47 protein-coding genes (1 of these 47 running past the window's edge) are annotated in these 57,671 nt (G+C 40.0%); 15 read left to right on the top strand and 32 right to left on the bottom strand.

What is annotated here, in order from left to right:
- Positions 1-266 carry the 3' end of a PA4780 family RIO1-like protein kinase gene (locus KZZ04_RS08255; RefSeq protein ID WP_219422375.1) on the top strand. It extends 589 nt beyond the left edge of the window, so the window shows 266 of its 855 coding nt (coding positions 590-855); the start codon falls outside the window, past its left edge; the stop codon is at positions 264-266.
- A 34-nt stretch (positions 267-300) separates the two neighbouring features.
- Here the strand turns inward: KZZ04_RS08255 and KZZ04_RS08250 are convergent, their stop codons facing one another.
- The 4 genes from KZZ04_RS08250 to KZZ04_RS08235 form a co-directional block, all read right to left on the bottom strand.
- The gene (locus tag KZZ04_RS08250; RefSeq protein WP_219422374.1) at positions 301-972 is read right to left on the bottom strand and encodes a response regulator; all 672 of its coding nucleotides are present in this window, start codon (positions 970-972) and stop codon (positions 301-303) included.
- A 74-nt stretch (positions 973-1,046) separates the two neighbouring features.
- Entirely contained in the window at positions 1,047-2,480 is a 1,434-nt protein-coding gene (locus KZZ04_RS08245) for an ATP-binding protein (protein ID WP_219422373.1), read from the bottom strand.
- A 139-nt stretch (positions 2,481-2,619) separates the two neighbouring features.
- Entirely contained in the window at positions 2,620-4,548 is a 1,929-nt protein-coding gene (locus KZZ04_RS08240; protein WP_219422371.1) for a S9 family peptidase, read from the bottom strand.
- Between the two features lie 43 nt (positions 4,549-4,591).
- Positions 4,592-5,200, bottom strand: a complete 609-nt coding sequence (locus KZZ04_RS08235; RefSeq protein ID WP_219422370.1) for a flavin reductase family protein — start codon at positions 5,198-5,200, stop codon at positions 4,592-4,594.
- Positions 5,201-5,384: 184 nt separating this feature from the next.
- Here KZZ04_RS08235 and KZZ04_RS08230 point away from each other — a divergent pair, with 184 nt between their 5' ends.
- From KZZ04_RS08230 to KZZ04_RS08220, 3 genes are all read left to right on the top strand, one after another.
- Complete coding sequence (locus tag KZZ04_RS08230) at positions 5,385-6,914, top strand: cryptochrome/deoxyribodipyrimidine photo-lyase family protein (RefSeq protein WP_219422368.1); 1,530 nt, start codon at positions 5,385-5,387, stop codon at positions 6,912-6,914.
- A 2-nt stretch (positions 6,915-6,916) separates the two neighbouring features.
- The gene (locus KZZ04_RS08225) at positions 6,917-7,054 is read left to right on the top strand and encodes a DUF2256 domain-containing protein (protein WP_082653623.1); all 138 of its coding nucleotides are present in this window, start codon (positions 6,917-6,919) and stop codon (positions 7,052-7,054) included.
- 128 nt (positions 7,055-7,182) lie between these two features.
- The gene (locus tag KZZ04_RS08220) at positions 7,183-7,620 is read left to right on the top strand and encodes an OsmC family protein (protein ID WP_058405031.1); all 438 of its coding nucleotides are present in this window, start codon (positions 7,183-7,185) and stop codon (positions 7,618-7,620) included.
- 68 nt (positions 7,621-7,688) lie between these two features.
- Here the strand turns inward: KZZ04_RS08220 and KZZ04_RS08215 are convergent, their stop codons facing one another.
- On the bottom strand, positions 7,689-7,868 hold the full coding sequence (locus KZZ04_RS08215; RefSeq protein ID WP_219422366.1) for a 2TM domain-containing protein: 180 nt from the start codon (positions 7,866-7,868) through the stop codon (positions 7,689-7,691).
- Positions 7,869-8,085: 217 nt separating this feature from the next.
- Between KZZ04_RS08215 and KZZ04_RS08210 the strand changes: the two genes are divergently transcribed.
- A complete protein-coding gene (locus tag KZZ04_RS08210; RefSeq protein ID WP_219422365.1) occupies positions 8,086-8,850 on the top strand; it encodes an EAL domain-containing protein in 765 nt (254 codons plus the stop codon).
- 46 nt (positions 8,851-8,896) lie between these two features.
- Here KZZ04_RS08210 and KZZ04_RS08205 read toward each other — a convergent pair whose 3' ends face one another.
- Positions 8,897-10,384: a dipeptidase gene (locus KZZ04_RS08205; protein WP_219422364.1), complete on the bottom strand. Its 1,488-nt coding sequence runs from the start codon at positions 10,382-10,384 to the stop codon at positions 8,897-8,899.
- 169 nt (positions 10,385-10,553) lie between these two features.
- Here KZZ04_RS08205 and KZZ04_RS08200 point away from each other — a divergent pair, with 169 nt between their 5' ends.
- Entirely contained in the window at positions 10,554-10,721 is a 168-nt protein-coding gene (locus tag KZZ04_RS08200; RefSeq protein ID WP_082653622.1) for a DUF2986 domain-containing protein, read from the top strand.
- Between the two features lie 30 nt (positions 10,722-10,751).
- Here the strand turns inward: KZZ04_RS08200 and KZZ04_RS08195 are convergent, their stop codons facing one another.
- The 3 genes from KZZ04_RS08195 to KZZ04_RS08185 all read right to left on the bottom strand — a co-directional run bounded on the left by KZZ04_RS08195 (position 10,752) and on the right by KZZ04_RS08185 (position 13,606).
- Positions 10,752-12,881 (bottom strand): TonB-dependent siderophore receptor, encoded by a 2,130-nt coding sequence (locus tag KZZ04_RS08195; protein ID WP_219422363.1) that lies wholly within the window; start codon positions 12,879-12,881, stop codon positions 10,752-10,754.
- Positions 12,882-12,989: 108 nt separating this feature from the next.
- Positions 12,990-13,181 carry a helix-turn-helix transcriptional regulator gene (locus KZZ04_RS08190; RefSeq protein WP_008132333.1) on the bottom strand — a complete coding sequence of 64 codons (192 nt, stop codon included), beginning with the start codon at positions 13,179-13,181 and terminating at the stop codon, positions 12,990-12,992.
- The gene (locus KZZ04_RS08185; RefSeq protein ID WP_219422362.1) at positions 13,178-13,606 is read right to left on the bottom strand and encodes a hypothetical protein; all 429 of its coding nucleotides are present in this window, start codon (positions 13,604-13,606) and stop codon (positions 13,178-13,180) included. Before KZZ04_RS08185 ends, KZZ04_RS08190 begins: the two co-directional genes overlap by 4 nt.
- Positions 13,607-13,847: 241 nt before the next feature.
- Between KZZ04_RS08185 and KZZ04_RS08180 the strand changes: the two genes are divergently transcribed.
- Together KZZ04_RS08180 and KZZ04_RS08175 are read left to right on the top strand one after the other, a co-directional pair.
- A complete protein-coding gene (locus tag KZZ04_RS08180) occupies positions 13,848-15,764 on the top strand; it encodes a S9 family peptidase (protein WP_058405026.1) in 1,917 nt (638 codons plus the stop codon).
- Between the two features lie 318 nt (positions 15,765-16,082).
- Positions 16,083-17,285: an MFS transporter gene (locus tag KZZ04_RS08175; protein WP_058405025.1), complete on the top strand. Its 1,203-nt coding sequence runs from the start codon at positions 16,083-16,085 to the stop codon at positions 17,283-17,285.
- Between the two features lie 58 nt (positions 17,286-17,343).
- On the opposite strand, the gene KZZ04_RS08170 is transcribed toward KZZ04_RS08175, so the two are convergent.
- The 4 genes from KZZ04_RS08170 to KZZ04_RS08155 form a co-directional block, all read right to left on the bottom strand.
- The gene (locus KZZ04_RS08170; protein WP_219422361.1) at positions 17,344-18,390 is read right to left on the bottom strand and encodes an NAD(P)-dependent alcohol dehydrogenase; all 1,047 of its coding nucleotides are present in this window, start codon (positions 18,388-18,390) and stop codon (positions 17,344-17,346) included.
- 134 nt (positions 18,391-18,524) lie between these two features.
- Positions 18,525-19,238 carry a DUF1499 domain-containing protein gene (locus KZZ04_RS08165; protein ID WP_058405023.1) on the bottom strand — a complete coding sequence of 238 codons (714 nt, stop codon included), beginning with the start codon at positions 19,236-19,238 and terminating at the stop codon, positions 18,525-18,527.
- A gap of 88 nt (positions 19,239-19,326) precedes the next feature.
- The gene (locus KZZ04_RS08160; RefSeq protein ID WP_219422360.1) at positions 19,327-20,667 is read right to left on the bottom strand and encodes a DUF1501 domain-containing protein; all 1,341 of its coding nucleotides are present in this window, start codon (positions 20,665-20,667) and stop codon (positions 19,327-19,329) included.
- Between the two features lie 10 nt (positions 20,668-20,677).
- Positions 20,678-22,585, bottom strand: coding sequence for a DUF1800 family protein (locus tag KZZ04_RS08155; protein WP_219422359.1), 1,908 nt, complete (start codon positions 22,583-22,585; stop codon positions 20,678-20,680).
- A gap of 166 nt (positions 22,586-22,751) precedes the next feature.
- Between KZZ04_RS08155 and KZZ04_RS08150 the strand changes: the two genes are divergently transcribed.
- Positions 22,752-22,967, top strand: a complete 216-nt coding sequence (locus tag KZZ04_RS08150) for a hypothetical protein (protein WP_058552207.1) — start codon at positions 22,752-22,754, stop codon at positions 22,965-22,967.
- 63 nt (positions 22,968-23,030) lie between these two features.
- On the opposite strand, the gene KZZ04_RS08145 is transcribed toward KZZ04_RS08150, so the two are convergent.
- From KZZ04_RS08145 to hrpB, 6 genes are all read right to left on the bottom strand, one after another.
- Complete coding sequence (locus KZZ04_RS08145; protein ID WP_219422358.1) at positions 23,031-24,581, bottom strand: diguanylate cyclase; 1,551 nt, start codon at positions 24,579-24,581, stop codon at positions 23,031-23,033.
- A 95-nt stretch (positions 24,582-24,676) separates the two neighbouring features.
- On the bottom strand, positions 24,677-25,654 hold the full coding sequence (locus KZZ04_RS08140) for a sensor histidine kinase (protein WP_219422357.1): 978 nt from the start codon (positions 25,652-25,654) through the stop codon (positions 24,677-24,679).
- Positions 25,647-26,198, bottom strand: a complete 552-nt coding sequence (locus tag KZZ04_RS08135) for a heme NO-binding domain-containing protein (RefSeq protein ID WP_219422356.1) — start codon at positions 26,196-26,198, stop codon at positions 25,647-25,649. Before KZZ04_RS08135 ends, KZZ04_RS08140 begins: the two co-directional genes overlap by 8 nt.
- On the bottom strand, positions 26,195-27,319 hold the full coding sequence (locus tag KZZ04_RS08130) for an HDOD domain-containing protein (protein WP_219422355.1): 1,125 nt from the start codon (positions 27,317-27,319) through the stop codon (positions 26,195-26,197). Before KZZ04_RS08130 ends, KZZ04_RS08135 begins: the two co-directional genes overlap by 4 nt.
- Before the next feature lie 109 nt (positions 27,320-27,428).
- On the bottom strand, positions 27,429-27,893 hold the full coding sequence (locus KZZ04_RS08125; protein WP_219422354.1) for a nuclear transport factor 2 family protein: 465 nt from the start codon (positions 27,891-27,893) through the stop codon (positions 27,429-27,431).
- Between the two features lie 93 nt (positions 27,894-27,986).
- On the bottom strand, positions 27,987-30,413 hold the full coding sequence (gene hrpB / locus KZZ04_RS08120) for an ATP-dependent helicase HrpB (protein WP_219422353.1): 2,427 nt from the start codon (positions 30,411-30,413) through the stop codon (positions 27,987-27,989).
- 273 nt (positions 30,414-30,686) lie between these two features.
- On the opposite strand from hrpB, the gene KZZ04_RS08115 reads away from it, so the two are divergent.
- Positions 30,687-30,884 carry a CsbD family protein gene (locus tag KZZ04_RS08115; RefSeq protein WP_138527497.1) on the top strand — a complete coding sequence of 66 codons (198 nt, stop codon included), beginning with the start codon at positions 30,687-30,689 and terminating at the stop codon, positions 30,882-30,884.
- A 61-nt stretch (positions 30,885-30,945) separates the two neighbouring features.
- On the opposite strand, the gene KZZ04_RS08110 is transcribed toward KZZ04_RS08115, so the two are convergent.
- The 13 genes from KZZ04_RS08110 to KZZ04_RS08050 all read right to left on the bottom strand — a co-directional run bounded on the left by KZZ04_RS08110 (position 30,946) and on the right by KZZ04_RS08050 (position 52,485).
- Positions 30,946-35,490 carry a PKD domain-containing protein gene (locus tag KZZ04_RS08110; protein ID WP_219422352.1) on the bottom strand — a complete coding sequence of 1,515 codons (4,545 nt, stop codon included), beginning with the start codon at positions 35,488-35,490 and terminating at the stop codon, positions 30,946-30,948.
- A gap of 182 nt (positions 35,491-35,672) precedes the next feature.
- Complete coding sequence (locus tag KZZ04_RS08105) at positions 35,673-37,934, bottom strand: xanthine dehydrogenase family protein molybdopterin-binding subunit (protein ID WP_219422351.1); 2,262 nt, start codon at positions 37,932-37,934, stop codon at positions 35,673-35,675.
- A complete protein-coding gene (locus KZZ04_RS08100; RefSeq protein WP_006791476.1) occupies positions 37,931-38,428 on the bottom strand; it encodes a (2Fe-2S)-binding protein in 498 nt (165 codons plus the stop codon). Before KZZ04_RS08100 ends, KZZ04_RS08105 begins: the two co-directional genes overlap by 4 nt.
- 196 nt (positions 38,429-38,624) lie before the next feature.
- The gene (locus KZZ04_RS08095) at positions 38,625-39,320 is read right to left on the bottom strand and encodes an aspartate/glutamate racemase family protein (protein WP_219422350.1); all 696 of its coding nucleotides are present in this window, start codon (positions 39,318-39,320) and stop codon (positions 38,625-38,627) included.
- 81 nt (positions 39,321-39,401) lie between these two features.
- Positions 39,402-39,752 carry a hypothetical protein gene (locus KZZ04_RS08090; protein ID WP_058405012.1) on the bottom strand — a complete coding sequence of 117 codons (351 nt, stop codon included), beginning with the start codon at positions 39,750-39,752 and terminating at the stop codon, positions 39,402-39,404.
- Between the two features lie 80 nt (positions 39,753-39,832).
- Positions 39,833-40,042, bottom strand: a complete 210-nt coding sequence (locus tag KZZ04_RS08085; protein WP_058405011.1) for a hypothetical protein — start codon at positions 40,040-40,042, stop codon at positions 39,833-39,835.
- Positions 40,043-40,218: 176 nt separating this feature from the next.
- Positions 40,219-40,545 (bottom strand): hypothetical protein, encoded by a 327-nt coding sequence (locus tag KZZ04_RS08080; protein ID WP_138527502.1) that lies wholly within the window; start codon positions 40,543-40,545, stop codon positions 40,219-40,221.
- Complete coding sequence (locus KZZ04_RS08075) at positions 40,542-45,332, bottom strand: RHS repeat-associated core domain-containing protein (RefSeq protein ID WP_058405009.1); 4,791 nt, start codon at positions 45,330-45,332, stop codon at positions 40,542-40,544. Before KZZ04_RS08075 ends, KZZ04_RS08080 begins: the two co-directional genes overlap by 4 nt.
- Before the next feature lie 15 nt (positions 45,333-45,347).
- Positions 45,348-46,178: a hypothetical protein gene (locus KZZ04_RS08070; protein ID WP_058405008.1), complete on the bottom strand. Its 831-nt coding sequence runs from the start codon at positions 46,176-46,178 to the stop codon at positions 45,348-45,350.
- Positions 46,179-46,348: 170 nt separating this feature from the next.
- A complete protein-coding gene (gene metH, locus KZZ04_RS08065) occupies positions 46,349-48,982 on the bottom strand; it encodes a methionine synthase (RefSeq protein WP_219422349.1) in 2,634 nt (877 codons plus the stop codon).
- 8 nt (positions 48,983-48,990) lie between these two features.
- Positions 48,991-50,061: a homocysteine S-methyltransferase family protein gene (locus KZZ04_RS08060; RefSeq protein WP_219422348.1), complete on the bottom strand. Its 1,071-nt coding sequence runs from the start codon at positions 50,059-50,061 to the stop codon at positions 48,991-48,993.
- Positions 50,051-50,998 (bottom strand): homoserine O-succinyltransferase, encoded by a 948-nt coding sequence (gene metA, locus KZZ04_RS08055; RefSeq protein ID WP_219422347.1) that lies wholly within the window; start codon positions 50,996-50,998, stop codon positions 50,051-50,053. Before metA ends, KZZ04_RS08060 begins: the two co-directional genes overlap by 11 nt.
- Before the next feature lie 182 nt (positions 50,999-51,180).
- Positions 51,181-52,485: a Xaa-Pro peptidase family protein gene (locus KZZ04_RS08050; RefSeq protein WP_219422346.1), complete on the bottom strand. Its 1,305-nt coding sequence runs from the start codon at positions 52,483-52,485 to the stop codon at positions 51,181-51,183.
- Positions 52,486-52,661: 176 nt separating this feature from the next.
- Here KZZ04_RS08050 and ettA point away from each other — a divergent pair, with 176 nt between their 5' ends.
- From ettA to KZZ04_RS08025, 5 genes are all read left to right on the top strand, one after another.
- A complete protein-coding gene (gene ettA, locus KZZ04_RS08045; RefSeq protein ID WP_006791482.1) occupies positions 52,662-54,335 on the top strand; it encodes an energy-dependent translational throttle protein EttA in 1,674 nt (557 codons plus the stop codon).
- 137 nt (positions 54,336-54,472) lie between these two features.
- Positions 54,473-54,838, top strand: coding sequence for a PilZ domain-containing protein (locus tag KZZ04_RS08040; RefSeq protein WP_219422345.1), 366 nt, complete (start codon positions 54,473-54,475; stop codon positions 54,836-54,838).
- Positions 54,839-54,891: 53 nt separating this feature from the next.
- Positions 54,892-55,800, top strand: a complete 909-nt coding sequence (locus tag KZZ04_RS08035) for a histone deacetylase (RefSeq protein ID WP_219422344.1) — start codon at positions 54,892-54,894, stop codon at positions 55,798-55,800.
- 61 nt (positions 55,801-55,861) lie between these two features.
- A complete protein-coding gene (locus KZZ04_RS08030; protein ID WP_219422343.1) occupies positions 55,862-56,359 on the top strand; it encodes a TlpA disulfide reductase family protein in 498 nt (165 codons plus the stop codon).
- A gap of 91 nt (positions 56,360-56,450) precedes the next feature.
- Positions 56,451-57,116 carry a hypothetical protein gene (locus tag KZZ04_RS08025; RefSeq protein WP_219422342.1) on the top strand — a complete coding sequence of 222 codons (666 nt, stop codon included), beginning with the start codon at positions 56,451-56,453 and terminating at the stop codon, positions 57,114-57,116.
- Positions 57,117-57,671 lie beyond the last annotated feature (555 nt).

The raw sequence follows: 57,671 nt of genomic DNA, 5'->3' as shown, positions 1-57,671 counted from the left end.
GCGCTGAAGCTATGTTTGCTCGTGACGTAAACAATATGCGCCGATATTACAGCGAGTTTGCTCCTGAGCTGTTAAATACTCAGTATGCCAAAGAAATGTGGGCACTATTTGAAGAAGCAAACCTAACACCTAACTCTATACTTACAGGTGAGTTTGAAGATAACAGCGAAGAGGCTGATGTTGATTCTGTACTTGACGAAATCCAAGCCGCAGCCGATGAAGAACAAGAACGTTTAGCCCGTATCAACTTCACTGACGACGAGTAATAACACTCATCTTTATGGTAATCGCTTTGCTCCCTTATTGCGGGTGTACAAAGCGATACCCCACCCCATAAACAGATTGAATCACACTCTCAGTTTTAGTTAACTCATCAAGCTTTTTGCGTAATTTTTTTATGTGGCTGTCAATTGTTCTGTGGCTAACAATGCGCTGATCGGTATACATGGTATCCATTAGGCTATCACGTGAATAAACTCTACTCGGGTTATTAAACAACGGTTTAAATAACTGAAATTCAACGTTTGTAAGCTCAATGTTGTTATTTTTATAGTTCACTTTGTAGGTGGTTTCATCTAATTGCATTGCCGACGTTTGAGCCTGCGAAGTATTAATACGCCTTAAAATAGCTTTAACGCGGGCAACCAGCTCTGCGTAACTAAATGGCTTACAAATATAATCGTCAGCGCCTAACTCAAGCCCTAACAGACGGTCTATCTCTTCTACTTTAGCCGACACCATAATAATCGGCACTGTGGAAAAGCGCCTAATCGCTTTACATAATTCAATTCCGCTTTGACCTGGTAACATTACGTCTAGCAAAATAAGGCTCGGCCTATTAATTTCAAGCCACGGAAGTACGTCATTCCCATGGTGTATTTGGTGAGTATTAAAATGATGATTCATTAAAAAATCACTCATTAAATTAGCCAATTTTTTTTCATCTTCAACTATTAATATTTGTTCACTCATTGGCATCTCGCTTTGTCATATAAGTCCTAGTCACTTATTAAAGTAGGTAAATTAAAGATTAGATTTAAACATTGTTAAATGGTTGGCAGGCGTATAATAATAGCTAAACCGCCTAGGTCCGCTTTTTCTGCGACTATCTCACCATTATGACCTTCAACTATATGTTTACAGATTGATAAACCAAGGCCTGCTCCACCTTCTTGGCGGTTACGCGCACCATCAACCCGATAAAGGTATTCAAACAAATGCGCTAAATGTGAAGACTCTACCCCAACGCCATTATCCTCGATGCTCAGCTCAATAAATGATTGCTCTTTTTTGCTTATGTTTTCAGCGGTTATTGTAATAGTAGTGCACTGAGCATAGTGCACAGCATTCATTAAAATATTGTCAAATAGCTGCAATAGCCGTGTTTTATCAGCCTGAACAATAGCGTGTGTGGCGCTGTTAAATACGTAAATATTAATTGCATGTTGTTCAAAAAGTACCTGATATTTTTGCTCAATTGTATTTAACAGTAATGTTAAATCGGTTGGTTGCATGGTGTAATGCATCCCCCCTAATTCAGCACTATTTAGCATGTGTAAATCATCAATCAACCGCTTTAAATGCATTGCCTCATCGTTAGCAGAGCTAATGTTTTGGGTGTTGGGCTCTCGTATGCCAAGTAGCATGGCCTCAAGTTCACCAAGTAAAATGCTCATGGGTGTTCTTAATTCGTGAGAAATATTTGCCAGCCAACGTTTACGCACTTTTTCATCTTTAGCGAGCGTAAAGGCAAGCATGTTAAAGTCTTCACTTAACTGACCTAACTCGTCTTTTCGATCAAGGGTAAGCTTAGTGGTGAAGTTACCTTGGGTCAGCTGGTGCATACCTGTTGCAATTTGTTTTACGGGGCTGACTAAGTGTCGTGATAATAAAAAAGTTAACAACAAGGTAAATAAAGCAGCGGCTATAGCAATTAGCCATAAGTAGTTGGTTTGCTGCTCTAAAAAGTCAAGCTCGTAGCCATCAACTAAACCATCTCTTTTAGAAACAGCTATATAACCAACGGCTATATTATTAACAATAATTGGCGTATTTATATAGGTAAGCTCATCAAGGTAACGCCCTCTTATTGGCTGTTTATTTTTATCAAGCAACGCGTAATGAGCTATATTATTGGGCTTAGGTGGGCCTTTCATTTCAAAGCGGGCGCGTTCTGGCGGGGGCGGCCTCATTGAGCGACTCCTTGGCCCCGGGCGTTCAGAAAATTGACTACTTTGTAGCTCGGTTTCGATAAGGCGTCTAAAGCTTTTATTATCACGGATGACTTCGTCCCATGAGGCACTGCTTTCATATTGCGTGGCGAGCTTTATAACGAGTGGCTCAAGTGCTTTGATTTCTTTAGCATTCACATAATCAATAACCCCCTGACCTATGCTCCATTGTATAAGCACCACCAGCCCTGCAATGATACTGAAGGTAAAGCTAAACAAAATTAAAAAAAGCTTATTATGAATTTTCATAAGGGAGTGTTGACCTTAAAATAAAACCGCCACTTATAACTTGGCCACATTTAAATAAATAGCTTAACAACTAAACGTGCAAACAATGTGTATTTTCCTAAATTTTTATACAAAAAAGGCGACCTAAGTCGCCTTTGTATTATTCACTTTTTAAGTGTTTATCAAAAAAATCTAAAAAGGCCTGCAGCGTTTTAACGCGATGTGCTTGATGCGATAAGTAATGATCGCCATCGTCCAGCTCAATATAGGTTACATCTTTTCCTTCATCATCGAGTTCATCTTCCATTTCACGGCTATGGTAAACAGGCACCACACTGTCATCGCTGCCATGTACTAATAATATAGGTCGGTTGATTTGCTTTGCGTACGTTACAGGTGAGTTAGCCTCGAGCATATCGTCATCTGTACCAAACTGCTTTCTTACTATTTCTTTATTAGTAAAGTAACGCGCTTTAAAAACAAGGTGCTCTAAATCACTTACGCCTGCAAAACTGGCAGCACATTTAAATGTTTCAGGGTGCTTAACAACCGCCATTAACGCAGCATACCCTCCATAGCTTGCGCCACCAATACAGATTTTTTCAGGCTGTGCTATGCCTTGTTCAATTAGCCAATTAGCACCATCTTGTAAATCGTCTTGCATGGCTAAACCAAAACCCTGAATCGATTGCATTAAAAACTCATAACCATAACCACTTGATCCCCTAAAATTAGGTTGTAAAACAGCGTATCCGTTATAAGCAAGCAGTGCCGTCCAATAATCAAAGTTAGCGTAATCTCGCGCCATTGGACCACCATGCGGAAATATTATAGTGGGTAATTTATCGCCCTTTTTATACCCTACAGGCAACGTTAAATAACCCTCAATGGTTAATCCATCTCGCGCTTTGTAACTAATGCGTTCTTTACCGCCGTAAGCTGTTTCATCAATTTGCGGATAAGCATCCGCAATGGCACTGAGCTGATTTTTTGTTCTGTCTCCTAACAAATAACTACCAGACGACTTTGCTGAACTAACGTAAAGTATGTATTTTTGTTGATCTTTAGTGGTACTTAAAATATCAATATCGTAGTCGTTTTTAGGAAGCGATACTCTTAAAGAACGGTGAAGTTTATCTAAATCTGCATCCCAGTAGTTTACCCCGTCCTCTATATGAGAATCAGTAAACCCTGCAACCTCACCCGTTTTACTAGAATAAAAAATAGAACCATCAAAGTCGTATTTATCATTACTATAAATTAACTCGCGCTCTTTGGTAGTTAGGTTAAGTCTAAACAATGCATCTCGCCCGTTGTGCAAAGCCGAGATATATAAAAGGTTAGGGTTTTTATCAAACCCTAATATAGAAATACTTTGCTCACTAAATACTTCGTAATCAAATAACGTGTCCCAGTCTCCGGTCTCAGCGTTAAGTAATTCATAAGTAAATTGTGTTTCGTCCATTTTTTTAGCTATACGAACATTACCTTGTCTGTCGGCAAACCAATCTGTTACGTTATTACGCTGTCTTTGTACTTTACTTTTGCGCAATGTATTAAGATCTAGCTCGTATACAGCAGGATTATTTGGCACCGTAAAATCACCCTGCACCAAAATTTTATCTTCTTGATCTGGTAGAAAGCTCACTATACGGTCTGCAAATTGTGGCTGACGTTCATCTCGAGAAGGGACAGCTCTAAACGCTAATTTAATCCCATCTTTATTTGTGAGATTGTACGAGTACAAAAGTGTAGAGGTATATTTAGCCCCACCAAATTGGTACTTAATAAACCTAGCCCCCAACAAAATAACGTTATCATTAGCCCAGCTATACCAATCAAAAAATACAGTGCGGTTGTCTGCATTTAAAATTGCTTTTGTGTCTCCTGTTTTGAGATTTTTAACCATTAACACTAAGGTACCTTTGTGGTTTCGAACAAAGGAAAGGTTCTCACCATTGGGAGATAGTTTAATTTGGCTAAAGTCTTTTAAGCCAGCAAAGGCTTCTATTGGTAGTTTTTTATCTTGCGCGCTAAGGGTGTTAAAGCTCAGAAGAGTGATTAATGCAGCAGCAATGAATTTACGCATCAAAAATCCTTTTATTTTTATGTTTTTAAATCAGGTCCGTATTCTACAACTGAGGGCGCTTCAGAACAAATTTATCTTTTGTTGTACTAAAGTAATCGCCACCCATTTTTCCTACAGCATCTAAGCGAGCAGGATCAATATAACCGTTTACTAATATTGCATCATCAACGCAAATACCTACTACATCTAATAACATCATTTTACCGCCACTTGCCTGATCAGAAATAGTAATGACCTCACGTAGTGTGCATTCATAGCGTACTTTAGAAGCCTCGACACTTGGCGGGCTCACTAACAAACTTGGCGCCTGTTGTATATTTGCTTCATCAAACTCGCTCACGTCATTTGGATAGTTAGCACAGCTTTGATTCATTTGTTCAACTAAGTTATGGCTAACAATATTGACTACACACTCTTTAGTCGCCAGTAAGTTAGTTAAGGTGTCTTTGTTGGCTTGAACTCGCGGGTTTACCTGAGTAACACTTAATACAGGAGGGTTACAGCTTGCTACAGTAAAAAATGAGTACGGGGCAATGTTCGCAATTCCCTTCTCACTTAACGTGCTGATCCATGCAATAGGTCGCGGGCTTATACCACCCACTAAATATGAATACACATTGTGATTGGCATTGTTAGTTAAATCTAAAAACATGTTTTTCCTTTTTATTATTAAAACTAAATCGCAATTTAAAACCTTTACGTATTAACAGCCTTAACTGTTTTGTATTTTAAGGTGTTTTATCTAGCAACCAGTACCAACTAGTGAATACGCAAACAAAAAACACAAATAACGTGAACACTAATATACTAACTTTAAGCGACGAGTCGTAATTTAAATGCGTGAAAAAATAAACATAGTGTGGTTCAAACGCGATTTACGCTTAAGCGATCATCAGCCCTTAAAAAATGCGTTCGATACTGACATAGCGACCTTACTACTTTATAACTTTGAACCACTCCTACTTGAAGATGCTCATTACAATGAGCGGCATTGGCGCTTTGTATATCAATCTATTGTTAATTTAAATTCTCAGTTAGCGCGCTTTAATGCAAAGGTTTATATATTTAATGAAAATATGCAAACACTGCTTGATAGGCTCAATAACCAGTTTGAAATAGCACGTATTTTTAGCCACCAAGAAATCGGGCTAAACAATACATTTGAGCGCGACCTAGCAATTAAAGCTTGGTGCCATCATAACCATATTAACTGGCTAGAATCGCCAACTGGCGCTGTTATTCGTGGTAAAAAAAATCGTGATAACTGGAATGAGCGCTGGCAAAAAACAATGCAGGCTCCGCTTGCTATACCTAATTGGAAAAATGTTAATACCGTAAAACTTAAAGATTATGAAACTCCAGCGTTACCTAAAACCTACACGCAAGATGATGATAACTTTCAACAAGGAGGATCGCTTCACGCAAGAGAAGTTATGCAAAGTTTTTTTGGCCAGCGCGGTAAAGGCTATCAAAAAGGGATTTCTAGCCCAAGCTTAAGCCGTACACATTGCTCTAGGCTTTCGCCATATTTAGCGTGGGGAAATATAAGCCTTAGGCAAGTCTATCACACTGCGATAGACGCTTATCATTCATCACACCCAGATAAGAAAGGTTGGAAACGCCCGCTTGCTGCTTTTGTATCTCGTTTACATTGGCATTGCCACTTTATGCAAAAATTTGAAAGTGAATGCACCATGGAATTTAAAGCATTAAATCCGGGATATCACTCATTTCCGTATCGTACCGATGAGCATGTAGAACGCGACATTGAGCGCTGGGCACAGGGGCAAACAGGCATACCAATAATAGATGCATGCATGCGCTGTTTAAAAGCCACCGGTTATATTAACTTTAGAATGCGCGCTATGCTTGTGAGCTTTGTAACGCATCATTTAAATATAAGTTGGCAGCAAGCAAGTTTGCCACTGGCAAATTACTTTTTAGATTTTGAACCCGGTATTCACTACCCGCAAATTCAAATGCAGGCATCGGTTACGGGCATTAATACTATTAGGCATTACAACCCGATTAAACAATCAGAAGATCAAGATCCTACCGGCGCGTTTATTAAAAAGTGGTGCCCCGAGCTTGAAAAGCTTCCTATTGAGTATTTACACGAACCATGGGAACAAACCCCAATGGAAGCATTGTTTAACGATTTTAAACTCGGTGAAGATTACCCAGAGCCGATGCTTGATTTAACGGTTGCATCTAAAGACGCCCGCGAGCGATTATGGCAATACCGAGAGCGTCCAGACGTTAAACGTGCCATAGGCAAAATTCTTAGAAAGCATGTTGCAATCACACCTAAAACAAGCAAAGTAAAAAATAAAAGTACCACTAAAAATAACACTAAGGTTAAGTAATTATGGCGCATAAAAAACTAAACCTACCTCACAAAATATGCCCAGTATGCGACAAGCCATTTTCGTGGCGTAAAAAGTGGCAGCGTGACTGGGATAATGTAATTTATTGCTCAGAGCGGTGTAAGCGCAATAAAGAGTAATTGAAATTTACTGGCGTCTATTTTGCAACATCATCAGAAATTAGTGCTTTTTCAGCCGTTATTTAAGCTTTTTTGTAAATAACGCTTAATGAGTCTGAAAAGCTTACATGCAACGCAAGGAGAAGATGATGACGATTAAAAAAACAGCAAACTCAACGTGGTCTGGTGACATTAAAACAGGCAAAGGCAGTATTTCAACGCAAAGTGGCGCACTTGATAAACAGCCATACGGCTTTAATACCCGCTTTGAGGATGAGCCAGGGTCAAATCCTGAGGAGCTAGTAGGTGCGGCGCACAGTGCCTGTTTTAGCATGGCGTTGTCGCTTGCATTAGGTGATGCTGGTTTTACGGCCGATAAAATTGATACCAAAGCAACGGTAAGCCTTGATGAAGTAGACGATGGCTTTGCAGTGACGCATATAACTCTTGAAGTAAACGCACGTATTAAAGATATTGCTAATGAGCAATTTCAAGCATTGTGTGAGCAAACTAAAAAAGGCTGCCCTATTTCAAAGCTGCTTAATACCGAAATATCACTTAACGCAACACTCGAGAGCGTCTCATAACCGACTATTACCCATGCTCAATAGTAGGTAATCTAAGCCAAGTAAGTTTTTACTTGGCTTTGCATTCATTACCCAACCCTTTTTGAGTTGTTTAAATTTAATAAATCGTTAAGTAGTGCAATACCCATACCTAACGCCGGCCATATCACCCATAAATAATTTGGCGAGGTAATTAAATTAATGACTGTTAATAGTGTTAATACAGCTAAATAACGCTTTAGATTTTCAAAAAATGTAATTGTACTCATGTTTACTCTCCTCTTTATGTATGAGGTTATTTTTAAACATAAACACAGCAAATACAGCTGTTAAAAGTCACTCAATATTATGACAAGTGTCATCAATTAGGGCTTACTTATTAATCACTTATAACTAGTTAAAATATAAAAACTCATACTTTAACTTGTTTGTGTTAAAATCGGATTTAAACTAACCTTGATGTATATGTTACAAAGGCTGAATTAAATGAATGAAAAATCAACAAATTGCGCAAAAGTTACCTGCAGTAACTGTGAGGATGCAAACACACTTGAATTTGATTTTTCAATGGCCTTCCAACCTATAATAAATTGCCAAACCAACCATATTTTTGGCTACGAGGCATTAGTGAGGGGGCTAAACGGCGAATCTGCTTATTCTATTATTTCAAGAGTGAACGAGGAAAACCGTTATACGTTTGACCAGCTTTGCCGTATTAAAGCCATTAAGCTAGCCTCAGAACTAGGCATTACATCAATGCTTAGCATCAACTTTTTACCAAACGCTATTTATAAACCAGAACGTTGTATACGCACCACATTAGAAGCGGCAAAAAAGTATAATTTCCCAATTAAAAACATCATGTTTGAGTTTACCGAGGTAGAAAAAGTAGAAGACACCGCACATATAAAACGCGTGGTTGATTATTACCAATCGCTTGGCTTTAAAACCGCGACCGATGACTTTGGTGCGGGTTACTCTGGTTTAAATCTACTTGCTGACTTTCAAACAGATATTATTAAGCTAGATATGGCACTAATACGCGATATTAACCACGATACGAAACGCCAATTAATAGTAACTCATTGCTTAAGCATGTTTCGCGATTTAAATATTACAGCACTAGCTGAAGGAATTGAAACAGTAGAAGAATACATGTGGCTTAAACACGCGGGGGTTGAGCTGATGCAAGGCTATTTATTTGCAAAGCCCAGTTTTGAAAATCTCCCCAAAGTTAATTTTGAAAAATAGGTGCTAATTAATACCAACACCTATTTTATGAGTATTTAAATTTAGCTTACATATTACCTAGCTCAATCATCATTGCGGTATACATGCGTAAATTAAGCTCCAATTGCTCAAGCGTAATAAATTCATGCTCTGAGTGGCCTGTATAACGTTTACCCGGCATTGAAGGTCCAAACGATACTGCATTATCAAATAGTTTTGCATTAGTGCCTCCACCAATTGATACAAAATCGGCTTTTTCGTCGCCGGTAAAGTGCTTAAATATATCAAGTAGCTTTTGCGCATGCGGCGCGTTATCTAACAGCATAGGGTTGCCTATCACTGTATCTATACTCTCGAGTGTAACGTTATTGTTAGCTTGCCATTGATTAACGGCTGTCTCTATTTGCTGCCTTAAAACATCTTCATTTTTACCAACAGGGCGACGAGCATTAACGGCTAACGTTAATTTATTTCCGCTGCGCTCAATGACGGTTGGAGAAACGGTCATTGGGCCCATAAAGTCATGTTTATAGGCAATATCACCAAATTGCTTACCGTGAAGATCTAATCCAATAAGTTGGTTTACAAACTTAATGAGTTGACCATCGCTGTTGTTTTCAAGCGCTATTCCATTAAATAGTTCAGCTAAATGTGCAATGGCATTCACGCCAGATTCGGGCTCAGAAGAATGGGCAGACATGCCCTTTACACTAATGACCATGGCGTTATTTTGTTCAGTAAAGTTAAATTCAACTTTATCTAGTTGCTTGGCTTTTGTTTTTAATTGGTTTACTAGTGCGTTGTTTGCATTATGCAGTACTAAGCTTGCGTCTTCTGGTATTTGGCTTTTGAAAGCACCACCAGCAAGGTCGCTTACATACACTGCTTTTTGATCTGATATGGCATTAAATGTAGGAGAAATTAAGCTCCACCCTTTTTCAGCAACCACTACTGGGTATGATGCATCAATGGTTACTGCATACTTTGGTTGCTCGTATGTTTTCATGAATTCAGTCAATGGGCCCCAATCAGACTCTTCAGCTAAGTAAATCATCAGCTCAATGCAGTTATCAAGCTCTATGCCTTTGTCTTTAATCGCTTTCATGGCGTAAAGCGCAGTAGCTATTGCCCCTTTATCGTCTTCGGTACCGCGACCAACTAACTTGCCTGGTTCTGAGGTATCAATAATAAATGGGCTTTGCTTCCATTTACTCGCGTTTGCAGGTTGCACGTCACCATGAGTCACTACGGTGACTTTTTCGCTTTGCTCACCCATACCTATTAACACGGTATGTCCTAAATCTTGGTAATCAAAACCAAGCTCTGCAGCTTTTATTTTTAACAGCGATTTAAAGGCTATAAAGTCTGGGTTTTGTGGTGTGGGTATTGAGTCTTTATTTACCGTAGGAAAGGCCACTAAGTTAGTTAGCGTATGAACTTGGGCATTTTGGTAGGTATTTACTGCGTAATCGGCAATGTTATCTATCTCTTTATTTAACTGTGCTTGGGCGTTAAACATGTATAAAGCAAGGCTGGCTAGAACTAACTTTTTCAAAACAATATCCATTTAATGAGTCACTACGAGTTTTAATTATAACGTGCGAAATACATTACAAATAGCGCTTTGCGGTAATTTAACACACTATTGAGGGCAATATTTATATGGCAGCTTTAAGTTGGATAGCGGTATAATAGATGGCTTAAAATAACTAGGGTAGATTTGTGTGAATCGTCGTAAAAAAATAGTCACTAAATTTCAAAAGAAAGACAAACGCGCTAACGCTAAATTACATAAAAGTAATAAGCCTGCGTATGTGTCAAAAGCTGATCGAGAAAAGCTTGAGCAGCAAAATTCAGTAACTCAAAGCGATGATAACCAAGAGCAGGAATAACCGACTCTTGGTTATAGATATAAAATCACATTAAAATGCGACACTCATCCCAATATTAAACGAGCGCCCCTGCCCTGCGAGCTGTTCAAAACCAGTACTTTCGCCTTTTTTAAGCTGCGCAATGCTCACACCACCAAGCGGTAGCTGATAGTATTCATCAAATATATTATTCACATGTGCACTTAACGTTAAGTCGCCCCATGACGCTTTTGAGCCTACATTGACAATATTATAGCTGTCGGTTTGGTTTTCGAATCGAGTGGTATCTACGCGTGTTTTTGTATCATTCCATTGCCATGATAAGGTATTTTCAAAGCGGCCCAGTTGTTGGCTTATTTCAAGCTTAGTGTGCAGTGGTTTTATTTGATAAAGCGGCTGATTTGTATCATTTCGCTTTGCGCGCGTATTGGTAATATTGGCATTTAATTGCCAATTACCGAGTGCTTTAGATTCATGTATATTCGCGGTTAAATCTAATTTAACGCCATACAATACCGCATCTGTATTTGTAAATTTAAGTATATTGCGTGTCGTATTTTCTAAGCCAAATCGATTAAACGACCTGACGATGTCTGCATCAATGTAGTCGGTTGTATCGGTATACCAAATGTTAGCACTAACCCGCCAGTCGTCGTTTTGAGCCGATTTAATATAAGTAGAGCTTACTGTATGCGCAGTTTCCACCGCTAAATTTGGATTACCTATATAGCCATTGCCATCGCCGTACCAACCAATCATGGTAGTTGCCATATTGCTTACCCCCCAACTGTATCGCTCATACAAATTAGGCGCTCTATTTTTACGAGCAAGACCCAGTTGTAACTCTTCATTGGGGGTAAGTTGGTAATTAAGTAAAACACTTATATCAACCACCGTATCTGATTTATTGTGCTCAATGGCATTAAAAGCAGCAGCGGCATTTGCGTTTTTCGGCTGCATTGGCATGGCGTTCATATTCATCATTGCCATGCCTTCATTGTAAGGCTGAACATCGTCAGCACGTGTCTTTACATGTTCAACACGTATACCTGAATTTAACCACAACTTAGTATTTATTTGGCTCTCATACTCTGCAAATGCTGCAATACGCTTACGCTGACCATTATTTATATTAATGTAATCGTTAGGCCCCATCATGGCGGAACCTTCAACAGCAGACCACCAATCATCAATTCGGTAATCATAAAATGCCTGTCCTAGTAATAGACTACTATTACTATTTAAGTTTAAACGCCATTTTAATTGTGAGCTTATATCTCGCGCATCAGTGCTCATTGGCATCATGCCGGTTTTTTCTGGGCTAAAAAAACCCATATCGTGTTTTACATCATGCCAGTTAAGCTGCGCCTCCAACTCACTGCTTATAAATACATGTTTATACTGTGCAATAGCGCCAAAACTTGTGTTATCAGTCATATCCATATACTGATTGGCGAAGCCCTGATAAGGTATTTTTTGGTGGGTTAACTTAACAACAAGCTGTTGATTTTTATCTCGTATCGCTGCAGAAAGCGCATGGTTTTGAACGCGATATAAAGTATCAAATACTAAATTTCCATTTCCGTCTTCATAACTTTTAGCATCACTAAATGCACCTTGGTAATTAAAGCTCAAGTTATCACTTGTTATACGTGCCCCAACGCCCACTTTTCGTGCATTATTTACGCTGTTGTATTGAGCCGATACATAACCCGAATGCCACCCTAGGTCACTACTGTCGCTGTACTGTGGTGAAATAGAATTAACGCTTATTACACCAGCAATATTATCGCCACCGGCACTCACCGCAGATATACCCGCAATAACATGATAAGCGGTAATTTGATTAGCAGAAACATACGAAAGTGGTGGGTTCATATGATTAGCACATGCAGCGGTTACATCTGCGCCATCTACTAATACTTTTACTCTATCGCCCATCAGGCCATTTAAAATAGGTAAGTTTGACACCCCACCCGAAGCAGAAAAGTCTACCCCTAAGTTGGTTAATAATGACTCTGCTGAGCCAAGTGCAAGATGTTTATTTTGCGAATGTCCCTGAACCTCAATAACTTCTAAGGAGGTGTCGTCTGCAAAAACTACAGGAGAAAATATACTGCTTATAAATAAAGCCAAGGGAGTTAATAAATGTGTGTTTGGAGTCGTGCTTAAATCTGCCATTTTATAATTATGCCACTGTAATAGTTGAACTAATTATAATTCGTGTAGCCATATTAAAAGCGCGACAAATTGTCGCACTTTACTCATTTTATATTAAATACGACGGCGTTATTCATCATCAAAAATATCTTCTATTTTTAATTCAAATAACCGCGCTGCTTTAAACGCCAAAGGTAAACTGGGATCAAACTTGCCTTTTTCTATTGCGTTAATAGTTTGGCGTGATACATCTAATAATTCTGCTAGTTTGGCTTGTGTTAAATTTCGTTCAGCCCTGAGTACTTTTAAGCGGTTTTTCATTCGTCGCCCTCATCACAGCTGTAGCGTTTGTTAAGTATGTAGGTACTAATTAAATAAACCGCGCCCATTAAAAACATTATGTCTGGTATGTCAGCTCGCACGTCGATAATGCCACTTAGCTGCAAATTACTATATGCAAGCCCGCCAACCACAACCGCCCCAAGCGTAAAGCCCATTGCGCTTAAATGTATTTTTTGTTGTAACTCATCAAGCCCTTGTAAATTGCGCTTATTGGCTATAATCATCGCAATACCCACTACAACATTTACGACAATAAAAAAGCCACTCACCACGTTATTATGCTCCCAAATTAAAACAGGTCCAAACGAACATAGCGCCAACGACAGTAACCAGATAAGCGTCCATTTAGCTAAATTAGTGGTGTTTATTTTTTGGCGCTGTTTTAACGTTAATTGTGTTTGCATTTTTTAACCCTCTTAAAAAGTAAAGTTCACTTTACTATATTTGTACAAAAACAGCCCCAAGTCAAATAAGCTTTACATAAAGATTGGTTTTAATGACATTACAATGTGTTACAAATCTCTAGTGAAATGTTTCCAGCAGTACTTCTAAAAAGATAAAAATAACAATAGAATAACGTTATTAAATATTAAGTAACAAGTAGCTATGGTATTTAATAAATACTCTAAAAATTAAGGATATAAAATGTTAATTACAAGGCTTATAGTTTTATGCTTATTGTTATTAAGCTTTAACTCATATAGTAAAAATACGTTAGAAGATTTTTTTGATAAAAGCGGATACGTTCAGGTTAAAATCTCACCTAGTGGTAAATATTATTCAATCACTTACAGAGAAGATACTGAAGTAAAGCTGGTTATTCTTGAAAGGGAATCAGGAAAAACAACGGCCGCATTTGCATTTGGCGAAAATCAAAAAATACGTAATGTTACTTGGTTAAATGACGAAAGATTTATGATGTCAGTAGCTAAAACAGTCGGCTTTTTAGATACCAAAGGTGGGCGCCCATATTATGTTGTTGCAAATTACGATGGCTCTAAAAGGCGTGAAATTTTATTTTCAAACACGTCCATTTTAAAAGTCATTAGCACCCTTCCAAATGATAAAGAAAACATTTTAATCACCAAAGGTCACTTTAATGATGATTTTGCTGTTAATGTTCATAAATTAAATATTTATAACGGAAAAGTGGATTATGTAGCCGGCCAACCCAAAGACGACGTATTTGGTATAACTACCGATATTTCGGGTAACCCTAGATTGGCATTTCGTTATGAAGAAGATGAAGTTCAAGAGCTTGGCAAAGGCGATTTAAGTGTTTATTTTAAGAAAAAAGCGAACAGTAATTGGCTGTCTTTAAACCTTAATAAACTAAGCTACGAGAAAGGAGATGCGCTAGGTTTTTTAGGTATGAACCTAGAGGGTAACGAGGCCTTTTTAATGAGTGACTCGGGCAGAAAAACTACTGCTATTTACAGCCTTAACTTTGAAAATGAAGAACTGACCCTTTTAGCGGCAAATGACAATGTTGATATTTCAACGGCAATATTTGGCCCTAACGGAGATGTTATAGGGGCTACGTTTGACCCTGATTACCCTCAATACCAATACTTTGATGCGAAGGGTGAAAATGCAATATTTAAAGAGCTAAGTGACACATTTAAAAATTACCGATTACAATTTACAAGCCACTCTAAAGAAAAAGGCCTTTCTGTGTTTTCTGTAGAAGCAGACAACTCGCCAACTACCTTTTACTTGTACGATACTAAAAATAAAAAAGCGACTTTTATTGCCTCAAGTGCTCCTCAGATAGATAAAAAAAGTCTTTCTATGACGGAACCTTTTAGAATAAAAGCAAGAGATGGCGTTGACCTAAACGGCTATTTAACCATACCAAAAGGGGCTGCTGATAAAAACTTACCTGCAATTGTATACTTGCATGGCGGCCCGCATGGACCTAGAGATTTATGGGAGTACAACCCTGAAACTCAGTACATGGCTTCATTAGGTTACGCTGTGCTTCAAGTAAACTTTAGAGGATCTGGTGGCTATGGCAGCGAATTTCAGAAGAGTGGTTATAAAAAATGGGGGCGCGAAATGCAAGACGACGTCACCGATGCCACTCATTGGGCTATTAATGAGGGAATAATAGATAAAGATAGAATATGTATCTACGGCGCTAGTTACGGTGGTTACGCTACATTAATGGGCGTTATTAGGGAGCCAGATCTGTACAAGTGTGCAATTGGTTATGTAGGCGTATACTCACTACCAGAAATGAAAGAGAGTGGCGATACACCAAAAAGTAAATCAGGTAGAAAATTTCTAGACATGGTTCATGGGACCGACATGCAAGATATGCAAGCTCGCTCTCCTTCATTTAATGTTGATAAGATTAAGGCTAAACTGTTTATTGCCCATGGCGAGGACGATGTAAGGGTTCCTATGGAACAATATGAAGCATTAACATCAGCGCTTGATAAAATAGGCTATCCATATGAGTCAATGGTGAGAGATGAAGGACATGGATTTCATCAACCTAAAAACATCACTGATTTCTACACTAAAATGGCTGAATTTTTTGCAGAAAGTCTAAAATAATACGCTAATAAAATTGTGCCAGCATAAATGCTGGCACTCATTTCCCTCTCCCTACTAAGAAATTTTTTATATGACCTCCACTGTTTTTATTATTCCTCCACCATTTTTTATTACATTCAAAAATAATACCTTTTGACATTAAATAATATAAATCGTATTTATTTAATATTACCTAATGACTTAACCTCTCGCTTCACTTAAACTAATTACTTCTCGTTTTTCTATATTCATCTCATAAAATTTTTGCATTTATAACCCATTGCATTTTTGGCTTTGGCGTTACTTTTTATATTTAAACATCTAATTCAAAGGGGATTTATGAAGCCTGATGTTACGTCTATATCTAACCAGCTCAATAAAACAGCTATTTTAATTGTGTTGGCGCTAGGCACCTTTATTTTAGGGTTGTCTGAATTTTCGATGATGCCAATGTTACCTCTTATAAGTGAAACATTTGGCACAACGCCTTCTCAAAGTGGTTATGCTATAAGCGCTTATGCTATGGGCGTAGTGGTTGGCGCGCCAGTGTTAATGCTAACAACGGCTAATATGCGAAAACGAAAAGCACTGCTGATTTTTTTAAGTTTAATGTGTATTTCTAATGGGCTTAGTGCATTAGCTACGTCGTTAGAGCAGTTAATCATATTTAGGTTTTTGAGTGGACTGCCCCATGGTGCCTATTTTGGCGCTGCTATTTTGCTTGCATCAGATATTGCGCCGCAAGGTAAACGAGCCAGTTTTATGTCAAAAGTATTTATGGGACTAACCATTGCCACTATTGTTGGTGTGCCCATTGTTACGCTGGTAGGCCAAAATTTAAGTTGGCGTTACTGTTTAGCAGGTGCTGCAGTGATAGCTTTTATCGCATTTATTTTAGTTTATAAAGTCGTGCCAAACATAGATAACGCTAAGCCCTCTAACTTATTAAATGAATTTGGCGTGCTAAAAAACAAACTTGTTTGGTCAATTTTAGGTATTGTCATTATTGGTTTTGGTGGTGTATTTTGCATATACACTTATATTGCCGACACAATTTTAGATGTAACAAAAACAGCGCCTTATACTATTTCGGTGGCAATGGTGATGTTTGGCATTGGCTGTACACTGGGTAACTACGTATTAGGAAAAGCCGCTGACAAGTCGGCAATAAAAACCACAGGCTTTGCGCTTGTGTGTACCATTATTTTTGCATTTGCCTATGTTACGGCAAGTTATAATATTTGGGTGCTTTATGTGGTTATTTTTTTCATAGGGTGCAGTGTCGGTTTAGCTACGTTAATTCAAAGCCTTTTAATGGATGTTGCACCTGAGGGGCATGCAATGATAGGCGCATTAGTTCAATGTGCATTTAATACAGCAAATGCAATTGGCCCGTGGGTGGGTGGAATTGCGATTGCCAAAGGCGCTGCACCCAATCAAACTGGCTATGTCGCTGCGGTATTATTTTTAGGTGGCTTAGGAATGTGGTTACTTAGCTATTTACAACTGAATAAGTCGCCAGCTATCAAAACGGTTAACTAATCACTATACCAAAAGAGCGGCTTGTAAGCCGCCCTTTTATATTTACACAAAAAAAAGTTTACGAATCTAACGATGCCATGTCAATGACAAAACGATAACGTACGTCTGATTTTTCCATACGTTCGTAAGCGGTGTTAATTTCGTCAATATTGATCATTTCACACTCAGGCAATACATTGTTCTCGCCACAAAAGTCGAGCATTTTCTGTGTTTCTGCTATGCCACCAATGAGTGAACCTGCAACCTGACGTCGCCCCATTAATAAAGGCACCGTATTTAGCTCGTCAACGGGCCCAACCTGACCAACAATAATTAATGCGCCATCTATGTCTAATAGCGGTGTATAAATTGATAGGTCGTGTTTCACAGGCACTGTATCGATGATCACATCAAAAGCCGACTGTGATTCTTTCATTTCGTCATCATTTGTTGAAACTAAGTAATGCTGGGCACCAAGTTCAACGGCATCCTCTTTTTTAGATTCGCTTCGACCAATAACAGTAACATCGGCACCCATTGCTACGGCATTTTTAACCGCCATATGCCCTAAGCCACCAAGCCCTACAACTGCAACACGGCTACCTTTTTTAACGCCCCACTTATGAAGAGGAGAATACGTAGTAATACCTGCACACAATAGCGGTGCTACGCGTGAAAGGTCCAGACTCTTTGGTATTGAAAGCACGAACTCTTCTCGTACAACCACACTTTTAGAATAACCGCCTTGGGTCATTTCACCGGTTTCTCTGTCTTTACCTGCATAAGTGCCAACCATGCCCTCTCGGCAAAATTGCTCTTCATCATTGTCACACTGATCGCAACTTTTACATGAGTCAACCATGCAGCCTACGCCAACAGTATCACCTTGTTTATATTTTTTTACGTCGTTGCCGACCGAAATAACTTTACCAACAATTTCATGGCCAGGGATCAGTGGGTATTTTACACCGCCCCAATCATTTCTTACCGCGTGTAAATCTGAATGGCACACACCGCAGTATAAAATTTCAATTTCTACATCGTTATTTCGTAAATCGCGGCGTTCAAACGCAAACTCTGTAAGCTCAGAACCTTGGCTTTGTGCTGCATATCCTACTGTTTTCATAATAACTCCATAGTTGTTTAAAAATTTAAAACGTATTGAGTATTCACTCTATGGGGTGAATACAAACTGAAAAACAGCCACAAAAAAGCCCAAATAGTATTTGGGCTCAATAACATAGCAATGTTTAAAAAATGCTACTTAGTAAGTTCTGCGTTTATTTCATCAATTAAGGTATTAATACGTTCCGCATTTTTTCCTAAATCGCTTCGACCAACGCGTGATTTACTTCTTATATCAACAAAACGTTCACTGCCTTCATCGACAATACGAACGACAACATCGTCTTTAAAGCCAAACCAGGTTGTGGTGTCTGTTGCTTCTATTAAACCAAGTGATTTATTAGCGCTTACTAACTCCCAGCCTAAATTTTTAACTGCTTGCTCGGTTGCTGCCATTAAATCATTTTTCGTTTGTGCAAAGTTAAGTGTTGTTAGTTCTGGGTACGCTTTTCGTTGTTGTACCGCGGTTTCTTCCCCTGCATATTCAACTGGGTTTGGTGCATCAGCACGAAGCGGTGCAATAGCAACAAATTTAGGCGGATTAACTAAATCGGTTGAAATATCATGGATTGGCGGAACACTTTTCGCTTTGTTCATCATGTTAAGCGGCATAGCAATAGCAACCACAGAAAATATAACGGCAATAATAGCACTACCGAATGAAGCGGTTTTACGCATAAATATTAGCTGCACGAGTAACAATACAAGCGCTGCACCCCCTACATATACGCCGTATCTGAAGCCGGTAAAGGCAAGACCTAAATCAACAACGCCAAACTTGTATAAAGGGCCAGGTAATACAACGAGTAAAAAGGCGATTAAACTCACCAAGCTGACTAAAACTTTCATTTGTGTGCTCCATTTTGTGTGTAATTGTTATTTTGTAAACAGCACTTATACTGCTTGTGCTTGATTTTGGTTTACCATTAGCAACTAATTACACAAAAAAGTCCAATGTTGTGCGATCAAAGTTGGTCAGATTAGGAAAAATATCACTCAATTCAGAGGGTGCAACACCAAACCATTGCGCTAACGAAGCAAAGTATTGCTCGTTAGATACGCTTGGAATAAGTCGGCCACCGCCAACGTCTTGCGGTCCATCTAAATGCTGAGTTAAAAAATCACCATAGATATCCCCTCCTTTAACAGCCCCTCCCATTACTAGTTGATTACCCGCCCAACCATGATCGGTGCCATCTCCATTTGAGGTCAACGTTCTGCCAAAATCAGACATTGTAAAGGTCGTTACTTTGTCTGCCATATTTAGCTCTTGCATCGCATTATTGAACTCATTCAAGCTTTGCGCTAATGAGTTTAGTAATAACGGATGCATATCTAATTGGTTATCGTGAGTGTCAAACCCGCCCATTGAAACAAAGAACACTTGGCGCTGTGTTGCTAACGTAGACTGCACACTAATGGCTTTTGCCACTGCAGCCAATTGCTGAGAAACACTTGAATTGCTAAATGTTGTTACTAGCTCAGGGGCTGTTTCTAACGCGTTGTTCATGGTTTGAGTATTGTTAATGGCCGAATTGAAACTTTTTGCATAGGCGTCACTAAGTGGATGCTTAGTATTGCCCATTATGCGGTTCATAATATTAGTTACATGGTCTGTGCGAGGTTGATAACCACCAAATGCATTTATACGACTAATTCCACTTTTATTTAATGCAAACGCTTTTGTTTGGCTGCCGGTTTGCCACAGGTTGGTTCCATCTAACGACACATTGGCAGCAAACTGGTCTTGCTGATTTAAACGCTCTAACAAACGTGCACCCCAGCCGCTATTGAGCGACTGTTTTTCACGGCCATACATCCAAGACGCTTGCTGATCATTATGAGAAAATAAGTGTTTAGGCAACGCCACTGCATTATTTTTGTAATCGTTGTAAGTTGTTGGCGCAAGTAAGGTACCTACCCCACCAACAAAAGCTAAATTAGACTCATTAAACACATTTTGAATAGGCGACAGTGATGGATGCAAACCCACACCACCAGCAAACTGGGTGGCAGTATTTAATGTAATTGGCGATGCAACAGCTAAATTTTGTCGGCTTTGCTCATACAAGCTGCGCTGCTCACCCTCAAGGGGCACCAACATGTTGAGTGAGTCATTACCGCCATATAAAAAAATGCATACCAATGCTTTGTAGTCGCCTAGTTCTAACGCATTAATAGAGCCGGTAAGCGCTTGTAATTGCAAACTAGTCAGTGCGGCTGCCGATACACCGCCTTTTAAACATAACGATAAAAATTGCCTTCTATTAATGCTCATTATGCCTCTCCTAATACTGCAAATTAAATTCAGGTGAAATAGCAATCATATAAAGTAAATACGATACCCGTTCGCGATATTGATCGTCATCAAAATAGGCATCTAAATCTAATAATGCTTGGCGTGTGTCACTACTCATAGAGCCTGCAAAATACAGTACGCTGTATTGATCGAGTAAGTAGTTAATCCCATTGCTTTGCAAAGTATTCATATCGTTAATGATGTAAACATAAATGCCATTTGGATTTAAATCGGTGTGCGCCTCTGCGGTACTCCACACTAAATCAGCAAAGTGCTCATTCATTGTGCCAATAAGGGTAGCGTCACCCGCTATTTGTAGCTCAGGAGCCACTAATGCATCTGCTCGCAACTGAGCAGGCTGGTAGTCAGGTCTAAAAAAGTTAAAAACCGAACTCGACTGCATAGGCCCTTGCCCATATCGGTCAACTAAATTCCATGTTTTGTAAAAACCTTCGGGTGACTTCGCGTTTAAGTTTCGCCAAAATTGGACTGTTTTAAGAAGCGGTTCTTTTATTTTCCCTTGGTAGTTTAATACGCTGCCATAATGGCGAGCTTCATCATCTAAATATATGGCTTTGACTACTGCAGCTAAATCCCCTCTTACACCTTCGCCATTATCATTAAACACGCTAGCAATTCGCTCTACATATTGCGGTGTAGGGTTTGATGTAATAAGTCGTTGTATTAGCTGCTTACTAATAAACGGCGCTACATTTTGATGATTAAATAAATTATCAAGCGCTAGTTGTAACGACTCTTGCGCTCCATATCCTTGGGGAATAACGTCGCCGTTTAATAGCGTTTTTTGCTTTTGTGAATGGTACTCTTCAAATGCTTGCATGGGCGCAACATAATCGCGACTTTTGCGCTTAAATGTTTCGCTGCCTGCAAATGTCCACCCTGTAAACACACGAGCAAAGCCTTCTATTTCTGCTTGGCCATAAGTAGCAATGGTATTACCGTTAGCGTCTAATTTTACAGTGCCATCTTGGTTTAGCTCATCAAGCCCGATAGTAAATAACTGCATAACCTCACGGGCATAGTTTTCATCTGGACGAATATTAAGGGTCTCATCGGCCTTTTCGTTGCCCAAATGACTAAGGTAAGTTCCCATAATTGGCGATAAAGTTATCGCCTCAAGTAAATCACGAAAATTACCAAATGCATGCGTTAGCAGTAAATCGTAATATGTCACCATGCCCTCAGGCTGAGAGCGTAAATCGTTATTAAGATCAGACACAACGAGTATTTCACTCAGCGCAAAAGCGACGCGCTGGCGCAATTGGTCGTCGCTTTGCATGACGGCTTTCCACCACGCGTCTATTCGGCTTATATACCTAAAATCTTCATCGTCATTAGTAAACACCATATAGTCACGATGATAGTTAATGGGCAGTGCTAGTTGAGCATCGAGCCATTGCAGCTCACTTTGCCCTTGCGCACGTTGTATTTCTGAAAACGTTGGCCCCATGCTTCCTTGATGCAACAACCGCGCTGCAGAAAATGCATCCATACTATTGCGGGCAAAAAAGTTAACCGTTTTAACGGTGGTGGCGCCTTCGTTATCGGTCGCGGTAACATTAAACGCATATTCTGAAGGGGTGTAAGTTGATGCATCAGCCAATTTAACGCTAACTGAGCTTGCGTTTACTGGCTCATTTAATACAACAGGCCCCGAAACTTGCTGCCAAATTACACTGGCGATACTGCCGTCAGCATCGCTGGCTGTTGCTGTTAGATCAATGGTTTGGCTTTTTTTGATATCCCTTGGCACATCAGACAACGTTAGTATGGGGAGCTTATTACCATTAACCGTAGGTGTATCGCTTGAGCCTGAACCGCCGCAGGCACTAAGAAAAAAGACTGAGCTTGCTATCAAAACTAATTTATAATGCATGTTAAATCGCCATGATATTTTGGTTTAAGTAGGTAATTACCGACTTAGTTTATTGCATTAATTGAAACACAAAATTTACATTTTTTCCTTTTATTTTTTGTAATCGAAACTTGACTAACGTTCAAAAATACACAAACTACGTGGGTTAAACAGCCAGAGACCGCATATGAAAACAGAAATTAGCTATCAGTTTGAATCTTCGCAAGTTGCCAACCGTTTTTTACATGAATTAAAAAACTGGTCCGTGAACGATGTAAAAACACGTCTTTTTAATGGGGGAGATAGCGTAAAAGTAAGCTACGATTACGACGAAACTGGCTTCGATTATACCATTGCCGAGCTTGATGATTTAGCCGAGCAACATGGAGGAAAAGAAGTTTAGAGTAAAGCAATATGTATTAAACCTCTTTGCGTTAATAGTAACAACTTATCAGTAGCGATTTGATTAAATTGATTTAATTAAAGCTCTATTTCGTCCGGTATTTTTGGCTTCGTACAGCATAACGTCTGCGTTTTTAATTAATAGCTTAGCGGTTACTTTTTTATTATCCATAGCTTTTGCAGTTGCAAAAGCACAACCTACACTAACAGTTAAAACGTTACTGACTTTAGAGCCTTTATGAGCTAGGTTTAGCGCCTTTACATTTAGCAGCAGTTGTTGAGATATTGCTTCAAATTGCTCAACCGATAACTGATTAAACAGTATTATAAACTCCTCACCTCCATAGCGCGCCGCCGCACCATTATTTGATTGGGCGGTCTCTTTTAAAGCACGGCAAACTGCTTGCAAAGCACTATCCCCCCCTTGGTGACCATAAAAGTCGTTATAAAACTTAAAGTAATCTACATCAATTAGCATTAACCCCAGTGTTGTTTTTTGTCTGTGGGCCTCTTGCCACTGCGTTGTGTAAATCTCTTCAAAAGCACGCCGGTTATAAATTTGTGTTAACTCGTCTATTTTACTAATATTTTCTAGTTGTTCGTTTTGCTTTTTAACCTCTTTTATTAATGAATTAAAACCATTTATAAGCACACGCATTTCTAGAAACTGATTTCTAAAGTGAAGCGGTTGAAGATCGTTTTTAAGCAACATTAAATTGATTGCAGATGCGCCATTAATTAACGGTGTAATAAAAAAGCGGTTAACTATATAAAAGCCAATTAATGAGACAATAAAAAACATTAATAAAATAATTATTAAGTAATTATCAAATAAAATGGGGATACGCTGATGATGATGCTTAATATTCATAAGCAAAATTGGGTTACCATTTATATCTAATAACGTTCTTTGGCGCGCTGTGGCTATTACCTCATTTTGAATTCCATCACTGAGAGCTGCCGTTCTTTGTGGTGCGCTGTCTTTGTTTATTAAAGTGTAGCTTAGCTTTACTTGTGCCATCTCGGCCATTTTAGCGAATTGTGACTCCCTTACTTTTTTAATAAAAACAATGCTACCAACAGACTCTCCTGTTTTGTTTGTTCGTTGAATTGCGTGTGATGCAAACATAACAGGACCATGCTCTGTACTCAAAAAACCGTAGCGTTCTGACGTATTTGTTCCATAAGGGAGAATAGTACGGTTAGGTAAATGAGTATTTAAATCAAATTCTGGCAGCTCATAGGGTTGCTCTTGAATGTAATCAAAAGTATGCGCATAAACTTGTTTAAAGTTCATGTCGTAAATAAATACACCATCTATTTTGAGTGATTTAAAGGTATCGTCCACATAATTTGACTCAATATAGTCTTTATTAAAGCTCGTCATGTAATCGTAAGAGTCATCCCACACCGAATAATCGTAATTTAGGGTTTTTAAAAAAACAAACTCTCTGTTTAATGCTATTTCTAGGCTCAATAACTCTCTATTTTGGTAGTCTTTAATGTTTTCATTTATGGTTGGTAACGTAAAAAAGTATCGGTAACTAACCAATAAGCTAGTTACAAAGCACATCAAAATTAGGGTACCTATTATTACAAAAAATCTTAATGTCATTCTTAGTGCCTAAAATGTAAGTAGCTAAACGCATTTACCGCATAGCCCTTATGTATAGTTGTTTAAATGTGCTTAAGTTTTAAATGGTGCCGTTATTAATTTAACGATGATTCTGGCATTAATGTAATTGGCATAGTACAGCGCATTAGCGTACCAGCGCCCAGATCGCTTTCTACCTCAATTGAACCATTGTGCTCTTTTAACACGTTGTAAACGATGGCCATCCCCATTCCTGTGCCTTTTCCAACTGGTTTTGTAGTATAAAAGGGCTCAAATATATGACTTTTAGTTTTTTCATCCATCCCGCAGCCATTATCAGCAATTTCAATGTAAATATTTTTTTCGTCTGAAAATAACTTGATGACTATTTTGCCTTGCTTGCCATCAACTAAATCACACGCATACTTCGCATTTAGTAATATATTCACAAACACTTGATTAATTGCCGATAAATTACAATAACTTAATGGCAGCTCGTCATAAGTACATTCAACGTCACAACTTTTTAATTGATTAGCTAGTAACTTAATCGCCCCCTTTAAAGATTCAGTAATATCAGCCATAGCAAGTAAGTTATTTTTAGGTCTGGCAAAATTAAGTAAATTATTTATTATTGCCGCAATGCGATGCAGCCCTTCATGCGTGTCGTCTAACAGCTCATCTAAATCTTCTAAAATAAAATCAATGTTAGCTTCATTATCGAGTTTAACGAGTTGCGCTTCTAATTCTGATGCGGATATAGATTTGTCTATAAATTGCTTAGCAACCTGCATTAACGAATGCAGTGTAGGTTTGAAGTACTTAATACTGTCGAGATTACTCATCACGTAGGCAAGTGGATTATTTATTTCATGAGCAACGCCTGCCGATAACGTACCGAGTGTTGCCATTTTATCGGTTTGCATTATGGTCACTTGCTGACTTTTAAGCATGCTCAGCTTTTCTTTTAACTCTTGATTGGCGCAAAATAACTTACGAGTTTTATCTTCCAGTAATACCTCTAGCTTATCTCTCGCTGCTTTTTCACGTAGATACGCTTTTTTATAGTTATAGTTATAGTTATCTTCAACCATTTGAAGCCTCGTATCTGACTTCAATAACGCACTTTTCGCAGCCATCGTGCATACACTCAACATGGTCTAAAACTACATTAACTCCAAAATGTGAAGCTGCACCATAAATCAGCCCTTCAGCACACATACATAGCTGCCGCTTAGAACGGTAATGCATTAAAATAAATCCTTCTTCAACCAGCTTTGCTTCTATCTCTGGCAAATTTGGCTCGTGGTATAACTTAGCGACTTCAACATGAATAACCTTATCAATCCCCATTATTAACTCTGCAAAACTTTCAAAGCCTTCAGCAACTGTTGGGTGACTCCTATTTAAATGACCAAACAAATACTCACCAAATGCTTTTAACACTTCAGGCATGGTCATAGATAACGCTGCTGCAACACCTTGGGCTAGGCCAATTATTTCTTCATCGGGATAACTTTGCGCCGAAATATAAACGCGAGCATCTGGGGCGTTTTTTTCAAGTAAATCATCCCATGCAGCCATTCCACATTTTTCAATAACTAGTGCCTCTAAGCCTCTAAAAATAATACCTTTCATGCTTTATCCTTATTAATTGACCACCACTGTTGTAAATCGGGGAGTAGTTTTAGGTCGTCTATAAAATCGAATTGTTCAAGGTTAAAGTTCAAAGCCTTGTTGCAAAACACATGTTCAATAATAATGTGGATCACCGTTAATGATATGTTTTTTTCTGAGGGTAATTCATCAATTAATTGTGCTTCTACTATGTTTTTATCAAACCCCCAAAGTGATAATAAGTAGGCACTTAAAACAAATTTAGGTACTGCTTCTGTATTTAAATCGGCATTGGTTTTGCTCGTTATAATTAGCTCACCTAAAACACTTAATAACCCAACAGCGCATGCAAGTAATTGAACTTGGCGATCTTGTTTTATAAATTTCGCTAACGATTGCGATAACTCTGCTTTTTTATAACCTTTTTCTATTAATTGGTTAATCGCTTTTTGTTTATTTTTACTGAGTAATTGATGAGATAACTCTGAAAAAACCACAATAGCTCTGAGGTTTATTAAGCCAATACGTACAATGGCTTCTTTTACACTCGATGTGTGGGAATCAAACCCCATGAAGGCCGAGTTGGCAATTTGTAAAACTTTACCGGCAAGTAAAGGATCATGCCTAACATCTTTTTCTAAAATAGAAATATTAGGCTCACCTTTGTTAAGTTCATTGAAGAGGTTTTGCGTTACACCGCCTAAAAATGGCAGCTTTGAAAGTTGGCCTAAAACAACGCGATGTTCACTGCTAATACAAAGTGTTTTTAACACCGTGGCACTATTTATAACACTTTCTAAGTGAGACTGAGTAAACGGCTTAACAAGATGAAAATGAATTACGTTATTTAACTGGAGCTGATAATTACCGCTCATATCACCTGTAAGTAGGCACCTAAGCGCAGAAGGACAGAGTTCTTTGGCTTGTTCGAGCACATTTTTGCCTGTTGGAAGCTGCATCATCGAATCGCAAAAAATGATATCAGGTAAGGCGTTGTTATTTATTTGCTGTTCAAATTGAGTGGCAACTTGAACACTCGACACGTCTGCGCTGGGGCATAAACGGTTAAGTGTGCGTTTTAACGCACGTAACAGCAGTTCGTCGTCATCAATAATGAGAATATTGATTTTTAAATCATGCATCTACTACACCTAAAGCTATAACGTACTAGTTTATAACTAAAGCGTAGTATAAATTTATCAATACCCCTAGTTTCAAAGGCGCTAATTAGTAAAAAGTAAACACATGGTTTTATTCATGATATTTACGGATCATCGCCACTTTACCGTTTTCAACCTCTATTACTTCCATCATTATTGAGGTGTACTCTATTGGCTGTTTGTTTTGTGGGTGAATGCCTTTAGCGTGGTTTTTATAACGAATCGCAAAACCGCTATCGTTAAATATAAAAGTATTGAGTAGCTCACTTTCATACAGGGTATGCGCGCCTAAGTAAAAGCTCATGCCTTTGCGCATTAATTCTTTCCCATCGGCAGTGCGAGAGTCATCTACTTGATACGGTATGTGCTGATTACCAACATCGTCTGTTAATAAGCTAAGGTAAGCTTCAAGCTCTTTAGTACCGGCGCCAGGGGCCTGCGTGGCAGTCATTGTTTCGTAGTAGTGCTGTGCAAATTTGCTTAAGTCCAGTGCCTTTTCAGCATAAACCGAAAAGGGAGTCACTAATAGCAAGACTAATGTAAAAAGTAGTTTCATCACTTCTTCCTTGTGGTAAAAGTATTGATTTATTTATAGGTACACTATACTCATATGCTTAAAAATAAAACATATACTTTTAAGCTAATAAATCTACATTTTGCTTTTAACTCTATTCGTTGCCACGCTGTTGGCTGGGTTATCAGGCCATCTGTGCTTGGGGTAACGCCCCTTCATTTCTTTTTGCACATCGCGATAACTGGTAGCCCAAAAGTGCGCAAGATCTTGTGTGAGTTGTAATGAGCGCTTACCTGGCGATAGTAATTCCATAAGCAGTGGCAATTTACCATTAGCAAGCATAGGCGTACTGGTTAAACCATACACTTCTTGCATGCGCACGCTTAACTTTGCGGGGCCATCTAGCTGGTAATTAATTTTTATATTTGAGCCACTAGGTACCGTTAATCTAAGTGGTAATAACGCTTTTAACGCTGTTTGCTGTGGCCAGTCAAAACAATTTTGCAGCGCTTCAAAGTAGTTAAACTTTTTAAGCTGAACGAGTGTTTTTATATCTTGTAAATACACGCCCAACCAATCATCAGCCGTTTCTATAAGGTGTTGCTCGCTAATAGTTGGGAATTTATCAGGCATAAACTGACTGGCTAAACTCATGCGTATTAATAATTGTTGTGCATCGGGCTGTTCATTAAATAATGCAAAACCATGCTTAGTAAATAAATTAAGCCATGCTTTAGCGCGCTCGCTTTTATCTAGCTTTTGTTTACTCGGCTGGCTTGTAAGCGTAATAGCGCCGAGCTTTACTTCGTCTTGATGAATAAAGCGCGCGGTTTTTTCATCAAATTCACAACGGGTGAGCGAAGTAAACAAATGCGGTAAGTAATCTTGTAGCTCAAATGGGCTGAGCGCTGTGGCTGCAAATATACGTGCGCCTTTATGGCCGCCCATGGTCGCAATAGCAAGGTAGTCATCGTTATGCCAGTAATCGGTGTTTAAATCAGCGCCCGCCCCATTGGCAAGTAAATAGCCATTGCCGCGTTTTTTTGCAATGCGGTCGGGGTAAGCTAATGCCACTAGCAAACCTAAATACTCAGTGTTTAGTTCGCTGTTACTGTCGGTTACTTTTAAACGGCTTTGCCAGTATTTTAACTGCTGTTTAAATACTGGGTGTGGCCTTTGCTGCTGGCTATGTAGCGCTAAGCTTAGCTCATTGGCGGTGTTTATTCGGCTCTCAAGCAGCGCCACTAAATAAAGTGCTAAGCGATAAACACCAGGGAGTTCTGTCTCAAGCGCCTGCGCTTTTAAAAGCATATGCGCTAAGCGAATATCCGCCCCAAAACCCAGCATGTTACTGCCCAACTTGGTTAGTTTGCCTTTGCCATCGATGGCTTCAAGCATAGTTAATAAGCTCATTGCTTGTATGCATTGCTGCGCAGTGGGCGTATCAAGCAAGGTGAGTTCGCTAATATTTGCACCCCACTGCTTTGCTTCAAGCATAAGTTGGCTTATGTCTGATGTAAGTATTTCGGGGTTATCGTGGCTATTGCGTCGCTCAAAGGTTTGCTTTGAACCAAGCCTATAAACCACACCTGGTTCTATTCGCCCTGCACGCCCTGCTCGCTGAACGGCAGAGGAGCGCGATATACTTTGTGTTGTAAGCTCCGTTACACCTGTTTTTAAGTTATAACTGGCCACGCGGCGTTTTCCGCTATCAATAACAATGCGTATACCTTCAATGGTTAAGCTGGTTTCGGCTACATTGGTGGTAAGCACTATTTTGCGCATGCCCTCAGGCGCAGGAGCAATCGCCGCTTGCTGATTGGCTTTATCTTGCTCGCCAAATAACGTGGCAACTAGGCAATTAGTTGGCAAATCATTAAGGGCCTGTTGTACGCGTAATATTTCAAATTGCCCAGGCAAAAACACCAGCGCACTGCCGCTTTGCTCGTTAAGTGCTTGTTTTATTGTAGAGGGAATGGCATCAAGCCAACGGCTTTCATCTTTTATGGGTATATATACTTCATCTATGGGGTAGCTTCGCCCACTTGATTGAATAACTGGGCAATCAAAAAATTGCGTATAGCGCTCAGTATCAAGGGTGGCCGACATAAGGAGTATGGTTAAGTCGTCACGCAGTGCACTTTGGGTCTCTAAAGCAAAAGCCAGTGAGGTATCGGCTGCAATTGAGCGTTCATGAAACTCATCAAATATCAGTAAATCAATGTCGCTAAGCTCTGGATCGTTTTGTAGCATGCGAGTAAGCATGCCCTCAGTAACTATTTCAAGGCGCGTATTGTTACTTACTTTACTTTCACCGCGTACACGAAGGCCAACGCTTTGCCCCACATTTTCGTTTTGGCACTGCGCTAGGTAATTGGCAATATTACGTGCAGCTAAGCGGCGCGGCTCCAGCATTACAATACGTTTAAAATGGCCGTCGCGCATAAGTTGTAGCGGCAACCATGTTGATTTACCCGCACCAGGCGGTGCTTGTAATAACGTTATAGGATTGCTTTGTAATGTAGTTACGAGTTGTTGATATATGTTTTGAACCGGCAGCACTGCTATTTACCAAAAATTGCTTTGCACGCATTGTAACAAAAACCAAAAATAAACGCGCCGCTAAAGCTGTGTGGTTATAAAGGGCACCATAATCAGAAATAATTACAGACCGCTCTGTACATTTTTTAAGGACATGCGCGCCATTTTAATTACTACTGCGCTAATAAAAACATAACCCCATGATTATAAATATAAAATCTAAATTTAACTTATTGGTACACGCCTTGCTACTTTCATAGTGAACGTTAATTAAATCTAAGTAAGGAGAAACTTATGAACAGCGATCGTATGAAAGGTAATTGGAACGAACTTAAAGGTAAGGCGCAACAAAAATGGGGCGAGCTTACTGACGACGATTTAGACAAAATTGAAGGTAGCCGTACAGAGTTAGTGGGTAAAATCCAGCAGCAGTACGGTAAATCTAAAGAAGAAGCAGAGCGTGAAGTAGATGAGTTTGAAAAAACTCACTAATCGCTAACTTCTAAAAAAACCGCCATTTGGCGGTTTTTAATTGGCTATATTAAAGCTATAGCTAGTTTATCTCTGTAACACCAGGATAAAATGTATCAATGGGTCTATCTTCGGGCACTATTTGACTTGACGTAGTACCATCAGCAATAGTGTAAGAGAAAACTTTATCTTCTAGAGCATTACCGTTTGACAATACCCCAACTATAGCGCCTTCAGCATCCTCAGTTAAAAACCCAACAACACCTGTATTGTCAAATGAAGCGACAATAACAGGCTGACTTACACCATCAAACTGCATGACCTTTCCACCTTCTGTGCCGTAGTAAAAGTTACCATCAGAACTTGCTAATAAAGCCGTAGAAGGGGCATCACTTAATCCAGTTATTACAGAGCTAATTATTGGCGCTGCACAGTCATTGACTACACGATGAATAGCAGCATTTGCACCGCTGGTTGAACGTGTTGCAAAGTAGCCATCAGCACTTGGCGTTGCAAATTCAACTGCTCGCACAGGTTCATTACTGCCAGATGAACTTACTTGCACACTTTTAAGTTGATTAGTGGACAAGTCAACACAATTAAGCGCATCACCAGTAAAGAACCACGCATTGTTATTATCTATCGCTAATGCATAGCGAGATATCTCGTCGCTGGTTTGGCCAATAGATCCTTCTTTTTGGTAACCTAAGGAGTCAGTATCAATCGAATACAGCTCGTAAGTATCAGCAAAAAGATCTATTCCTAAGCTATATAATTTACCTGAGGCCGATTCAACATGATTTAATCCAGGTCTTTTGGTACGTGGTAAAACAACTTCTGCAAGCTCGCCAAGCGCAGAATCATATCGAAGCACCTTACCTCCATCTCGCCCGCGCTCGCCATCGCTCACAGCAAAAAAGTAATCCCCAGCTGAATTTTTAGTGACTTTACCAAAAGGAAATCCACCTTTGCTAAAGCCCAGCGAAGTCATACTAACCGAACTATCTGCGCGATCGTAGGTGAGTATCGCACCTCGTTTATTCTCCCCACCATCATAACTAAGCACCGATACATAGCGGTCATTAATTGAGTCATCTGGGTCATTTAGGATTGCGGGGTCACCAATAAATAATATCCCTTTATCACCCCCGCCTTGTATGATGGTTTTAGTACTATAATTTGGCTTTGTGATTTCGCTTACAAAAGGTGGCGCAACTGTTAAGCCTGTGTCAGCAACTGAGTCAACTAAAAATTTTGCCAAATAATCAGTGACTGTCATATACATATTATCAGCAACTTTAGAGGGTACTAACCCAGCAATAGAGATATTTTTCCAGTTACTAAAAGAGTGCCTTAATGAAAGAGGTCCACCTGATATCGTTGTTTCGTATAATACCGCAGGCGTTTCTGAGGTGACTCCTTCACAAACACTAAATACCAGAGGCGCCCGCCAAAAGAAAGCACCGATAGGGTTTCTGCAATCAGAAGCGACTTCACCAACCCCACCGCTGCGCCCTGAAGATTCCATTATGGGGGAGTTAGAACTAACAAAATGAACAACCGTATCATTATTCACAGCAATATGGCGTCCGCGAGCCCCCAAGGCACCAAAACCAGATATAACCCATGGTTTACTTAAGTCATTTGAATCACTTGCCGTTAATTCAAAACCAGGCCAGTATAAAGACCCGCGAGGAGCAACGAACACTGATAATAAGCGATTATCACCATTCCACATTAAATTAGTGACAGGAGCAATAGGATATCCTGCGTAGTCTGTACCTGTAGCACCAAATTCACCAATAACCTGTACGGTAAGGTAATCGTCACTGCTTGCATCCATGTTAAATTGCAGCACGCCACCAGACTGGTTTAAACCTCCTGCATCAGCTTTAACATAGGCTGTTTTGCCATCAGGGTGAAATAGGAGTGTGCCCTTTACATTTCTTATTTCATTGCCAGATGGAAACAGTCGAGGAATACTCATTAGCAGTTCAACGTGATGACTCGCTGGGTTATATTTTAACAAAGCCCCTCGTCCGTATAACCCTGTTGATCCTAACACTGTATATAAGTGGCCATCATTAGGGTGAGCAACTAAACTCTGACTAAAAGATGATGAATTGATTCCAGGTAAGCCATGAAAACTAAATAGCTCAGTCGACTTAGATAAGTCGCTTTCAGAGATAGAATAAACAGCACCCGTACGACTATCTCCCCCTGTACCACTTAGCATCATTAGGTTATGTCCTGCAGGAAGTGAGATAGCAGCCCCCTTAGGAGGATTTTCTATCGTGATTGCTCGAGAGTAAATGGCAGACCAAAGTGAGCCATCTGATACTGTCAGCGTAATTATATAGCTGCCAACTGCATCAGGCATAAACGTTGGGGTTGAACTAGTTTTATCTGAAAGCGTAGCTGCGCTTCCTTGTGTCGGAATTAAACTCCAGAGGTAACTTAAGCTATCGCCATTCGGATCAGAGCTTTGGTTACCGTCAAGGTTATAAAGCGTGCCTACAAATCCTTGTGGTGTAATACTAATATAAGCATTAGGCGCTAAATTTCGCTCTTTATCGTGAATAATAATAACATCAGGAATACTCACACTTTTAGCGTCGCTAACCACTAACTGAATAATGAAATCACCTTCAACATCAGGCGTTAAGTCAGGGTTGGCAGAAGTTGCATTGTTCAGTTGTGCAACGCTCCCTGCGGGTCTGCTTACAATTGCCCAGCTATACGATAATATGTCGCCATCAGCATCACTCGACCCTGACCCATCGAGTACAAACTTAGCACCTAAATCAACTTGTATATCGCGCCCTGCATCCGCCACTGGTAATGTATTTTTTGCAGCATCACGAACAATAACCACATCACTATCACGCTGGCCCAATGCATCCGTTACGGTTAATTGCGCAACATAATCACCTGAGCGATCTGGGGTAAGCGAAGCAATAGGACGGTTCGCATCCATAATAGTGCTACCACTACCTGCCGGGCTAGACAATAAAACCCATTGGTAACTGAGTGCTTGTAACTCAGGATCACTCGATAAAGAACCATCTAGTTTGACTGATGACCCCGTGCCGGCGGATTGGTCATTTCCGGCATTAGCAGTCGGTGGTAAATCCTTATCAGTAACAATCACGGTCGCAGGTGAACTCGTTAGTACACCATCGGAAACAACAAGCTGAAAAATAAAGTCCCCCGCTAAGTCTGGTGTAAATGACGGGGCAACAACGTTGGAGTCAGACAGCGTGACTGCACTACCTGTTGGTATCGAAATAATACTCCATTGATAACCTAACCCACTCTCTTCAGGATCACTAGAACGTGAGCCATCCAGGTGAATAATTTGACCTGTAGAAGCAAGTTGCGAAGGACCGGCATTCGCAGTTGGCGGAAGGTTAGACGTTGAGATAGTCACTGTACTTGCGGTACTTAAATATTGCCCATCGTAAACTATAAGCTGAACGACGTAGTCGCCACTTACGTCTGGCGTTATAACAGGATGAAAAGAATCAATATCTGATAATTGCGCCAAAGACGCCTTTGGTTTGGAAATAATAGACCAACGAGGTTGAATGCTATCGCCATCACCATCTATCGATGCAGAACCATCAAGGTGTATAACTTGACCAATTTGACCACTTAAATGACGACCTGCGTCTGCAATAGGCGCTTGATTTGTGCGATGTAAAATGACACTACTTGGACTACTATCATAAACGCCATCATTTACTGTTAAAGAGACAACATAATCACCGGCTACATCTGGGCTTAATGTTGAAATAACAGACGTTGCATTCTGGATTTCAACTGTACTTCCAACTGGAGCTGATACTATTCGCCATTGATAACTCAATGCGTTTCCATCAGCATCGCTAGAACCCGAACCATCAAATCGGATGGTTTTTCCAACCTCATAGGTCTGGTGAGCTCCTGCATTTGCTACAGGTGCGACGTTGGTATCGCTTATTAAAACAGTATCGGCAGCGCTCTGTAAAACACCATCACTAACAATAAGTTGTACCTGATAGTCACCTGCAATATCTGGTGTTAATAGAGCAAAAGGGCTAGTAGCATTTGTAATAGCGGCATTACTACCTGCAGGGCTACTAATAACTGACCACTCATAAGATAGTTGGTCACCATCACTATCTGAGCTTCGGCTACCATCTAACATAACTGGTTGACTGCCAGATACCCGACGGTCAGGACCCGCATTCGCTACTGGCATTGAATCGGTATCACTAATAATAACTGTGCTTGGATCACTATCGGTTGTTCCATTATTTACAACAAGCGCTACTTCATAACTTCCTGCTTCATCAAGAAAAAGGCTTGGAAATGGAGATGCTGTATCACTTAATTCGCTCGTACTACTTGGCGGCGCGCTAACAATGCTCCAGCTGTAGGTCAAAGCAGCGCCATCAGGGTCATATGAACCACCGCCATTTAGAACTACCGTTGCTCCTTTTTGCAATTGCACAGAATGGCCTGCATTTGCAATGGGTATAACGGCATCTGTACCTGCATTAGTACCACCGTCTACTGGGTTATCCGATGTATCGCTACCGCAGCCATTCAACAAAAAGATTAAAAAGAGCAAAAATATACGCATAGTGTAATTTCCTCAAACAAGCCAAGCATTTATTAACTAGATTTTTAGCTTAGACAAAGAAATAATTTTTGTACAATTAGAGCTAGAAGTTAAAGGTTGAATAACAAAAAATTAATTTAAATGAGCCAGCAAAAAACCGCCTTATGGCGGTTTTTTTGTTTAACGGCTAAAAAGGACGTTATTTACGCTTTTAATTGGTTACCTATAGGCAGTTGCCTAATGCGCTTACCACAAGCTGCAAAAATAGCGTTACACAATGCAGGAGCATAAACCGGCGTTGCGGGCTCGCCTACGCCTGCTGGTGGTGCATCGCTTTGTATTATTTCTACTTCTACCTCTAGTGGTGAATCGCTCATACGCGGTACGCGGTAATCATGAAAATTACTTTGCTGCACGCGGCCTTTATCAAAAGTAATACCATCGCTAATTGCAGTGGTAATCCCGTAAATAGAGCCACCTTGCGTTTGGTTTTTAACGGTATCGGTATTTACAACCGTACCCGCATCAATAGCCACCCACGATTTTATCACGTTTAAATCGCCAGCATCAGATACTTCTACCTCTACAACCGTTGCCACATACGTTAGAAAGCTGCGGTGCGCTGCAATGCCTAACCCGCGCCCTTTTGCCAGTGTTCTCCCCCAATTTGCCATACTCGCTGCTTTTTCAATAACATGACGCAAACGGCTTATTTCAAGTGGATAAACCGCTTTATCGCCACCGTAGTTATTATAGTTTGCGTTCTGGCTTGCGAAATCGATAGTACGCGCTGGCCCAATGGTTTCCAATAAATAATCTTTTGAGTCTTTACCCGCCTTGTGGGCAGCCTCATTTATAAATGACTGCACGGCAAACGCATGGAAAATATTTGTGACCGAGCGCATCCAGCCTATTCGGGCTTTTGCTGGTGCTTCACCTCGTTCCAGTTTCATATTGGGTGTTAAAATTGGATTATCAGTAAAACCTAGGTCTAGCTCAAAGCCACCAGGTGCAGATGCCCCTTCTTGAAAGGTAGACATAATTGGCGAAAACGCCGTGCGATGCAAGTAAGCCTCAATATTACCTTTTTCATTGAGTGACGCTTCAATATGTTGAGCCGATACCGCATGATAAAAACTGTGTTGAATATCATCCTCTCGCGTCCATTGTACGCGTATAGGTTGCCCTACTTTCATTGAAATGTAGGCGGCCTCTGCCGAAAAATCAGGTTTTGATTTACGCCCAAACCCGCCACCTAACATGGTGACATGTACGTTAATTTTACTCTCGTCCATACCCAGTAGTGCGGCCACAGTTTTCATATCGGCTTGCGGGTTTTGCGTTGCAGCCCAAATATCTACACTGTCTTTATTGTACATTGCCGTGGCGCAAGGTGGCTCCATAGGTGCTTGAGTTAAATGCGGCGCGTAATAGTCGGCAACTAATTTATTGCTCGATTTAGCCAACACGCCCATGGTATCGCCTTTTTCGCGCACATGCGCTTGCGGCTCACTCACTGTTTGCAGTAACGACTTTTTAAAGCTCTCTGAATTATAATCGCCGTTTTTACCATCATCCCACACCACTTTTAGTGCTTTACGCGCCTGCCATGCAGCCCAGGTGTTTTTAGCAACAATAGCAATGCCGCCTTTTGGCTGAAATTGCGGTGCACCTTTTGGTGCAGGCATTTCAATAACATCAACTACGCCATTAATTGCTTTAGCGGCGCTAGCATCAAACGATTTAACCACACCACCTACTACCGGCGGGCGCTCAATAATAGCCACCAGCGCTTTTGGTTCGCGTACATCGGCAGCAAATGTGGCTTTACCGGTTACTAAATCGGTTAAATCTATGTGCGCCATACCGGTATTTATATAACGCCATTCTTTACGTGTTTTAAGTGATAGCTTGTCAGGCTCAGGCGGAGTAATGCCAAGCGCGAGATCTATTAAGTCTTTGTAGGCAAGCGTTTTGCCTGAGCTGTGGGTAACCACGTGCTGATTAGCTGTACAGGTTTGCGGCTTAACTTTCCAATATTTAGCAGCTGCGTGCTGCATCATATAACGTACGCTTGCGCCCATTTCGCGCAGGCGCTGCATGTTGTAGCGAATACTGCGCGAGCCATCGGTATTTTGATCCCCGTATTTAGGGTCGCCTTTACCTTGAATAACCACTACTTTATCCCACGCAGCTTCCATTTCGTCTGCCACAATTTGAGCAATGGCGGTACGAATTTGTTGGCCCATTTCAGAGCGGTGACAGGTTATTTCAACCATGCCATCGGGGCGCAGTGCTATGAATAAGTTGGCACGCTTTGCTTGCTCAGAGGGTTGTTCTAACACGCCTGCAAACGCTCTTGGAGCACTGCCTACAAAGTAAGTGCCTAATACTAATGCACCTATTGCGCTGGTTTTTAAAAATTGGCGGCGGTTTAGGTCAAAGTACGTATTGTCGTTTTTCATACTTCTTCCCCTTGCTCATTTGGGTCAAAATATTCAACGCCCGCAATAGTTTTAGCCGCCGACTTAATCGCTTTATGAATACGTGGGTATGTACCACAACGACAAATATTGCCCGACATATTACTCACTATTTCATCATCAGTTGGATTGGGGTTAGCTGCTAACAAGCTTGCCGCTTGCATTATTTGCCCGCACTGACAAAACCCACACTGCGGCACTTTATGCTCAACCCAGGCTTTTTGCACAGGATGGTCGCCTTGCTCGCTTAATCCTTCAATAGAGGTAATATTGCGCCCTACTACAGCCGATACCGGTAATACACACGAGCGCTGCGCTACGCCATCAATATGTATAGTGCACGCACCACACTGCGCCATACCACAACCAAACTTAGGCCCGGTTAAATTTAATTCATCTCGAAGATACCAAAGCACAGGCGTTGACGGATCGCCTGTAAACTCATGTTTATTACCATTAACGGTAAGCGTGATCATATTTAACTCCTTGGCAAAGCGCTTTAAAGGAATGCCTTGTTGCGCGAGAACGGTTTGAATACTTGCTACTTTTTTAGCCTACCACTTAGCATTGGTTTATTGAAATTTTTATCGGTAAGTGGCTGTAATAAGCTTTGGCAAGTCGCTAAACGCAAAAACCGCCCTATGGCGGTTTTATGCATAAACTAAATGCTCGTTATTTAGTTAGTGCTAACTTAACCGCGGCCTGCGCATGAATTTGCGTGGTATCGTAAAGCGGCACGGTTGTATGTTGCGGCTCTACCAATAAAGCAATTTCAGTACAGCCTAAAACAATGGCCTGTGCACCTTTTATAAACATACGCTCAATAATATTTATAAACTCAGTTCGGGCTTCATCATTAATAATACCTTGGCATAACTGATTGTAAATTATGTCGTGAACACGCGCTCGCTCATTAGGCTCGGGTATTAACACTTCAATGTTATGCTTATTGGTTAACCGCCCTTTGTAAAAGCTTTGCTCCATTGTAAATTGCGTGCCCAACAACCATACTCGCGTTATTTTATCGTGTTTTAACTGATCTGCGGTTGCGTCAGCGATATGTAAAATAGAAATACTAAGATTACTGGCGATATGGTCAGCCACTTTGTGCATGGTGTTGGTACAAATAAGTAAAAAATCAGCCCCACCAGCCTCTACCGATTTAGCAGCTTCAGCTAGAAGAGCGGCTGTTTGTGGCCAATCACCTTGGTGCTGCAATGTTTCAATTTCTGCAAAATCAACACTTACCATACAAATTTTGGCACTATGCAGCCCACCCAGCGCACCTTTCACCCCCTGGTTTAACGCTTTGTAATAGCTAGTGGTTGACTCCCAACTCATACCACCAAGCATGCCAATCGTTTTCATAAAATTGCCTTTTTTAATATACTAAAAGAGCTAAGCAGTTATCCCAAATGTATCTTAATTAGCTGAGGGATTAAGCCATAGCTATTTTTTAATGCCTCTTTCGGTTTTACAAACGATTACAATAGCGGTAATAAAATTAAAGAAAATACCAAGAACAAACCAAAGTAAAGCACTTCGGCCTGTAGATTTAGCCCACCAAGCACTGAAAAAAGCAAAAAATAATACAGCCAATGCACTACGATTAAATTCCTCTTCTAACTTTTCTGTGTCGTAAGACAAGCTCGATAACTTACTTTCTAACTCGTTGACCTTTTTAGTTAATAGCATAATTTTTTCACTTTGCTCATTTTGTGCAGTGACTGTTTCTATAGGCTGAGCGTATGCCAATAATGAGCTTGCAACCCATATCATAATGCAGAGTATAAATTTCATTTTATTCCTTTAAATTATTTAAACTTAAACAGGTAATTAACCAAATTACGTTAATTGAGGTTGGGATAAAAAACCAGTATTTAAAGCTTTTCTTTGTTTATTAAAGCTCTTTCTTTAACTGCAGATTGGCGAATAAAAAACATTATTACGCAGCCTGCAATATTCCCACCTATTAATAAGTTGGGTATGGCTAAAATAGTTATTTGATTAACTTTTCTCTTATATACAGCCCATAAATGCCAAAAAGCATAACGGTAAAGGCCACCCACTGCAAAAGCTAAGGCATGCACACTTCCCTTTTTAAGAACAATAAATACCATCCCAGAAGCAAGAATTAGTAAAGTCCAGATAGTTGACAGGCAAAAAGCAAGACGCGACCCCATTCTTTTACTTTTATTCTATGAACTTGGAACTTTGGCTTCAAAAGCAGCCAAAAATAAAGCCCCTTGCGGGGCTTTAAAATGGTTCAACTTAGCGTTATAAAAGCGCCTTTATCGTAATAATATTTGACAGCTGCAATAAGAAACTCTTGTTCTACATCCTTAATTTGAGCATTCAAATTCTCAGAAACATCCTGTACATCACTTATTGAAAGAGCATATTTAAGGCCATTTCTTTTTGCAATTTCAGGATCATCATCTGGATCTTCGGTTTCTTCAGGATCTAATATCATGCACATCATTCGTTCATCCCAAACCGTATCCACGGCAGGTATGTATAATGCGTAGTCCCATGGTAATGTCTCGATCTTTAGTAACACTTTATCTAACGTAATTAAAATATCTGTACTCAATTTCTTCCTCCTCCCCATGTGCTCATACCACCAACACCTCCGGGATGCAGAGTTGACTGTACTGCGCCTGGGGCATTATGATGACTTCTAGGTACAAGCTGCATCACTCCAGGCTCAACTCCATGATGCCAGGTAACATTTTTAGTTGGTGCTTTCCTTGGATATGCCCCTCTTGCCCCCGGTTGAACCCCTTTCGTTATTCCTGGGTGCAAAGCTTCCATCATATTACCAAATACTGGGTCACTCTGCATTTGTTGATGTAAATTTTGATTTGCTTCTTGAAAGTGAGCTTTATCAGACTTTCCTGGATACATATTGTTAGATAATTTTGTTTCGAATGATACGGAGTATTGAGCGCTATTTCCTCTAGTAGCTAATGCTTCAGAAGCTTCTCGTGAAGCTTTAATAGCTATACCAGCACCACCCGGTACAACAGGTATCGCCAAAGCAGCCCCATCAGCAATCACCCCAAGCGCATCTATACCAGCAGCACCCCAATTACCATTCCACAGATTACCACCTAGTGAAGTTAAGCCTACACTAAGACTCGCAGCATCCCAAACAGATTCTGCTATTGCTCCACTAGGATCAGTATACTTATAAGGGTTATTATTAGCATAAGCATAACGGTTAAAACTATGTACATCACGGAATCCAACAGGATCATTCGAATAAAAACGACCTATGACTGGATCATAGTATCGTGCCTGCATATAACTCAACCCTAAGTCGGTGTCGAATTTATGCCCTGTGTACCCCACATCATCTTTGGGGGCTTCTATCGTTTCACCAAATGGACGAGCATGCTGTCGGCTTTCATCTATGCTTTGCGATGTTACATCACCATATTTAGCTATGAGTTTTTTACCTAAGTAAATATAGTTAGTACCTTCACCGGTTATGGTGTCACCTTTTTCTCTGTAAAGTAATGTACCTCCTTGGCTGTACATTGAATAACTTGTACCGTTGATGTCAGTTTGTTTTACTCGGCGATTATGCCCGTCATATAGGTAGCTATTTCCTTTTGCAGTGGTAAGTTGGTTAGCATGGTTAAAGTCAAGTGTATATGCGCCATTATCATTGATGTTACCTCGATCATCATAACCTATTGAGCCGTATTGGCCATTTACGCCATTTACTTTAAATAAGCGATTTTTAGCATAATCATATTCATAGGTGAGTGTTTTATTTTTACTTTTATAGTATGTGATGTTACCAAACCCATCGTAATGCATTTCACTCGAGCCGATTTCAGAGCCTCCAGTGGTGCTTGTTAGGCGGTCTAGGCCATCATATTCTAAATTCGTCAAACTATATTTAGGGTTTTGGTCATCAATGATTGAGGTAACATTCGCATTATTATCGTAATCATAAGTCAATGACATAACCGTACTAGGTAGATTACTGCCACCGGCGCCAGTATCTTTTAAGCGTTTTGGCAGTAAACTATCTGTATGTATTGTTGTTTCATGTTTTACACCGTTGCCATATGTAAATGATTTCAACAAACCATTTGCATAATATGTAGCACTTTTAGCAAAGCTTAAAGCAACAGTTCCACCATCATAACTTTGCGCTTCTGTTGGCTCACCAAAACTATTGGGCTGGTAATTTACAATAGTTCCATCGGGGTAACCTAAGTGTTCTAGCTGTTGTAAATCATTGTATTTATAATCAAGCATTAGAGGTGATTCATCCTCAACAAATAATTGTTCTTCTTCAAGAAGGTTTTGATTATTGTATTCGTAACGATGAACTACGCTGCCAGCTTCTAAAGTCAAAATGTTACCATTGTTATCCAGTTCGTAAATCACGTCTCCCGAGTTATCTGGGTAGTCAATTTTATGTAATTCGCCGTGACCATCATAACTAAAGGTGGTACTATTTTCTGGTTCTGAAATACGACATTCAGTATCATCAACTCCAGGTTTACTCCAAACTAATTCACCTAAAGCATTGTGTTTATAAAGTACGTTACCAACATCCTCACGAGTTACTAGGCATAATTGTTTATAATCATCATAGTAACGATTTTCATGAAAAGTTTTCAAGTTAGCATCGCTAGTATAACCATTTTGAGAAATTGAATTTACGTGTCCATAAACATCAACATCAATTGTTGTTGTGACATTTTCCGGTGATTCAATTCTAGTTATTACATCATAATTAGGAGAGCCAAATGCTTGAAACGAAGTAGTGGTAGCGTTTCCTTTTGCGTCGGTAACTTGAATTCTATTACCGGCTAAATATGCATAGGTGACTTGACCTAAACCACTAGTAGAAACTTCTTTAATACGACCAAACCCATCGTAAATAGTCTCTATACCATTTAAATTTATTTTTGAAGATGACCAAAATGATTCAAAAATCTTCTGGTTATTATAATCGTAGTTAAAGTTTTTATAACGCGTATCTGTACCATCTGTTTGAACAAGTTGTTTTAACCTCATCAAACCATCAAATATCTCGGTTACAGAGTAAACAGGCTCACTCTCGCAGCTACTTAGTTCAAGATCTAAATTACAATATTTGACAATCCGTTTAGGGCTTGTACCATCTGAATAGTCCCAAGTGAAAAATTTACCATACCAATCATTACCAAACTTTTCGTCATTAGAATAACTTACAGCTTGAATAGCACCACTAGAGTGGTATGAAAAACTCGTTTGGTTTCCATTTAAATCAGTTGTTCCTATTTCCCAACCATTAGCGTCCAACTCCTTTGACATAGTAATATGATCATCGCCATACCTGGCTATTTTTCTTATCGTTTTTGCTATACCAAACTTATAATCTGAAAATAAAACAAATCGATTTCCTTGGTCATTAACCGCATTATATTCCTCTTTTATTATATTTCCTTCCGAATCATATTCAGGATAACGATTTACCCATCTCCCAAACTGTTTCTTCTCAAACGGTAAGCCTAACCCATCATATTGCCCTTTAGCTGTTACATCATCATGGTAGGTGATCTCTGAAATAGTTTGATAGCTGTTTTCACTATCATCTTCAGATACCATTACTGATGTTGGCAAACCCAATAACCAGTTATCACCGGTTTCATGTTGGTAGGATAACAGTGTAAATTTTGTTTTACCGCTAAAGCTTTCTTCTATCTTTGTTGGCTTCCCATACAAGTCATCAGATTCAAAACTTGTACTATATATACCGCCATCTTGCGAAATAATACGTCCTTTTAATCTTACTTTTGAAGTTAAAGATTTAGCTATATCTTCTGGGAAATCCAAGAAAGTAAATTCGCCTATGTCTGCTATTAATTCATAGGTATAGTTTATTTCTTTTGTAATAGAATCTTCATTCTCCGAGTCATAGTTGGTGACAACTTCTCTCAATAACTTACCATGTTGAAATGATTTATCATCAGAAAAATATTTAATCGAAGTGTCCAAATCTCGAGTTGCTGTAAACTGGACCACGTTCTTTGAATTAAGGCTGCTATCTTTATAATCAAAAAACCATGTATTAGTATTATCAACACCATCATTCACTACTTTTGAATGTAACTTTCTATTTTCTCTATATGGATCGTTCCTCATACGATTAAATACTTTATACGAGTAAGATATTGTTCCCCCGCTTGGAAGGGTAACCATAGTAAGGAGTCTAGGACCATTATATTCGAAGTAATGAGGGTTACCTTCATCTCGATATGATTTCTTATCATCCAATGAAACTTCGCCATATTTATAACGCCAGACTTTTTCTCCAGATGTAACTTCGCTTAAATAATACCTTCCATCCATCGGATTATCATAATAGCCATATTCAATAGACTGACCACCATCAACTGCTATATTTTTGATTCTCTCATTATATCTGCTAGGTGTTGATGAGAAGTAATTTACATCTATATTTGTACCGTCACTACGATTTATTTTGGTCAACCTTTGCTCTATATAAGGAACTCTTATATGCGATGCATTATGTCCTATATCATTCTTTGGCATAAAAAAGTTGCCATGAGATTCATAATCATAGGTAATGGCTGTCCCAAAAATGTTATTTACTTCTGAAGCAAATAGAGTTGTATTTCCTGTATGATTAAATTGATGACTTAAGCCAATATGACTATAAATAGCTTGAACAACGTCTATTCTATATGTAAGACCTTTTGGTGACTTTACAACAAAGCCGTTACCATCACTCGTACATGTTGCTATCCAGTCATTAGTTGTAACCCATTTAGCTGATGGATAGCGAGCATCGTCTGTATTTTTGAATAATTGCTGAGCTGACTGGCCCGGTATTTTTAAAGTCATGCCTGACCAATATTTCTTAGCGATCTGTATTCCACCGCTATTTAATGTAGAAGCACGGCCATCACCAGGGTATGGATCGTTACAGATTCCCGTTCTAGTTGTACTAACATGATCTATCAGCTTATCGTATTCAGCTTTATCAGGGGTCGCACTCCATCCTCTAGTTATGCCATAAGGTACAGTTGGTATTATTATCCTTGGAATCTCCAGGCGCCAGTTGCTCATACTGCCAATTTGACCGTTAAAACCCCAGACTCTCTCACTTTGCCCAAAACTTCTTGAAATCAAAATGTCCATACCATTTCCACCAGGAATGTGCATGTCTATAGATTCGTAACTCAGCTGACCATTTATAGGATTAATATTCTCGCCTACACTTTGATACCCATTTTCAATAGAGTATTGTTCAGTAAACCCTTTGTAATCTTTTGCTGTTAAGCTCTCAACAGAGCTTGAAAAAAAGAGTATGACAAGTAGTGGTATTCCACATATCAAATTATTCATTTCTACTTAAATCCTTTATTTTGTCTCAGCCACAGGGCTACCTAATAGATCCGTGTGAACATAAATTATTCTTTTACCTGGCTCAATAACGTTAAATATTACTGAGCGTATATCACTATCTAAGTCGCCACTTTTGGTTGCGTAAGTACATACCTTTTTGCTTTTATTGATGTATATTGGATCAAAATATAAAAGCCATGGCTCTGATGAGTAACAACTCTTTTCTTTCTCAACTAGCCTAAACCATACTTGTCCTGAGCTGTGAGCTATTTCAAATGATGAGCCTTTTACTAAATCTCCACCATTTGGCTTAAAATACGGCGAACCTAACTTCACTTTACGTTTAATTTCTGGACTATATAAATAGGGTGAATAAGTAGTTTGATCTGTAGAATTATTAACCCTTTTAGCCCTTACTCTAAATTTAATTGTCGAAAACGGAAAAGAACTGTAGGTATAGTAATTATGTGGTGAGTTACTTATTAACCTGTATGAATTATTGTTCAGTTCAGATACTTCAACATCAATACTAAAACTAAAATGACCACGGCTACGCATATCGTACGAGTACAGACTTCCTTGAGGTGGGAGTATAGGAGATGGTACCGTGATTTCTCCTTCTAATGCCCAATCCCATGAAATCTTTAAGGCATCATTGTCTTGTACATATTTAAAATTAGTCGGAGCTGTTACCCCTTGGCTTGGAGGTGTAGGGGTTATAGGAATAGGATCTGGTGGATATACTGGCCCGCCTGTATAGGGTGGTAAATTAAAAACCCCACTGGCCTTAGCCCCTTCTGCATAAAACAATAAAAATAAACATACTATTAAAACTTTAATCTTCACACTTACTCTCTGTATACAAAAAAGAAACATAATAACATAAATAAGGTACAAAAAGTAAAGCGAACAATTACTTATAAACAATAAAACCTGTAGCCTAGCACTAAAAAACGAGCCTATTTTGGCTCGTTTTTGTTTTACTGATAGCTGACCGCTAAAAACTGACCGCTTCGCTATGATTCCGGCTCATACCCCAAATTAGGCGATAGCCATCTTTCTGCCTCTGCGAGCGTCATATTAGTTCGCTTGGCGTAATCTTCTACCTGATCCTTTTGCACAGCGGCTACGGCGTAGTATTTTGCCTCTGGATGTGAGAAATACCAGCCCGAAACCGCAGCCCCTGGCCACATGGCGTATGAACTGGTGAGCTGCATACCAATGCGTTTTTCGGTATCGAGCAACTGCCAAATTTTCTTTTTCTCGGTATGCTCTGGGCACGCTGGGTAACCTGGCGCAGGGCGAATACCTTGGTAGTTTTCGCGAATTAGCTCATCGTTACCGAGGTTTTCATCGGGTGCATAGCCCCAATACTCTTTACGCACTTGTTCGTGTAGGTATTCTGCAAACGCTTCTGCGAGCCTATCGGCAACCGCTTTCACCATTATTTTATTGTAGTCGTCTTGCTGTGCGTCGAACGCATTTGCTAAGTCGTCTTCTTCTAAACCGCCCGTTACTGCAAACGCACCAAAGTAATCAGGTGTGCCTTTTGGCGCAATGTAGTCGGCCAAACAATAGTTAGCAAAGTCGGTTTTTTCGGTTTGCTGGCGCAAATGGCACGAGGTGTTTAACAGCTCTTTGCGGGTTTCGTCGGTGTAAATTTCTATGTCATCGCCCACGCGGTTTGCAGGGAATAAACCAATTACACCCAATGGCTGTAAACTGCCTGACTTTTCGAGGTCGTCGAGCATGTCGTTAGCGTCTTTAAATAAGCTACGTGCTTGCTCGCCAACGACTTCGTCATCCATTATGCGCGGGTATTTACCAGCGATTGACCACGTCATAAAATATGGGGTCCAATCTATATATTTACGCAACGTGGCGATTGATACATTTTTAAACTCGGTCACGCCCAGCTTTTTAGGCACAGGTGGCGTGTAGTTATCCCAATCAAGCTGTGCTGCGTTATCGCGAGCACGCTGTATGGTAACCGGTTTTGAGCGTGGTTTTTTACGCGCTTGTTGTTCGCGTACTTTTACGTACTCGGCTTTAGTTTTTTCTAAGAAGGCTGGTTTTAGCTCTTTAGATAACAAGCTTGATACTACGCCCACTGCCCGACTAGCATTATTTACATACACGACGCCTTTGTCGTACTGTGGCTCAATTTTAACGGCAGTATGCGCTTTAGAGGTCGTTGCGCCGCCAATCATAAGTGGTAACTCAAAGCCTCGGCGGGTCATTTCTTTGGCTACATGTACCATTTCATCAAGCGATGGGGTAATTAAGCCCGAAAGGCCTATAATATCGGCTTTTTCGTCAATTGCTGTTTGCAGTATTTTTTCGGCAGGTACCATTACGCCTAAGTCGATTACTTCGTAGTTATTACATTGCAGTACCACGCCTACAATGTTTTTACCTATGTCGTGCACGTCGCCTTTTACGGTAGCCATAACCACTTTACCGTTAGTGGCACCTTCTTCTTTTTCGGCTTCTATGAATGGGTCTAGGTAGGCTACGGCTCGCTTCATTACACGGGCTGATTTAACAACTTGCGGTAAAAACATTTTACCTGCGCCAAATAAATCCCCTACCACGTTCATGCCATCCATGAGTGGCCCTTCAATTACGTGAATAGGTTTATCGGCAGCTGCGCGGCACTCTTCTGTGTCTTCATCTATAAAGGTGGTAATGCCTTTTACAAGGGCGTGTTCTAGGCGTTTTTCAACAGGCCATGTGCGCCATTCTAAATCTTCTACGCGTTCGGCTTGTGCCATGCCTGAAAACTTAGGGGCTATTTCTACAAGGCGTTCACCTGCACCGGGGTCGGTGTTAAGGATTACGTCTTCTACGGCTTTACGAAGTTCCTCTGGGATGTCGTCGTAAACTGCAAGCTGGCCTGCGTTTACAATACCCATGTCCATGCCCGCTTTTATTGCGTGGTATAAAAACACTGAGTGAATGGCTTCACGCACGGGGTTATTACCCCTAAACGAAAACGATACATTAGACACCCCGCCCGACACTTTACAGTGCGGTAAGTTCTGTTTAATGCGGCGTGTGCCTTCAATAAACTCTACGGCGTAGTTGTCGTGCTCTTCTATACCGGTGGCTACGGCAAATATATTAGGGTCGAATATAATATCTTCCGGTGGGAAGCCAATCTCTTCTACTAATATTTTGTAGCTACGCTCACAGATTTCGTATTTTCTATCTGCGGTGTCAGCTTGGCCGTCGGTATCAAACGCCATAACCACAGCGGCGGCGCCAAAGCGTTTAATAATTTTAGCTTGGCGTTTAAACGGCTCTTCGCCCTCTTTAAGCGATATTGAATTAACAATCGCCTTGCCTTGAATACACTTTAAGCCTGCTTCTATCACTTCCCATTTAGAGGAGTCGACCATAATAGGCACTTTTGAGATATCAGGCTCTGAGGCAATTAAGTTTAAAAACTTAACCATGGCCGCTTTTGAGTCCAACATGGCTTCGTCCATGTTTATATCAATAACTTGGGCGCCATTTTCTACTTGTTCGCGGGCAACGGTAAGCGCTGCTTCATAGTCTTCTTCCATGATTAAACGTTTAAACATGGCCGAGCCAGTTACGTTGGTACGCTCGCCAACATTGGTAAATACTGCAATTTGCTGTGTCATGTTGGCTCCTAGTTTAAGTTACAGGCTTCAAGGCCTGATAAACGCATACGTACATCAAGCTCTGGTAATTGGCGAGGTTTAACGCCTTCAAGCCCTTTTGCAAACGCACGAATGTGCGCAGGCGTTGTACCGCAGCAGCCACCCACAATATTAATAAAGCCCGATTTGCCCCAATCTATAATCTCGGCTGCCATATCGCCCGCTTCTAGGTCGTACTCACCAAATTCGTTAGGTAAACCGGCATTAGGGTGTACTGAAGTAAATGTTTCGCATACGCGCGAAAGCTCTTCTACGTATTGGCGAAGTAAGTCTGGCCCTAGGGCGCAGTTAAGGCCAATCGAAATAGGTTTTATATGGCGAATGGAGTTATAAAATGCTTCGGTTGTTTGCCCAGAAAGGGTACGCCCTGAGGCATCGGTAATGGTGCCCGAGATCATTACAGGTAATGTGCGCCCTGCTTGCTCAAACGCTTCTTCTACTGCGAATGAGGCTGCTTTTGCATTTAGGGTGTCGAATATGGTTTCGATAAGTATTAAATCAGCGCCGCCTTCCATTAAAGCAAGAGTAGACTCAACATAAGCAGTAACCAGCTTATCAAACGTTACGTTACGGTAACCTGGGTCGTTTACATCTGGCGAGATAGAACAGGTTTTAGATGTTGGCCCTAACACACCTGCTACATAGCGAGGTTTTTCTGGATTTTTAGCGGTGAACTCGTCACATATTGCGCGCGCGAGTTTAGCCGACTCTAAGTTTACCTCACGGCTTATGCTTGCCATGTCGTAATCTTCCATCGAAATGGTGGTTGAGTTAAAAGTATTGGTTTCAATAATATCTGCACCGGCAGCTAAAAAGCTGCGGTGTATTTCTGTTATTAACTCTGGCTTAGTGAGGCTTAATAAATCGTTATTACCTTTAATTAGCACGTGCCAGTCTTTAAAGCGCTCGCCACGATAGTCTTCTTCTTCAAGTTTATGAGTTTGGATCATGGTGCCCATAGCGCCGTCTAAAATTAAAATACGCTCTTTGAGCGCTTCACTTAGTTGGGCTTGTTTGTTGGCGGCTTTATTATTCGGCATAGTTGTTAGTCCTCACATCTTGGCTAACTAAATTAATATCATACGGTGTGGTTTGATACACGTAGTAATTTAACCAGTTCGAAAAAAGTAAAAAAGCATGGCTTTGCCATGTTTTTGAAGGTTGTTTGCTTGCATCATCATCAGGAAAGTAATTTTCAGGTTTTGGGGCATCTGGGCTTTTTTGTAAATCGCGCTCGTACTCCCCTTTTAGGGTGTCGGCATCGTATTCCGGGTGGCCGGTTATAAATACTTGGCTACCCGATTTGTTTTTCAGTAAGTAAGCACCTACTCGCTCAGAGCCTGCTAATATAACTAAATCATCACATGCGTTTATTTTATTTATATCAATGTGCCCATAACGTGAGTGTGGCACTAAAAAGGTATCGTCGAAGCCACGGGTTAATGCACCATGTTTAAAATGACATTGGTGGGTAAATACACCACACAGCTTATTGGGTTCTAAGTCGCGCTTTAAGTTGTAGCTGTGGAATAACGCGGCATGGGCCGCCCAACACGAAAACAACGTAGAGGTAACGTGTTGCTCTGCCCAATCAATAATGATTTTTAGCTCTTCCCAGTAGGCAACATCTTCATACTCTAAATGTGCTAGTGGTGCACCTGTAACAATAAGCGCATCGTAGTTGTTGTTTTTTACCTCTGAAAAATAGCGATAAAACGTATCGAGGTGTTCTTCTGAATTATTACTGCTGCGGTGGGTGTCTAGGCGCAGCAGCTCTACGTTTACTTGCAAAGGAGAATTGGCAAGCAAACGAATAAACTGTACTTCGGTTTCTACTTTATTAGGCATTAAATTTAATATAGCCAAACGCATTGGGCGGATTTCTTGCGTTTTTGCACGGCTTTTTGGCATTACAAATACGTTTTCTTGGCGTAAACGTGCAATGGCCGGTAGCTCATCCTTTACAGTGATTGGCATATTTTTAACTCCTACTCATAAAAACTCGTGCTAATTATGAACTGAAAGCAAAAAATATCAACCTCTAGATGTATAGATGTCTAAATGAAATTTATTCATTATTACTTAAGTCTGTGGCAAGCAATGAGTTACCCCCTAAAAATAGGCTTAACTCACTGCATTTAAAATACTTACTTTTTAAACTACTCGTTGTTACCTACTAATACTAAATTTTGTTGAGGAGGAATTAAATACTCAGCGCCGTTTTTGGTAATCACAGCCATTTCTTCAACTGAAATGGTTTTAAACTCGGTATTATTCAAAGGCCAACTAAAAAAACCATCAAAGGCAAACACCATTCCTTCTTTTAGTTTACGATGTGCTGCAGGCCTTACTTGCGCACTGCGAGAACCCCCTAAATTTGGGCCAGTGTCGTGCGCAACATATCCTACTGGGTGACCGGTGCTCCATGGCACAGGCTCTGAGTTGTATTTATTCATTAATACGGTTTGAGCTTGATCCACGTCTATGCCTTTTACGCCGGGTTTCATGGCATTAAATGCGGCAAAACCACTGTCTCTGGCGTTAATCCAATATTGCTGAATGTTGGCCGGTGCAGAGGATTCCCCTTCTTTAAGCACATAAGCAAAACGCTGAATATCACTTACCCAGCGATTGTAGAGCTTTACACCAAAATCAATTTGAATTACGTCACCCGGCATAATCATTTTATTTGTAGAATGCGAATGTCCGCGGTCGGGGCCTGAGTTTACGTTGGGGTTTTGGTCGGCAGCCCATGCGTCGGTTACGCCTCGTGCTTTCATTTTAGCTTTTAAAAATTTGGCTACATCGGCATCAGTGGTTTTACCTGGAACAATGGTTTTATAAGCCTCTAGTTGCCACTTTGCTGAAAGCATTGCAGCCTCTTTCATTATTTCAACCTCCGCTGGTAATTTAATTGAAAGCCATTGATAAACGACTTCTTCAGAAGATACGAGTTTTGCTGTTTGCTTTGCGCCTAATAAGCTCGCTAGTTGCTTGTATTGTGAGTGCGATAAGCCATCAGCCTGCGCGTTAAGGTCAGAGACATTTATTGCAATGCGCTCAAAAGGCTGCTTTTTTATAAACTCAGCGGCGTATTTTAACGCAGACACACTGCGTGGCACTGAGATCACTTTTTCATGTATATTTAGCTCGTCGAGTGCTTTTGCTTCGCTTGAAGGTGAGTAAGCAACTGAATGAAACGTCCCTTTATTGAAGTAAAATAAGTACGCCGCTGGTGATCCTGCGTTTTCACAGCCAATATGGTCGGCCAATGGGTCGTTGTTATTTTCTCTACAAACAATAAGCCAAGCGTCTACATTAGCCGCTTTTAACGCGTTTGGCAGGAGCTGGTTTATTCTTTGTTTTCTTATTTCGGGCCAAGGTGAGTCTGCTGCATTTGCTTTGGAATTTATTGTAAATAGTATTAGCAAAGCCAGTATTGTTATTATTTTTTGTATGGTCATGAGTTTTTCTTATTTTTACTATGGTTTAAATACGTTAGCACACCCAAATAAAACTATACATTTAACAAGGTAAAACGATAAACAGATATTCCCACCCGCCATTCGTTGACTGTTTCACCTCTCAACAACTACAATACAACATTGAAATTTTTATTATTATTTGAAGGCTTTCCTCCATGGTTTTACCTGATAAGTTTATTTTCTCGATGAGTCGAGTATCTAAAGTTGTGCCGCCTAAGCGCACAATTTTAAAAGATATTTCGTTGCACTTTTTCCCTGGCGCCAAAATTGGTGTGCTTGGTTTAAATGGTTCTGGTAAATCGTCATTGCTACGCATTATGGCCGGTGTTGACCAAGACTTTGAAGGGGAGGCGCGTCCTCAACCAGGCACTAAAATTGGTTACTTACCACAAGAGCCGGTACTAGATGAAAGCAAAACAGTACGAGAAATAGTTGAAGAAGCTGTTGGCGAAGTAAAACACGCCCTTAATCGCCTTGACGAAGTGTACAACGAGTACGCAATGGAAGGTGCTGACTTTGATGCACTGGCTAAAGAGCAAGGTGAATTAGAAGCGGTTATTCAAGCGCATGATGGCCATAATATCGATAACGTATTAGAGCGTGCTGCTGATGCACTTCGTTTACCTGAGTGGGATGCTAAAATTGAGCACCTGTCAGGTGGTGAACGCCGCCGTGTTGCTATTTGTCGTTTATTACTAGAAAAGCCAGACATGCTTATTCTCGATGAGCCTACTAACCACTTAGATGCTGAGTCGGTTGCATGGCTAGAGCGCTTCTTACATGACTACGAAGGCACTGTAGTGGCAGTAACGCATGACCGCTACTTCCTTGATAATGTAGCTGGCTGGATATTAGAGCTTGACCGTGGTGAAGGTATTCCGTGGGAAGGTAACTACTCTTCTTGGCTTGAACAAAAAGACGCGCGCTTACAGCAAGAACAAAAATCTGAAAAAGCACGTCAAAAATCAATTGCTCAAGAACTTGAATGGGTGCGTTCAAATCCTAAAGGCCGCCAAGCTAAGTCAAAAGCACGTATGGCACAGTTTAGCGAACTACAGCAATCTGATTACCAAAAACGTAACGAAACAAACGAGCTATTTATTCCACCTGGTCCACGTTTAGGCGACCAAGTATTAGAAGTGACTAACTTACGTAAAAGCTTTGGCGACCGCGTATTAATAGACGACTTAAGCTTTACCATGCCAAAAGGCGCTATTGTGGGCATTATTGGCGCCAACGGCGCAGGTAAATCAACACTATTTAAAATGTTAAGTGGCGAAGAGCAGCCAGATAGCGGTAGTGTTAACGTTGGTGAAACCGTACAACTAGCAACGGTTGATCAGTTCCGCGACGATATGGACGAAAGCAAAACAGTATTCCAAGAAATATCTGACGGACAAGACGTACTAAAAATTGGTAACTTTGAATTCCCAAGCCGTGCATACGTTAGCCGTTTTAATTTTAAAGGTAACGATCAGCAAAAGTTTGTAAAAGACTTATCAGGCGGTGAGCGTAACCGTTTACATCTTGCTAAGCTGTTAAAAGCGGGTGGCAACGTAGTGCTACTGGATGAGCCAACCAATGATTTAGACGTTGAAACATTACGTGCACTTGAGAACGCTATTTTAGAATTCCCAGGTTGTGTAATGTGTATATCGCATGACCGTTGGTTCCTTGACCGTATTGCTACGCACATTTTAGATTACCGCGACGAAGGGCAAATTAACTTTTTCGATGGTAACTATACTGAATACGAAGAGTGGCTTAAAAAAACCTATGGTGCAGAAGCAGCTCAACCAAAACGTATTAAATACAAAAAGATTGGTTAATCGCTAAATTAACTGAAATACTCTTAAAACCCTGCTTTTGCGCAGGGTTTTTTTATAACCGAAAAACATCCGTTAATTTCGTGCTAGCATCTATTTAATTACAGACTATGGTTAATAAAAAACAATAAGGCAAAGTTATGCAAGAACGTCGTCAATTTTCTCGTATTTTATTTTCAACCGATGCACACATAATTTTTCAAGAAAATGAGTACCCATGTACCCTGCTTGATATTTCATTGCACGGCGCGTTGGTCAGCAAATGTGATGTGTTAAATGATCAAACAGAGAACGATGCAATACTGCGTTTTATTTTACCTGACAGCGAAATTGAAATAAAAATGGAGACAACTATTTGCCATATAGAAGCCAATCACATTGGTTTAAAGTGTAAGCATATTGATATTGATAGTATTTCCTACCTAAAACGACTGATAGAGCTAAACTTAGCGGACGATGAGTTACTTCATCGTGAATTAGAGATGCTTATTCACGACTCACAATAGACTCTTTAAAGTGAGTTGATTACCATAAGGCAAACTTTATAGCCTATGTGAACATGAACTTAAATCCTCATTTACCGTTAGTGTACCATCCAAACTACTCGTTTAGTTTTGATCCTAAGCATCGTTTTGCAATGAGTAAGTTTGCAAATTTATACGCACACGTAAAAAAACTAGGCTTAATTGGCAATAACCTCACACAGCCTATTTTAGGCTCTCCCGAGCCTTTAGAGCGAGTACATTGCGACAACTATATTCACGATTTATGGAACAACCGCTTAGACGATAAAGCCATGCGCCGCATAGGATTACCTTGGTCACCCCAGTTAATGGCGCGCACTTTTACTGCACCGCAAGGCACATTACAAACCGCACGTTTAGCGCTAAAACACGGTATAGCCTGTCACCTAGCAGGAGGCACCCATCATGCGCACTTTGATTTTGGCTCAGGATATTGCATGGTGAACGATCTAGCCTTTACCACTCAAACCTTGATTGATAGCGGTGAAGTAACCAATGTGCTTATTTTTGATTTAGACGTACATCAAGGTGATGGCACCGCCGCTATGCTTGCACATCAGCCCTATGCCTATACCTGTTCAATACACTGTGAAAAAAACTTCCCGTTTAGGAAGTCGGCCAGCGATTTGGATATTGGCTTAGCAAATCATATGCAAGATGCAGAATACTTAGCTATTGTTGACGATACCTTAAGCTACCTACTTAAAGAACTAAACCCAAGCTTAGTGCTGTACGATGCCGGTGTAGATATTTGGCAAAACGATGGCTTAGGTAAATTAGACATAAGCTGGGATGGGATTGCTAAACGTGATCATCTGGTTTTAAAACGCTGCCTTGAGCACAACATACCTGTGGCAACTGTTATTGGTGGCGGTTACGATAAAGACCACCTTCGCCTTGCGCAGCGCCATGGCATAGTGATTGAACAAGCAGCACGTTTTTAAAATGAAATAAAAACCCAATATTGTCGTTCTTATTTGCTAACAAAATAAAAGCGACACGTTTATGAAACACATTTTTGCAGCTATAACACTTATCCTTTTAAGTTTAGCAGTCTTTGCGGAGCAGCCTGCTCTCGACTCAAACCACTCTAAACTACCACCTTTAACATTAAACATGGCCGATGGTACAAATATAAAAACTCAGGAATTATTAGGCCAACCTTATGTTTTACATTTTTGGGCTACATGGTGTCCTTATTGTAAAAAGTTACAACCAGCCCTTCAAAAAATACACAACATGGGCTTAAACGTAATAGCTGTAAGTTTTAAAGAAGATGATAACGCCTTCCCCGCCAAAGCATTAACCAATAGGGGCTATACATTTAAAACCGCAATACAAGCCGATGAAATTGCGACACAACTAGGAATACGCGGCACACCAACTACATTGTTTATAAATGAAAATGGCCATGTTGTTTGGGTTACTCATTCTTCAAACCCCGATAATACAAACCTATATTTAAATGCTCGCACTTTAATAAACTCAATCAACACAAAATAGGTGAATAATTTGGCCGGTATAATGCCTATTAAAATATGAGTTATATAAACTTTATACTACAATTTAAGCCTATAAATTAATTGGGGTTATTATGCGTTTAATATTTACTTTATTGTTGCTTGTGTTCAGTGCAACAGCGTTTGCTGAAGAAGAAAAGGTAGAACTTCCACCGCTAGACCCTAGCTACAATGCAGTTCACCCCATGGCCCTAGTTAATAGAGGGTCTTCCATCTTTGCTATTAATCTTCCATCTTATAGATCACCACACGACCTGCAAGTTGTTTACGAAGTAAAAAACTCAAATGTTGCTTTTTTAAGCTTTGTGAAAAATGCCGATATGATCACTATAAAACCGCAAAAGTTTAATATTCAACATTTAATGCGCGGGGACGAAATAACAATTACAGCCGACGTATACGAAGGTGATTATCGTCAAGGCGGTAGTTTAATTTATGAAGCCAAGCAGCTTGAGCTTGATAAGCAACTGTACGCCAGAGAACTCGATGAGATAAGCGAATCTTCACAATGGCACGAGTACGATATGATTGAGTTAAACGGTACAGAGCGTATTTATGTACATAAAATTCAAAAAGCTCCAAGCTTTAACCACTTAATATTTGTGGACTTAGTTAATGCTTGTATGCAGAAGGTTCGCACATCAAAACGTGTTCCTCCTGAAAACGAACTCACCTACAAATTTATAAACTGTGGAACCTTAAAGCCTCTTTTTTATGATGGCGAAAGCTTACTTAAATAACCTATTTACTCTTAGGTATAATTAATAGGTATTAAATTATAAGATGAAATTAAAGGACAGTTTTTTAAAGCAAGTACGTATGTTGTTGCTAGGTTATTTTTTTGATTATACCAATTTGCCTAATTAAGTGATGTACTTTGAGGAATGGAAACGCGTTGATAGCTAAGTACTACGTTAGCTGTTTAATTGTTCTGAATGAGAGTTTTATATTATAAATAGCTAGACCCTTAGCCTCGCAAAATGATTAAATATTATTGCAGATTGGTATGAGTAGTTATAGTAAATGAAATTACTTTAAAGTAGCAGAAATAAAAACGGCTTAAACTCAACATGATTGAATTTAAGCCGTTTACACACTAATAATATCTTCACACACAATATAAAGATTTTGGTTTTACACTGCGTGGCAATTGTAGGGAAATAAAAACAACCCAAGTTAAGTCACCACCAAACTTGAGTTGTCTTTCACACTGACAACATCTTCACACACAATATAAAGATTTTGGTTTTACACTGCGTGGCAATTGTAGGGAAATAAAAACAACCCAAGTTAAG

Origin of the sequence: Pseudoalteromonas sp. CR1 (assembly GCF_019392235.1) — a bacterium.
In the GTDB taxonomy this organism is placed as follows: domain Bacteria; phylum Pseudomonadota; class Gammaproteobacteria; order Enterobacterales; family Alteromonadaceae; genus Pseudoalteromonas.
Note: the sequence above shows the minus strand (reverse complement) of the source record. Positions and strands in the feature narration are given on the sequence as shown.

Excerpts from the sequence above, each read along its gene's own strand:
- KZZ04_RS08250 (WP_219422374.1), bottom strand. The coding sequence starts at position 972 with ATGAGTGAACAAATATTAATAGTTGAAGATGAAAAAAAATTGGCTAAT.
- KZZ04_RS08245 (WP_219422373.1), bottom strand. The coding sequence starts at position 2,480 with ATGAAAATTCATAATAAGCTTTTTTTAATTTTGTTTAGCTTTACCTTC.
- KZZ04_RS08240 (WP_219422371.1), bottom strand. The coding sequence starts at position 4,548 with ATGCGTAAATTCATTGCTGCTGCATTAATCACTCTTCTGAGCTTTAAC.
- KZZ04_RS08235 (WP_219422370.1), bottom strand. The coding sequence starts at position 5,200 with ATGTTTTTAGATTTAACTAACAATGCCAATCACAATGTGTATTCATAT.
- KZZ04_RS08230 (WP_219422368.1), top strand. The coding sequence starts at position 5,385 with ATGCGTGAAAAAATAAACATAGTGTGGTTCAAACGCGATTTACGCTTA.
- KZZ04_RS08225 (WP_082653623.1), top strand. The coding sequence starts at position 6,917 with ATGGCGCATAAAAAACTAAACCTACCTCACAAAATATGCCCAGTATGC.
- KZZ04_RS08220 (WP_058405031.1), top strand. The coding sequence starts at position 7,183 with ATGACGATTAAAAAAACAGCAAACTCAACGTGGTCTGGTGACATTAAA.
- KZZ04_RS08215 (WP_219422366.1), bottom strand. The coding sequence starts at position 7,868 with ATGAGTACAATTACATTTTTTGAAAATCTAAAGCGTTATTTAGCTGTA.
- KZZ04_RS08210 (WP_219422365.1), top strand. The coding sequence starts at position 8,086 with ATGAATGAAAAATCAACAAATTGCGCAAAAGTTACCTGCAGTAACTGT.
- KZZ04_RS08195 (WP_219422363.1), bottom strand. The coding sequence starts at position 12,881 with ATGGCAGATTTAAGCACGACTCCAAACACACATTTATTAACTCCCTTG.
- KZZ04_RS08190 (WP_008132333.1), bottom strand. The coding sequence starts at position 13,181 with ATGAAAAACCGCTTAAAAGTACTCAGGGCTGAACGAAATTTAACACAA.
- KZZ04_RS08185 (WP_219422362.1), bottom strand. The coding sequence starts at position 13,606 with ATGCAAACACAATTAACGTTAAAACAGCGCCAAAAAATAAACACCACT.
- KZZ04_RS08180 (WP_058405026.1), top strand. The coding sequence starts at position 13,848 with ATGTTAATTACAAGGCTTATAGTTTTATGCTTATTGTTATTAAGCTTT.
- KZZ04_RS08175 (WP_058405025.1), top strand. The coding sequence starts at position 16,083 with ATGAAGCCTGATGTTACGTCTATATCTAACCAGCTCAATAAAACAGCT.
- KZZ04_RS08170 (WP_219422361.1), bottom strand. The coding sequence starts at position 18,390 with ATGAAAACAGTAGGATATGCAGCACAAAGCCAAGGTTCTGAGCTTACA.
- KZZ04_RS08165 (WP_058405023.1), bottom strand. The coding sequence starts at position 19,238 with ATGAAAGTTTTAGTCAGCTTGGTGAGTTTAATCGCCTTTTTACTCGTT.
- KZZ04_RS08160 (WP_219422360.1), bottom strand. The coding sequence starts at position 20,667 with ATGAGCATTAATAGAAGGCAATTTTTATCGTTATGTTTAAAAGGCGGT.
- KZZ04_RS08155 (WP_219422359.1), bottom strand. The coding sequence starts at position 22,585 with ATGCATTATAAATTAGTTTTGATAGCAAGCTCAGTCTTTTTTCTTAGT.
- KZZ04_RS08150 (WP_058552207.1), top strand. The coding sequence starts at position 22,752 with ATGAAAACAGAAATTAGCTATCAGTTTGAATCTTCGCAAGTTGCCAAC.
- KZZ04_RS08145 (WP_219422358.1), bottom strand. The coding sequence starts at position 24,581 with ATGACATTAAGATTTTTTGTAATAATAGGTACCCTAATTTTGATGTGC.
- KZZ04_RS08140 (WP_219422357.1), bottom strand. The coding sequence starts at position 25,654 with ATGGTTGAAGATAACTATAACTATAACTATAAAAAAGCGTATCTACGT.
- KZZ04_RS08135 (WP_219422356.1), bottom strand. The coding sequence starts at position 26,198 with ATGAAAGGTATTATTTTTAGAGGCTTAGAGGCACTAGTTATTGAAAAA.
- KZZ04_RS08130 (WP_219422355.1), bottom strand. The coding sequence starts at position 27,319 with ATGCATGATTTAAAAATCAATATTCTCATTATTGATGACGACGAACTG.
- KZZ04_RS08125 (WP_219422354.1), bottom strand. The coding sequence starts at position 27,893 with ATGAAACTACTTTTTACATTAGTCTTGCTATTAGTGACTCCCTTTTCG.
- KZZ04_RS08115 (WP_138527497.1), top strand. The coding sequence starts at position 30,687 with ATGAACAGCGATCGTATGAAAGGTAATTGGAACGAACTTAAAGGTAAG.
- KZZ04_RS08110 (WP_219422352.1), bottom strand. The coding sequence starts at position 35,490 with ATGCGTATATTTTTGCTCTTTTTAATCTTTTTGTTGAATGGCTGCGGT.
- KZZ04_RS08105 (WP_219422351.1), bottom strand. The coding sequence starts at position 37,934 with ATGAAAAACGACAATACGTACTTTGACCTAAACCGCCGCCAATTTTTA.
- KZZ04_RS08100 (WP_006791476.1), bottom strand. The coding sequence starts at position 38,428 with ATGATCACGCTTACCGTTAATGGTAATAAACATGAGTTTACAGGCGAT.
- KZZ04_RS08095 (WP_219422350.1), bottom strand. The coding sequence starts at position 39,320 with ATGAAAACGATTGGCATGCTTGGTGGTATGAGTTGGGAGTCAACCACT.
- KZZ04_RS08090 (WP_058405012.1), bottom strand. The coding sequence starts at position 39,752 with ATGAAATTTATACTCTGCATTATGATATGGGTTGCAAGCTCATTATTG.
- KZZ04_RS08075 (WP_058405009.1), bottom strand. The coding sequence starts at position 45,332 with ATGAATAATTTGATATGTGGAATACCACTACTTGTCATACTCTTTTTT.
- metH (WP_219422349.1), bottom strand. The coding sequence starts at position 48,982 with ATGACACAGCAAATTGCAGTATTTACCAATGTTGGCGAGCGTACCAAC.
- KZZ04_RS08060 (WP_219422348.1), bottom strand. The coding sequence starts at position 50,061 with ATGCCGAATAATAAAGCCGCCAACAAACAAGCCCAACTAAGTGAAGCG.
- metA (WP_219422347.1), bottom strand. The coding sequence starts at position 50,998 with ATGCCAATCACTGTAAAGGATGAGCTACCGGCCATTGCACGTTTACGC.
- KZZ04_RS08050 (WP_219422346.1), bottom strand. The coding sequence starts at position 52,485 with ATGACCATACAAAAAATAATAACAATACTGGCTTTGCTAATACTATTT.
- ettA (WP_006791482.1), top strand. The coding sequence starts at position 52,662 with ATGGTTTTACCTGATAAGTTTATTTTCTCGATGAGTCGAGTATCTAAA.
- KZZ04_RS08040 (WP_219422345.1), top strand. The coding sequence starts at position 54,473 with ATGCAAGAACGTCGTCAATTTTCTCGTATTTTATTTTCAACCGATGCA.
- KZZ04_RS08035 (WP_219422344.1), top strand. The coding sequence starts at position 54,892 with ATGAACTTAAATCCTCATTTACCGTTAGTGTACCATCCAAACTACTCG.
- KZZ04_RS08030 (WP_219422343.1), top strand. The coding sequence starts at position 55,862 with ATGAAACACATTTTTGCAGCTATAACACTTATCCTTTTAAGTTTAGCA.
- KZZ04_RS08025 (WP_219422342.1), top strand. The coding sequence starts at position 56,451 with ATGCGTTTAATATTTACTTTATTGTTGCTTGTGTTCAGTGCAACAGCG.